The organism is Virgibacillus aidingensis (assembly GCF_010994035.1).
Taxonomy (GTDB): domain Bacteria; phylum Bacillota; class Bacilli; order Bacillales; family Amphibacillaceae; genus Virgibacillus_N.
In genome coordinates, this window is record NZ_WIXN01000006.1 from 115,344 (window position 1) to 173,014 (window position 57,671).

Here is a 57,671-nt window from a genome sequence, read left to right on the forward strand (position 1 = left end):
GAGCAGTTCTATTACCCAGTTCAAGCGGATTTCCAAGCAGTTTTGTTCTTTAGAGCGTTTCTATTACCCAGTTCAAGCGGATTTCCAAGCAGTTTTGTTCTTTAGAGCGTTTCTATTACCCAGTTCAAGCGGATTTCCAAGCAGTTTTGTTCTTTAGAGCGTTTCTATTACCCAGTTCAAGCGGATTTCCAGGCGGTTTTGGGTTTTAGAACGCCTCATAATAATAATAATTCCTAAAAATAACACCTTTTACCAGTACCGGCTATATTGTCTGTGAGAAAGATAAATTTCGCCGGAAGAATTCCATAAAAGAACCGAAAATCTATTTGACACCGTACGTCACCGTTTCCTGCCACTCCAGGCAATTAAAGTAATAATCCCCTAGAAAACAGTTATTTAAATTCAAGCTTTATTTTCAGGTAAACTTAACGTTTTGATACATGAAACTAATAAATCATACTTTCGTCATAGGGGTGATACCAATACATGATTACCGGGAAAATGATGTTTTCCCGGTAGTTTATCTCATTATTTATGCTACTTAATCACTTCCACCCCGCCCATATACGGCTGCAATGCTTCCGGCACTTTCACGGAGCCGTCTTCCTGCTGATAATTTTCCAAGATAGCTGCAACTGTACGGCCAATGGCAAGTCCGGAACCATTTAACGTATGCACAAATTCCGGTTTTCCATTTGCTTCTCTCCGGAAACGGATGCCTGCCCGTCTTGCCTGAAAATCCTCAAAGTTGGAGCAGGAAGAAATTTCCCTGTACGTATTTTGTGCCGGGATCCATACTTCGATATCGTATTTTTTTGCCGCAGTAAAGCCCAGATCCCCAGTACACATCCGCATGACACGATATGGAAGGTTCAAGAGCTGCAGGACTTTTTCCGCATGTCCGGTCAATGTCTCCAGCACTTCATAAGATTCCTCCGGTTTTACAAAATGCACGAGCTCCACTTTGTTGAACTGGTGCTGACGGATTAGCCCGCGGGTATCCCTTCCGGCGGAACCTGCTTCAGAACGGAAATTGGCACTGTAGGCCACATATTTTCTCGGCAGATCCATTAAAATTTCATCACGGTGATAGTTGGTAACTGGAACTTCTGAAGTGGGAATAAGGAAATAATCCATATCTTCAATGAGAAATGCATCCTCTTCAAATTTCGGCAGCTGCCCTGTCCCTGTCATGCTTTGTCTGTTCACCATTTGCGGCGGAAGCATTTCTGTATAACCATGCTGATCGGCATGCAAATCCATCATAAAATTAATTAAGGCCCGCTCCAGTCTCGCTCCAAGGCCTTTATAAAATACAAACCGGCTCCCGGTTACTTTGCCTGCCCTTTCAAAATCGACGATGTCCAGATTGGTCCCAATATCCCAATGTGCCTGTGCTTCGAAAGGAAACTCCTGTAACTCTCCCCATTCTCTTTCCACTACATTGTCATCTTCATCTTCACCGACAGGCACACTTTCATGGGGAATATTCGGAATGGAAAGCAGCATATCATCCAGCTTTTCCTCTACTTCTCTTAACTCATTGTCCAATGCGGATATTTTATCTCCAACTGCCCGCATTTCCTGAATAACCGGTTCTGCATCCTTTTTTTCCTTTTTTAAGATAGGAATTTGCTTGGAGGCTTCATTTCGTTTTGCTTTTAATTTTTCTGTTTCAGCAATCAGATTTCTTCTTTTTTCATCGTATTCCTCGAACTTATTCAGTTCAGATAAGTCCTCTCCTCTGCGGGAGAGTTTTTGCTTTACTTCTTCCAGGTTATTTCTTAAGTATTTCATGTCCAGCATGGCTATTTCCTCCTTATAATTTTATTCCATTAAAAAAACTCCCATCCCTTTAAATAGGGACGAGAGTTGGTATTCCCGCGTTGCCACCCTTGTTGAAGAAACAATTTCTTCCGGCTCATGGGTGTTAACGGCTTCCGGCCGGGTTTATTTAAAGATGAAGGAAAACCTTCATTTTTTCATAAACCAGTTCAAGGATGGATTCACAATACACTAACATCGATTTTCACCAGCCATCGACTCTCTAACTGAAAGTGTTACTGCTACTATTTCCTGTCATCACTTTGGTATTAATTTAGTATATATCATATCCAATTTAAAAATTAATTGCAAGCAATTTTTAGATTAACCAGCCATCTGTTTACTCCATTACTCCCCAAATATTGCGCCCAAATCTACTTCCATTTCACTTAATATATGAACAGAAACGGAGTCATTTTTTGCAAATACCCCTAAACCTGATAATAACCATTCGCTAGAATATGTTTTTCCACAGAATCACTCAGGGGTCGGTACATCAGGATGAGCGTTTATATTTATATTTCTGCTGCCACCGGAGAACCTTCCCGCTGTTTCACCATGGAAACAAAATATTGCATAATCCTGTTATCATCTGTGAGTTCGGGATGAAAGGCGGTGCATAGATAATTGTCCTGTTTGGCTGCAACGATTTTATCCTGCCATGTGGCAAGTATCTCAACTTTCGGGCCAACTTTTGTAATATACGGCGCCCGGATAAACACAGCTTTAAAATCATTTCCTGCATACTTAATGTCAAGGGATGCCTCAAAGCTGGCAACTTGCCGGCCAAAGGCATTGCGGGCAACTTTCATATCCATTAGTGCAAGGTGGGACTGAACTTGCTCTTCTACTTCATCTGCCATTAAAATTAATCCTGCACATGTTCCAAATATCGGTTTTCCTTGTTTTCCAAATTGCTGTATGGCTTCAAAAAATCCATAGCTGTCTATTAATCGCCGCATCGTCGTACTTTCTCCTCCAGGGAGAATTAACCCGTCTATATCTGCAAGCTGTTCTTTATGCTTGATTTCGATCGCTTTGGCTGCACATGTTTCTATGGATCTCATATGCTCCCGCACTGCTCCCTGCAGTGCCAGTACCCCGATTGTTATCATGTTCCATTCCTTCTTTCCGATGGCTGCAGCAAATTATTACGATGGGACGAGCATTCAGCGCAGTCCCAAATCTTTTCGGTGGGACGAGCATTTAGCGCAGTCCCAGGAGAACCGTGCCGCTGTTTCATTTTCTACTCACTGCGGTCCTGCATGCGGTCTCCGGCTTCGAGAGTGCTCATTTCCACGCCTTTCATGGCTGTGCCAAGGTCTTTGGACAACTCGGCAATCAGTTTATAGTCTTGATAATGGGTAGTTGCTTCTACAATTGATTTTGCGAATTTCTCCGGATTATCCGATTTAAAAATACCGGATCCGACAAATACGCCATCCGCGCCCAGTTCCATCATTAGAGCTGCATCACTTGGTGTGGCAATACCGCCGGCTGCGAAATTTACAACAGGCAGGCGCCCTTCTTCCCGAATGTCAAGCAGCAGTTCAAATGGTGCGCCAATTTCCTTTGCATAGGTCATTACTTCATCTCTGGACATGCTGGTCACTTTGCGGATTTCGGATTGCACCTGACGCATATGGCGGACTGCTTCTACAATGTTTCCGGTTCCCGGCTCCCCTTTTGTCCGAAGCATGGATGCACCTTCCCCGATGCGACGGGCTGCCTCTCCCAAGTTACGGCAGCCGCAGACAAACGGTACAGTAAAGTCGGATTTATTAATATGATATACATCATCAGCCGGTGTTAATACTTCACTCTCGTCTATATAGTCAGCCCCCATGGCTTCCAATACGCGGGCTTCCACAATATGTCCGATACGCGCTTTAGCCATGACCGGAATCGAAACTGCATTCAAAACTTCCTCTGTTATCGTTGGATCAGCCATTCTTGCCACCCCGCCGGCAGCACGAATATCGGAAGGTACTCTTTCCAGCGCCATCACAGCTACTGCCCCTGCTGCTTCAGCAATTTTAGCCTGTTCTGCATTGACCACGTCCATAATGACGCCGCCTTTTTGCATTTCTGCCATTCCTCTTTTTACACGTTCTGTCCCTGTGTTATTAGTCATATTTATCCCCCTGTATTTAAGTCATGAAGACTTTAAAATTCTTATTATTCATCAGTAAGTTGAAGTATAACTTGCCCTTCCATACCGGCAGTTTCATTTTCAGTAAAAAAGCTTAAATATCTATATTCGCTTGATGCAGCAGCATTTGCAACAGGAGAACCGTCCCGGTGCTGCCATTAGCTGAATAATCCTTTGATCCAGTCGGCGACTGTGGTGAAGAGGTCTGCGAAGAATCCGCCGATGGCACCGAGTGTGAGCATGAACCAGTTGGATTTTTCTACTGATTCATCTGCAACAAGGGGAATCGTGTTTGAAGTGTCGTTGGTAATATACCCATAGTCATTCTCGCCTTCGTACACAAGTTCAGCTTGTCCAACCACATCTCCTGCCTCAATTGGAGCAACCAGTTCACCATCTTCGTTTAAATTCTCTTCATCTATATGATATTGAATACTGTATAATTCAGCTTCCTCTTCCTGGACGGGAAGGCTAATTGCTTCGCTGACGGATACCTGAACCTGATCCTCTTTTCCTTTGGCTACAGGAATTGAAGATTCACCTTCAACTTGATAACCTGCAGGGAAAATCTCCTGTTTGGAAAAATTATTAAAAGCAAAATCCATCAGTTTAGCTGTTTCCTCAAATCGTTCTGCTTCACTTCCGGTTTTCATCACTACTGTTATATATCGGTCGCCATTTCTCTCCGCAGTTCCGGTAAAACTGTAGCCTGCCAAATCAGTAAAACCGGTTTTTAGCCCATCTACCCCTTCATAGAAATATGGTTCAAGGTATTCGGCATCGTGGGCAAGCATATAATTCCAGTTACGTATATCCTGCCCGTCAAATTCCGTCTCAGGCACGCTCGAAATCTCCAGCGATTCAGGATAATCTTTCACGAGATAATAGGCAAGCAATGCAGATGATTCGGCAGATAAAAGGTTTGTATCAGTTGGTTCTGTCCCTTCCGGATAATTATCCCCGAGTGATTCATTATTCAGCCCGGAGGAATTGACAAATTTAAACTCGGGAAGTCCCATTTCTTCTCCCTTTTCATTCATCATTTTTACAAATTCCGATTCTGATCCGGCAATCAGTTCTGCAAGGGCAATCGTCGTGGCATTATCCGAGTTAATGGCCATTGCTTCATATAATTCACGGACAGTATAATCCTGATTCTGTTTAAGCCCGACCCCGGAAAAAGCATTATTTGCCGAAATACTGTAAGGATAGTCACTGATCTGTGTCGTTGTCTCCCACGTAATCTCACCATTTTCAATTGCTTCCCATACCAGATATTCTGTCATCATTTTTGTCATGCTTGCAGGCGGCAAAGCCTGATCAGCATTTTTTGCATAAATTATTTTTCCTGTGTCAAAGTCCACCACAATGGCTGATTCAGCATTTAAATTCAAGTCCTGGGCTGCAGCCGAAAAAGGATTTACAAGTACAAATACCATTACTACTAGTCCGGTTAATAATAACGATAGATGTTTCATCATTTTATGTTTCAACTTTCTTTACCTCCAAAATATAATTTAACGTTATAAAACAAAGCCTGGCTTATGGTCAAGCATAAGCCGTGGTGGAACCCCCCATGCACTCAGTTATATCGTCAGTATGAAAATAGGACCGTACAACTGTAATCATTTTTGCATGTAATATTCAGCTATTCGCGGAAATTTGCTGCTTGTATTGCAATCGGCAGCGATAATTAAGTATAAAAATCTACTATCACACCTAAATAATTTTACCACAGAAAACAAGAAAATTATAGACAAGGTTGTCCCCTGTCTATAATTTTTTTTACAGCTGAAACACAGTTTATGTCCGTTGATCGCAATAATTTTTATTTAATAAAGACAGACAGCATGCAAATACCTTCTATCCCTTCATATGCATGAGGTTCTGGTAAATATTGTAACTTCATCATCCATCTATTATTTCACGGAACTTACGAAAATGTATAATTTGGCGATTCTTTCGTAATTTGTACGTCATGCGGGTGGCTTTCACGTAATCCCGCGTTGGTAATGCGTATAAAACGGGCATCCTCACGCAGTGAAGTGATGGTGCCTGTACCGCAGTAGCCCATACCAGCACGCAAACCGCCGACCAGCTGGTGTACAGTATCGGCAAGAGGTCCCTTATAGGCGACTCTTCCTTCAATCCCTTCAGGCACCAGTTTTTTTGCCTCGGAGGATTCCTGGAAATATCGATCCTTTGAACCTGCTTTCATGGCACCTACCGAGCCCATACCGCGATATACCTTATATTGCCGTCCCTGGAAGATTTCTGTTTCACCAGGGCTTTCCGACACTCCGGCAAACATGCTTCCGATCATAACGGCGTGCGCGCCTGCTGCAAGTGCTTTTACAATATCACCGGAATATTTAATGCCTCCGTCAGCAATCACCGGCACCCCGTATTCCGCAGCAGCCACAGCACAGTCGTGAATTGCTGTAATCTGCGGCACGCCAACTCCTGCAACGACCCGGGTCGTACAAATAGAACCTGGTCCAATACCGACCTTCACAACAGATGCACCAGCTTCTATCAGTTCCTTCGTTGCCTCTGCAGTAGCCACGTTGCCGGCAATAATATTCAAATCAGGGTATTGTTTCCGTACTTCTTTTACCTGTTCAATAACCCCTTCTGAATGTCCATGTGCCGTATCGATTACGATGACATCCACACCGGCATTCACCAATTTTTCAATCCGCTTCATTGCATCCCCGGTAACACCAACTGCCGCTCCTGCCAGCAGTCTGCCCTGGGAATCCTTCGCCGCTTTTGGAAACTCAATGACTTTTTCAATATCCTTAATCGTAATTAGTCCCTTTAAAATATTTTTCTCATCGACCAGCGGGAGTTTTTCAATTTTATGCTGCTGCAATAGATTTTCTGCTTCATCCAGTGTAGTCCCGACCGGTGCCGTAACTAAATTTTCACTTGTCATGACATCCGAAATGCTGATGGAATAATCCTGAATAAAACGCAGGTCCCGGTTAGTCAGAATACCTACCAGTTTTTGTTCTTCAATCGTGTTTACAATGGGTACGCCCGAAATACGGAATTTTCCCATGAGATGTTCTGCATCGTAAACCTGATGCTCCGGAGTGAGAAAAAATGGATTGGTAATTACACCGCTTTCCGAGCGCTTTACCCGATCCACCTGTTCTGCCTGTTCTTCAATGGACATGTTCTTATGAATGACACCAAAACCGCCCTGTCTCGCTATGGCAATCGCCATTTCTGCTTCTGTCACCGTATCCATCCCTGCACTGATGAAAGGTGAATTCATTTTTAAATTATCCGTGAGCCGGGTGCTTACATCAACATCTTTTGGCAATACTTCCGATTTGGCGGGCATTAATAAAACATCATCAAATGTTAATCCTTCTTTTGCGAATTTATCCTCGCGCATTTCTTCTCCTCCTTAATTTTTTTGCATGTATGACAGTAATCGCCTTTGTTTACACTAAAGTACGTAATTGTATTTTTATATACCTTACTCCAACAAATAATCTTTTTCAACCACCTGTTATTGGAAATATAAAAATAAATAGATTCAAAAAAATTGAACAAATAATGAGAGGAAAACAATGAAAAAAAAATATATGTTTTTAACCTATTTACAATCCGAGGAAACATCCCGGCAATATCTGGAACAATGTTACAAAAAGCTGGATGATATTGACGCGGAAAAAAAAAGCTATGAAAACTGCCGCGGATTTATGTATTATCTTGACCATGGCCTTCAAATGTATGAACAAGGAGAAAAACTATCCCCCATTATGCAGCCCATTTTATATTTTTATGGTATGGTTCACCTGTTAAAAGCGTGTTTATTAACGATACGGCCGGAATATCCCGAAACTACCAGTCTGTTGGCACACGGAGTTACAGCCAGAAAACGAAAGAAAAAGAACTATTCTTTTATGAAGGATGAGGTGAAAATTCAGCATAACGGCTTATTTCCTTATATGGCAGCCCACCTGCTGTCAAGCAAAAACATTCCCTTTGAAAAAATCACCATGGAAGCCTTGTTGGCATTAGTTCCGGAAATGCAACCTTTATTCCATTTCCAAAACAAGCAAACAATCATCCCAGTCGGTAAAGCCAATTCACCGCTGCTTGAATTTCCGGTATCTCTATTGGACAGCTATCATTTAACAGAAAAAGCTTTTATAAAAAAAATTGAACACTATTTGCCTGAAATACAATACGCAGATACCGATAAGGAAATGATCCGGATGGAAATAGCTTGTCCGGCCGAAGAAAAAAAGACGCCTTTTTATATTCATATGGAGACCCGGCAATTGTATTTTCCTGCCAACAGGGAAATATTTTTACCCGTTTCCGAAATCATGGTTCACTATTTATTATTATATAATTTAAGCATGCTTTCCCGATATGAAACAGAATGGTGGGGTGATCTATTTACTGCAAAGTCAGAATCGGATTACCCCTTTATCCTCGGTTTTCTGCAATGCACCCAGGAAAAAATTCCACTGCTGCTGGAAGATAAATTAAAAAAGAAACTTCCTGCGGGTTCGTTGCCATTTAACCGATGACTTCCTCAATAAATATTGATTGTTCCTGCTGCAGCGATAAAATTTGCCCATCCTGCAGACGGACAATCGGACGTGCGGGTTCATCATGATCAATAAACACAATTTCCCCTGTAAACTGGTTGGACAGCTTTACTTTTGTGCCGATGGAAAATCGCACGAGGCTGTCAATAAAGGCATTTACTACTTCCGGATCCAGTTTGGTGTATTTTTCTTTTTGCAATGCCTCTATTGCTTTATATGGGGATTTTTTTTCTTTACAGGAATGTTCACTGGTCATTTGGTTGTACATATCACAAAGGGCGATAATTCTTGCAAATCTATGTATCTTCCCCTTTCGCAGGCCAAGTGGATATCCGCTCCCATCAAGCCTTTCATGGTGCTGCAATACAGCTATTTTTACACCTTGAGTAATAGTGGGGGTATTTTCCACTAACCGGTAAGCATAGGCAGGATGTTTTTTTATTTCATTTAATTCATCCATTGTTAAAGGATGCTCTTTTAATAATATAGCAGGATCCAATTTTGCCATTCCACTGTCGCTTAATAAACCGGCAATACCGATTTGCAGCCATTCTCCCTTTTTAAATCCCATTTTCTTTCCTAAGTATGCAGAAAGTACGCCAAGCGCCACACTATGATAATAAAAATAATCTTTCCTTTTACTGTATCGATGAAGTAAGTACACTTCCTCCTCTATTTCATTTATCCGCTCCAGTAAAGGCAATATATGCTTTCTCAACACAGCCATATCCACAGGCATGCCATTTTGCCACTTTTCAAATTCTTTTTTGTACATATGTACGGCATGATCATAATGATTCTTAAAAGAAAGATTTTCATGCTGCTTCTCTTTTTTATGTTCTCTATTTACAGACACACCCTCTATAATTTCTTTTGGCTGGAAAACTTTCCCGTCTGCAAGTTTAGAGGATACTTCCACAGAAGAAATCAAAAATTTACCTAAAAAGGTGATATGTTTCTCCTCTAAAACCGTATTCTTGGGAACGAGTGGTTTATTCGATTTTCCTTTTACCTCCTGCAATAAAATACAACCAGGAATTAATTGTGACGGTTTCACACGCATAGGATCCCTACCTCTGCAATTTAATAAAAATTCATCCTGTAAATAAGAGGGGCTGGGGCATAACTGTAAAATCTGGTGTAATCCAAACAAATGATGAGTAGAGCACCTCTATCTGCTTGGAATATCTCCATTATGTCCCAGCCCTATTGTCAGCAATAGTATAAGTACAAACCTCCGACTGCGCTGAGAACATCATCACGCAATAAGGTCTGCCTTATTCTTCACTTTCTTCTTCCACCTCTGTCTCTTCTTCGAGTTCCTCTTCCTCCTCGATTTCAACCTTGGCGACGGTGGCGACTTCTTCTTCGTCCTGGAGGCGGATTAGACGAACCCCCATCGTGTTTCGCCCTGTCTCGGAGATATCTTTTACCGGAATGCGGATTAATACACCGGCAATGGTAATCAGCATCAGGTCTTCATCCCCATCCACTGCTTTAACGGCAACGACATCCCCTGTTTTATCAGTCAGATTACAGGTGAAAATCCCTTTTCCGCCGCGATTCGTTACCCGGTATTCCGTTTCTTTCGTTTGTTTCCCGTAGCCTTTGCTCGTTACATGCAATATGTTGGCATCTTTTTGCAGAATTTCCATGGAAACCACTTCATCATCCTCCCGGAGTGAAATGCCTTTTACCCCGGCCGCTGTTCTTCCCATGGATCTGATTTGTTCTTCCGGAAAACGGATTAAATAGCCATTTTTCGTCGCAATCATCATATGCTGGTTTCCATCTGTTAAACGTACGGAAATCAGTTCATCATTTTCCCTTAAACCTACTGCAATCAATCCGCCTTTTCTTATGTTTGCATATTGGGAAAGTCTTGTCCGTTTGGAAATACCATATTTCGTAGTAAAGAATAAATAGGCATCTTCCTTGTATTCTGTAACGGAAATAACGGCATTTACCCATTCTCCTTTTTCCACCTGTAAGAGATTAATAATTGGAATCCCTTTTGCAGTCCGGTTAAATTCCGGGATTTCATAACCCTTTATTTTATAAACCTTTCCTTTGTTCGTAAAAAACAGGATCGTATCATGGGTGGAAGTGGAAACGAGATGCTCCACAAAATCATCTTCATTTGTCCCCATGCCCTGAATGCCGCGGCCGCCTCGTTTTTGTGTCCGGTAGGTGGATGACGGCAATCGTTTTATATACCCTTTATGGGTCAGTGTAATGACAATGCTTTCTTCCGGGATTAAATCTTCATCCTCGAAGAAGCCTGCTCCGCCCATCATAATTTCCGTCCGGCGCGCATCGTTATATTTCTCTTTGATCTCCGTAAGTTCCTCCCGGATAATTTCCAGCACTTTTTCTTCATCCGCTAAGATGGCTTTTAACTCATCAATCAGCTGCATTAATTCTTTATACTCGTTTTCGATTTTTTCCCGTTCCAGACCGGTAAGCCGCTGCAGACGCATATCAAGTATGGCCTGAGCCTGTTTTTCCGTCAGTTCAAAACCATTCATCAAACCATCCCGGGCAATGTCTGCTGTTTTGGAATTGCGGATTAAAGAGATTACCTCATCCAGGTTATCAAGTGCAACCCTTAAACCTTCCAAAATATGCGCTCTTGCCTCTGCTTTTCTTAATTCAAATGCCGTCCGGCGTTTAATAATAACGACTTGATGATCCAGATAATGTTCCAGGCATTGCTTAATGGTCAGCACTCTCGGCTGTCCGTCAACAAGTGCCAGCATATTAACGCCAAAAGTCGTCTGAAGGGCAGTATATTTATATAAATTATTCAATACGACATTCGGGTTGACGTCCCGGCGCAGTTCGATGACTACCCGCATACCATTTCTATCGGATTCATCCCGTAAATCTGTAATGCCGTCAATCCGTTTATCCCGGACAAGTTCGGCAATTTTTTCAATCAGTTTTGCTTTATTCACCTGATATGGCAGCTCTGACACAATAATCGTAGCTTTCCCATTTGCCTTTTCTTCAATATTGACTTTTGCCCGAATGGTAATGGAGCCTTTTCCTGTTTCATAGGCTTTGCGGATACCGCTTCTGCCTAGTATTTGGGCTCCGGTTGGAAAATCAGGCCCGTGGATATAGTCTTCCATTAATTCATCAATCGTGATATCCGGATTTTTACTGACAGCGAGCACTGCATCGATCGTTTCACCGAGGTTATGCGGCGGAATATTCGTCGCCATGCCAACTGCAATTCCTGCAGCACCGTTTACGAGCAGGTTTGGAAAACGGGCAGGAAAAACGACCGGTTCCCGCTCCGATCCATCATAGTTATCGGTATAATCAATGGTATCTTTATTGATATCACGTAATAGTTCCATGGAAATCTTGGACATTCTGGCCTCTGTATAACGCATTGCAGCTGCTGAATCCCCGTCAACCGAACCAAAGTTTCCATGCCCGTCCACCAGCATGTTCCGGAAGCTGAAATCCTGTGCCATCCTTACCATGGCCTCGTAAACAGCCGAATCCCCGTGGGGATGGTACTTACCGATTACTTCTCCGACAATACGGGCGGATTTTTTATATGCTTTATCTGCATGCATACCTAAATCATTCATTGCATATAATATTCTGCGGTGAACAGGCTTCATGCCATCACGCACATCCGGCAGTGCACGCGATACAATAACACTCATGGCATAATCCAAAAAGGATGTGCGCATTTCTTTGCTTATATTTATTTCCTGAACATTTGGCCGTTGTTCCTCTGCCATTTTACTACCTCCCATTAGAAAAATGCTGTGGCATTTTTCCAGAAGTCAGTGGTTGTAAGGCCTGAAGTCATTCTCAATTTGACTTATTGCCTCTTGCCTCTGACATCTGTTTTATATATCAAGATTTTGTACATATTGGGCGTTTTCTTCAATAAAGTTTCTGCGCGGCTCCACTTTATCACCCATCAGCATATCAAAGACCTGATCCGCATCAATTGCATCCTTTAATTCCACCTGGAGCAATGTACGGTTTTCCGGATCCATCGTAGTTTCCCAAAGCTGCTCGGCATTCATTTCCCCAAGACCTTTATACCGCTGCAGTCCCGGTTTAGGAGTTTTCGGAAGCTCTTCCAATATCCGCTCCATCTCTTTGTCATCGTATGCATAATAGGCAGCTTTACCCTGCTGTATTTTATACAGAGGCGGCTGGGCAATGTAAATATAGCCGTACTCGATCAATGGACGCATATAACGATAAAAGAAGGTTAATAATAAGGTGCGGATATGGGCACCGTCCACATCAGCATCTGTCATAATAACTACTTTATGGTAACGCGCTTTCGTAATGTCAAAATCTTCTCCAATCCCCGTTCCCAAAGCTGTAATCATGGAACGCACTTCATTATTGGATAAAATTCTGTCCAGTCTGGCTTTTTCCACGTTTAAAATTTTACCGCGCAAAGGAAGGATGGCCTGAAAATGCCTGTCCCGTCCCTGCTTGGCGGAACCGCCTGCAGAGTCTCCCTCCACAATATAAAGCTCACTGATTTCCGCATCTCTTGAGGAACAGTCGGCCAGTTTACCCGGGAGATTTGACACTTCAAGTGCACTTTTTCTCCTTGTCAGCTCTCTTGCTTTCTTGGCAGCTGCCCTGGCTCTGGAAGCCATTAATCCTTTTTCTACAACAATTTTGGCTACAGACGGATTTTCATATAAAAATTTGGAAAACAGTTCACTGAATACATGATCCGTTACAGTCCGGACTTCACTGTTTCCAAGTTTTGTTTTCGTCTGACCTTCAAATTGGGGGTCCGGATGTTTAATGGACACAATTGCCGTCAAACCTTCACGTACATCCTCTCCGGATAAATTAGGGTCAGATTCTTTAAATAAATTATTTTTTCTGGCATAATCATTAATCACCCTTGTTAAGCCGGTCTTAAATCCAAATTCATGGGTGCCGCCTTCATACGTGTGAATGTTGTTCGCAAAGGAGTACAGATTACTTGCAAACCCGTCATTATATTGGATGGCCACTTCAACGGAAATTCCCTCATCTACACCTTCCGCATAAAAAGGCTCGTGGAGCACTTCCCTCGTGCGGTTAATAAATTCCACATAAGAGCTGATGCCGCCCTCATAGTAGTAGCTGATTTGTTCTCCATCTGTCCTTTTATCCTCAATCGTAATTGTCAGGCCTTTGTTTAAAAAAGCCAGCTCTCGCAAGCGCTGGGATAAGATATCAAAGCTGTATTCGATGGATTCCGTAAAAATTTCCGTATCGGGAATGAAATGAGTTATGGTGCCGGTAATATCCGTCTCCCCGATAACTTCAATTTCTCCCTGGGGAATGCCTTTTCTGAACTCCAAGTAATGGATTTTATTATCCCGATGGACATACACTTCCAATTTCGATGAAAGGGCATTGACAACAGAAGCGCCAACCCCGTGCAATCCGCCGGAAACTTTGTAGCCTCCGCCGCCAAACTTGCCGCCGGCATGCAGCACAGTCATGATTACTTCCAGGGCAGGTCTTCCTGTTTTTTTCTGGATATCAACCGGTATACCCCGGCCATTGTCTTTTACCGTAATACTGTTGTCCTTTTCAATAATGACGTCAATCTTGTCACAATATCCTGCCAGTGCTTCATCAATACTGTTATCCACAATTTCCCAGACTAAATGATGCAGCCCTTTTTCTGCAGTAGAGCCAATATACATTCCCGGCCGCTTCCGTACGGCTTCCAGTCCCTCCAGTACTTGAATCTGATCCGCACCATATGCCTGATTATTTGCAACGTTATCTTCCATTGACATAGTTTCACTTCCATTTCTATCTGAATAAAAAAACGTAAATATATATGCTTGCCCACTATGAGAACAACCTTGCCTGCTGTTTAAAGATATTCCTGAAAACTTTGCGTTCTTGGAAGCATTTTGCTTTGGAATTTATGCCTCATGGTGGATGCTCCGGTTTCACTAATCCGGATAAGAAAGTTTCTCATCTTTATAAAAGAAAATGGATGAGGGCTACATTTCAATTTCTTTAATATCATCTGAAAAATCGTCTAGTTTATCTATCGTGGATATCATGCTTGCCCTTTTTTTCAGTGTTGTTACGGACAATGTACTGTAGTAAATATGATCTCTCGTAACCATGACAGATTTGGCATCTGCCCTTGGTCCAATGATTTTCCCTTCTTTCTCCGACCCTTCCATGAAATTTTCCATAATGGTGGAAGATGAAATTAAATTATAATCCAGAATGGCTATCACATCACCGGATCTTATTGCATTGTCGTTTCCAATATGAATGAACATCGTATCTCCCTTTCGCATTATGTAACTATTTTTCCATCTTTCACATGATAGAGTTCCGCTTTTTTCAATGTTTCATGGTTAATCCCCTCAACACTTGTGGTAGATACAAATGTCTGCACCTTTCCCTGAATGGTGCTTAAAAGATGGGATTGTCTGTAATCATCCAATTCACTTAAAACATCATCGAGAAGTAAAACAGGATATTCGCCAACCTCATGACAGATGAGTTCGATTTCTGCGAGTTTCACGGATAAAGCCGTGGTCCGCTGCTGTCCCTGGGAACCGTAAACCTGGACGTTTTTGCCATTAACATAAAACAGCAAATCATCCCGGTGGGGTCCAATTAATGTGGTGCCGCGTTCAATCTCTTTTTCCTGTACTTCCCGGAATTTATTCATATACATGGATTCTATTTTATCTTTATTATCATTTTCGGTAACATCTATGGTTGGAGCATAGGCAATTTCCAGCTCCTCCAGCTTTCGGCTGATCCCATGATGTATGGGAATTGCCCATTTCCGCAATAAATCAAGAAAAACAAACCGTTTTTCCATTAATGTTGCTGCGTGGGATATTAACTGATCCGTTAAAATTTCCAGTATACTTTTATCCTGGTGAAAGTTTCTTTGCATCTGTTTCAATACAGCATTTCGCTGTTTTAATATTTTTTGATACTGTCCCAAATGATAAACATAGGTCGGCTGGATTTGCCCCAGCTCCATATCCATAAATCTCCGGCGTATTTGCGGCGGGCCTTTCACAATGGTCAGGTCCTCGGGTGCGAACATTACCACATTCAGGGCTCCAATATAATCACTTAGCCGCGGCTGTTCCAGATGATTGAATTTCGCCTTTTTTCCTTTTGCGGAAATAATGATTTCCAGCGGAAATGACTGGTTTCTTTTTGTAATCCTGCCTTCTATTTTAGCATATTCCTTATCCCATTGAATAAGTTCTTTTTCCCTGGATGTCCTGTGGGATTTGGTAAATGCAAGCAGGTAGATGGCTTCCATCAAGTTCGTCTTTCCCTGGGCATTTTCTCCGATAATGACATTGATCTTATCATCAAAAGTGATATCAAGTCCCTCATAATTCCGGTAATTATTTAATGTCAGCTGTTCGATATGCATGCTTAATCCTCTTTTGTAACGATGTAAGAACCGACGCCTTCTATCTCTACTACGTCATTGGGATACAGCTTTCTTCCCCGCCTGTGTTCTTGTTCTCCATTTACGATGACGCCTTCCTGCTGGAGAAAAAGCTTTACCATTCCGCCGGATTCGAGAATATTAATGATTTTTATAAATTGGCCCAGCGTAATATATTCCGTGCTTATGCTCACTTCTTCATGCATTTCATCACCGATTCTATTGTTTATTTATTAGTATATTACCTATAGAAGTCTTATAAACCTATTTTACTAAAGTTTTTGCTTTATTGAAAGGTTTACCCCTTTTTTTATACAATCAGGCTTATTTCGCCTTTAAATTGCTTTTAAAAAAGGGGAAAAAGAGCAGGAAGAGTCAATTGTTTAGGATATATTTACCAATTTTGTTCATTGATAAAGTTTTTTTTGAAGAAATATGTTCATATAACATGGTGATAATTAATAAACCGTATTTGCCCGTCTTTTAGTATTTGGATTATACGTGAGATTTAAAAATATTTAATAATTCTAATTACATTTTTGGGGGGCTGCGGGTACAGTAGTTCCTCGTCCCAGCAAAAACCATTGCTGAAAATTTCTTTTTTAACGTGTTAAAAAAAATGCTCACTATCCAATAGATAATGAGCTGAAATAATGGCAGTTATGAGTTATATAAGCAGGATTTACCAGACGGAAAGCTGCTTGTTAATATGTTCGGATCGGCAGGATTAACTGCAGAATCTCAGCACCGTTGACCGGCCGGATAATAAATGGCCGCATCGCCCCGGTGAATTCTATTTTCACCTCATCAAAATCTATGGCCTTCAGTGCATCCATCATATATTTTGAGCTGAAGGATATTTTCAGATCCTCGCCTTCCATCGATTGAATGCCAATTTCTTCTGTAACAGTCCCTACCTCAGGGGAGTTACTTGAAATTTCCGCACTGTTATTGTCGTTTGTTGTCAGCCTTACCACATTATTATGATCATCCTTGGCAAGAAGGGAAGCACGATCGATGGTATGTAGAAGCTCCTTCGTTTTTATTTGCAGTGCTGTTTTACTTTCTTCCGGAATCAGCCGGGACGTTTCCGGGTATTTCCCATCCAGCAGCCGGGAAAGAAAATATAAATTTTCTGTCCGGAAAAGTATTTGATTATTAGTTACACTTATCTCTATTTTTTCATCATTATCCGTTAAAATTTTATTCAATTCATTCAAGCTTTTGCCAGGAATAACGAGACTGGTAATTTCTGTTTGAGCATCATCTACCGGAATTTCCTGCATGGCCAGACGGTGACTGTCAGTTGCAGAGAATGTCAGTTTATTATCAAGCAATTTAATTTGCACCCCGGTTAAAATGGGACGGCTTTCCATTGTCGCAACAGCAAAAACAGTTTGTTTAATCAAGGCTTTTAACGTGTTTGTGGATAGTTCAAAACTGTCTTCCGTTTGCAATTCAGGAAGCAATGGATATTCATCCGGATCCTGGCCGTTTAAATGGAACAACGCTTTTCCCGAGCGAATGGCAACTTTTAATTGAGGATCCATTTCGATTTCCACGGTTTCCTCAGGTAATTTGCGAATAATGTCAGGAAAATATTTCGCATGCAGCACAATACTTCCTTCCTGTATTATTTCTGCATTTATTTTTTTATTATCCATCTCTTCATCTGCTTCATCAGTCTTTTTATCAACAAATTCTTCGACAGCCGGGATAAAATATTTTATCGTTATATCTGAATCACTGCCAGTTAGCGTAATTCCCTCTTTCGCTGCTTCCAATTTAACCCCTGTCAGAATCGGTACAACTGTCCGTGATGAGATAGCTTTCATTACATCTTGCAGCCCTGAGATTAATTTCTGGCGATTAATAATAAATTTCATTCGATTATCCTCCTCATGGAAGTTCTATATATTTATTTTATTTAATAAAAATACAGTAATAATAATAAGCGCTGTGATTATTGTGGATAAATGAAGTTTGATTGCTGAAACACAGTTATTCACATGTGGACAACCTGTTTATGATTTCTTACTTTCATTCACATTTCTTCACAGGCAATTGTTCAGAATGATTTCAGCTTTTCTTTCAGTTCTTCTAATTCTTTAGTAAGTTCCGTATCTTTTTCCATCATTTTGGTTACTTTATCATGGGCATGGATCACCGTTGTATGATCCCGTCCGCCAAATTCTTCCCCGATTTTCGGCAGAGAGGAGTCGGTTAATTCCCTGGATAAATACATGGCAATCTGCCTTGGAAAAGCGATAGCTTTTGTGCGTTTTTTTGCAAGCATTTCTTCCAGGCTGACATTATACTTTTCCCCTACGGTTTCCTGGATAAGCTGAATTGTAATCACCCGGGGTTTGCTGCTTGGAATGATATCCTTTAGTGCATCTGCAGCCAGGGAGGCATCGATATCCTGATTTACAAGAGAGGAATAGGCGACAACCCGAATTAATGCACCTTCAAGCTCCCTGATATTTGTATCAATTTGATTGGCAATATACAGCATGACTTCATTTGGTATATCGAGGCCTTCTGCTTTTGCCTTTTTTGACAGGATAGCAATTCTTGTTTCCAGGTCCGGCGGGGTTATATCTGTAATCAGCCCCCATTCAAATCGGGATCGCAGCCTGTCTTCCAGTGTTGGAATTTCTTTTGGCGGTCTGTCACTGGATATAATAATTTGTTTGCTTTCCTCATGCAGCGTGTTGAATGTATGGAAGAATTCTTCCTGGGTTGATTCCTTGCCTGCAATAAATTGAATATCGTCAATTAATAAAACATCTACATTCCGGTATTTATTGCGGAAAGAAGTGGTTTTATTGTCCATAATGGCGTTAATAAATTCATTTGTAAATTTTTCCGATGATAAATAAACCACTTTTGCATTCGGATCATGTTCCTGGACATAATGACCGATTGCCTGCATCAGATGGGTTTTTCCCAGTCCTACACCACCATAAATAAAAAGCGGATTGTACGCTCTTGCAGGAGCTTCGGCAACAGCAAGGGAAGCAGCGTGGGCAAATCGGTTCCCCGCACCAATGACAAACGAATCAAAGGTGTATTTTTCATTAAGCATCGTTTTGTTTGCTTCATTGCCTTTGTTTGGATCCGGCTGCTGCTGGGATTGATTATTTTCCTTTTCAACACTGCTGTCAGGTACGATAAATTTCGTATGTAATTCGGTTCCGGTAATATCAAGTAAAATTTCGGAAATAAATTGTGTATACTGGTTTTCCAGCCAATCTCTCGCAAACTCGTTCGGAGCGGAGATGATCAATGTGTTTCCATCAAGACCTTCTGCTTTTGTATATTGCAGCCATGTTTCGAAGCTTGGTTTGCTTATTTTTTCTTCTATCTTTTCCAGCGTTGCTACCCATAAATCGTTAATATTTTCCAATGGTGTCTTCACTCCTTTCATCAATATATGCATCTAAATGCTATGGGATAAAATATTGCGCCAATGACACAAAAAGCCTCTCTCTATCTCGTAAAGAAGAAAAAGGCACGTTGGAAATTTTGTACAAAAAATTATATGGTTTACCTCTTATTATTTATTTGGTTTGGTTATGGAAATTTTCGGGCATCCTGCTGGAAAAATGAAAATAGGCCTGTGGACAGATTGAATGGATGTATAAAGGCATTTAAATACTTACAAACGTTTTCCACAAATCTGTTGATAACATTATACTATGGTATGTGAATTAATATCCACAACATATCCACAAACTGTAGATAACTCATTTAAGAACAGGTCCTTTCCACAGAGTTAAACACAATAATAATATCAAAAAAACCCAGTAACTGCAATGTTTTTTCGACACTTATCCACAAATTCAACAGGTTGTATACAAATTTCGTTAACAGCACTATATTTTGTGATTTTCTTGTCGATAATTGTTGTGGATGAAAAAAATTGGCGGAAAAATTATGGACACCGTATGTGGATAAGCAATTTTTATTTAAATATAGCTGAAAAAGTTATTATTAGCCAAAGCAATGAAATTTTATTTTAAAAAATATAGGCAGGGTATGCTGGATGGCTGGATAGTTAATTGTTGTATAACAGTATGGTTGTACTTTTATACTTTATATGATGAGAATTAGGCATGATAAGATGGGGATCAATCAGCATTCCCGGATGATTTGGCAAGGTATGTTTCTTTGAATAACGGGAAAGGTTCAATGGGTGGGCAGTTTGATGAAGTGAACCGAACCCGGTTATTTTATTTCTGAAAGAGGAAATTTTGCTGGAGGTGAAGCGCCTCCGTATTTCAATTGAAAAAATCAATGTTGACAGATGCTATCATGATTACGTATAATTACAAAGACTGTCTTATGGAGAAATTTTACTTCGGATTTTACATCCTTTTCAGGAGGTGCAGAATAAATGAAAAGAACATTTCAACCGAATAACCGTAAACGTAAGAAAGTGCATGGCTTCCGGTCAAGAATGAGTACTAAAAATGGACGTAAAGTACTTGCCCGCCGTCGCCGCAAAGGAAGAAAAGTATTATCTGCATAGGCCACTGACATTTCAGTGGTCTTTTTCAGGATAGAAGAGTAAAAAGCCGGAGCGGAAGAGGCTGAACGAGTATAGTTGCAAGCATATCCGCTCAGGTTTTCTATATTTTTTGAGGATTTAAAAGTCAGCCACCAGGTTATGTACATAGTTGGAAATGGACAGGCTTGAAGCAGGATCTACTAAGGTGATACGAAATGAAAAAGGAATACAGGATAAAAAAAAATGAAGAATTTCAGCAGATTTTTAAGCGGGGAAAGTCTTTTGCCAATCGGCAGCTGGTTATCTATTACGTGAAAAAGCCCGGGCAGCTTCATTTCAGAGTAGGGCTGTCTGTCGGAAAAAAAATAGGCAATGCAGTGACGCGAAATCGGATAAAGCGCTATTTGCGCACATCTTTTCAGGAATTGGAAGATGAAGTTAAACATGAATACGATTATGTTGTCATTGCCAGACAGCCGGCAAAAGTTATGAATGGTAAAGAGATAAAGAAAAGCCTGGTTCATTTAATACATAAAGAACAGTTATTCAAAAAATAGTTGTTGTTTAATATAGAAACTTATAGACATATAGGCTAAAATAGCAGATAAGGAAATGCATTAAGTTTTTATCTTTCATTATAGCAGACAGGAAATTTTACACTTCCATGCCGGATAGAAGCATGTTAGTAGAAGTTTAGGTGAGAAGCTAATTTTAATTTGTTTTGTTCTATCAGCCTGGGGATAACCCGGCTTGGCAATATAGTTAGGAGGAAAGATTTTGCGTAAAAAGTATCTATTGCTCGCGGGATTATTATTCACCGTGGCAATACTTTCCGGTTGTACAGAAATCGATCAACCAATTACATCTGAAAGCGAAGGAATATGGAATAGTTATTTTGTTTATCCATTATCATGGCTGATCACGTATTTTGCTGAATTGTTTACCAGTAATTATGGGCTGTCTATCGTTATCGTTACAATTCTGATCCGTTTAGTCCTTTTGCCGTTAAACATTAAACAATTGAAAAGCTCACAATCAATGCAGGATATTCAGCCGGAGCTAAAGAAACTTCAGGAGAAATACAGTTCAAAAGATGCCAATACACAGCAAAAATTACAGCAGGAAACCATGGCTTTATTTCAAAAACATGGGGTAAATCCGCTTGCAGGCTGTTTGCCAATCTTTGTGCAAATGCCGATATTAATTGCCATGTACCATGCCATTATGCGTACAGAAGAAATAAGTAAAGGTACTTTTCTCTGGTTTGAACTGGGTTCAACGGATCCAATATTGCCGATTATTACGGCTGCAACAACCTGGCTTCAGCAAAAACTGATGATGGCTGGTTCATCAGCAGCGCAAAATCCGCAAATGATGGTCATGCTGTGGGTCATGCCGATTATGATAGGTACGTTTGCCTTTTTCTTCCCGTCAGCGTTAGCGCTCTACTGGGTAATCGGTAACTTCTTTATGATTGCTCAAACATTATTTATCCGTAAGCCGATGATGGCGAAATCAGCAAATACTGGGGGCGTCAAAAAGTGAGAGAATTAACTGCCAGTGGTCAAACAGTTGAAGAAGCGGTCCAGTCAGCGTTAGAGCAGTTAAATACTACAAGGGACCGGGTTGAAATTGAAGTTATTGATGAAGGAAAAAAAGGGCTGCTTGGTGTATTTGGATCCAAGCGTGCCTACGTAAAAGTAAAAATCAAAAAAAATCCAATTGAAGCAGCAGAGAACTTCATTCATGAAGTGGCAAAAAATATGAATATTGATGTGGAGATAGCAACCACAGTAGAAGGAAATCACGTTACATTTGAAATGAATGCGGAAAATATTGCGCTGTTAATCGGAAAGCGCGGTCAGACATTAAATGCTTTCCAATACCTGGTGCATCTTGCATTAAACAGAGATTCCGATGAATATTATTCCGTTACACTGGATGCAGAAGGATATCGGGGAAGAAGAAAAGAAACCCTGGAATCCCTTGCTGGGAAAATGGCAGACAAAGCGGTACGGCTGAATAAAAAAGTGGCTCTGGAACCAATGCCGGCCTTTGAACGAAAAATTATTCACAGTGCATTGCAGGATCATGAAAATATTACAACATATTCAGATGGAGCAGAACCGCATCGCCATATTGTCATCAAACCAAATTAAATGATATACAGAAGAGCGAGGCTGGGACAGAACACTAAGTAAGCATAGAAAAGACGAACAATCCACCATATTAGCTCCGGAAATATACGTAGACTCCTGGGACTATGGTACAGCGGTTCCTCGTCCCACCGAAAAGATTTGCGGGAGCAAAGGCATCGGTAAGACCCCACAGTGCGTTAGCAATTTTTACTTGCGAGGAGTGCTGCACCACTGAGACACTTGCAACACGACGAGCACGAGGAGGCTTACCAGCCGCCCGCGGCAAACCAGACACCGAGAGAACGACCCAAGGGAGTTTGAACGGATGTCGCACTTGTGCCAATGGTGAAAGCGTAGTATATTTCCGGAGCGGGTTTTAAGCGCCTGATGAAATTCAGGCGTTTTATTATGGCCTGATTCGGGAAATCATTAATTAATAGCCTCGTTCAGGAAGGAGATATGGATATGCAAAAAAGGGAACATGCTGATCATCAGGGAAAAGCAAAAGAAATTGCAGATAAAACATATCATCCGGAAAATCAGGATAATGGGGAGGAACTGACCATCATCCACGAACAGGTAGGGAATACGTATAAGGATGGGACCATTGATATAAAAAAGAAATAATTCGTTAAAATAAAGTAATGAACATGTTAATAATTCCTTAAACAAAACCGTCTGTTCACATGTGGATAGACGGTTTTGTTATTTTATGCTGTGGACAACTTTATTTTTACAGGTATTTGTGATATTCTATTTTGTTAGTGACAATAAAAGTAATCAGTTGCTGATTGATATATAAATTTGCTTAAATCCAATGATTAAGCTGAACAAAAAAGGAGGTGCAGCAGATGGAAACAGATACAATTACAGCAATATCCACACCAATTGGAGAAGGTGCAATTTCTATTGTAAGGTTGAGCGGACCGGAAGCAATTCCGATGGCCGCAGCCATTTTTCAGGGAAAAGATATTACAGAAGCAGCTTCCCATACGATGCATTATGGAAAAATTGTAGATCCGGCAACAAATGAAGTTGCAGAGGAAGTGATGGTTTCCATCATGCGAGGCCCTAAAACATTTACCCGCGAGGATATTGTTGAGATCAATTGTCACGGCGGGCTCGTTTCCGTGAACCGTGTACTTGAGATTGCTTTAAGTCAGGGAGCAAGATTGGCTGAACCCGGAGAGTTTACGAAACGCGCCTTTTTAAATGGCCGTATTGATTTGTCCCAGGCCGAGGCTGTCATGGATTTAATCCGCGCAAAAACGGATAAGGCAATGTCTGTTGCACTGAAGCAGATGGATGGACGTCTGTCCGGCCTGATTCAGCGGCTGCGGCAGGATTTGCTGGAAACCGTTGCCCATGTGGAAGTAAATATTGATTATCCTGAATACGATGACGTGGAAGAAATGTCCCATGATATGATGCGAAAGAAGACGAAGGAAGTGCATCAGGAGATAGAAGAACTGCTGCAGGTAGCAAAGCAGGGAAAAATTTTAAGAGAAGGACTGGCTACTGCTATTATTGGACGGCCGAATGTAGGGAAATCCTCTCTTATGAATGCACTTGTTCAGGAAAATAAAGCGATTGTGACGGAGATTCCCGGGACAACGAGGGATATTATTGAAGAATATGTCAACGTCAGGGGAGTGCCGCTGAGACTTGTGGATACTGCGGGTATCCGGGAGACAGAGGATATTGTTGAAAAAATTGGTGTGGAACGTTCCAGACAAGTGTTAAAGGAATCAGATCTCATATTGTTCGTATTGAATTATAATGAGGAGCTGACAGCGGAAGACAAAAAGCTTTTTGAAGCAATTGAAGGTCTGGACTTTATTGTTATTATGAATAAAACAGATCTTGAGCAAAAGCTTTCCCTGGAAGAGGTAAAGGAGCTTGCTGGGGAGAATGCGGTTATTTCCACGTCTCTCATTGAAGATGAGGGTATTGATGATCTGGAAGCGGCCATTGCCAAAACATTTTTTGCCGGTGAGATTGATACCGGGGATTTAACATATGTGTCCAATGTAAGGCATATTCAACTGCTGAAACAAGCCAAGCAGGCACTTGAGGACGCCATGGAGGCAATTGAACTTGATATGCCGCTTGATATTGTACAAATAGATGTAACAAGAACATGGGAGTTTCTAGGTGAAATTATTGGCGATACAGCCAGTGACAGCTTGATTGATCAGCTGTTTTCCCAGTTCTGTTTAGGAAAATAGGGAAATCTGTAAAAATTGAAAGAAAGGGTGAAAATGATGACCTATAATGCAGGCCATTATGATGTTATCGTTGTCGGTGCCGGCCATGCAGGGATGGAAGCAGGTGTTGCCGCTGCCCGTATGGGTTCAAAAACACTTATGCTGACACTGAACCTGGACATGATTGCTTTTATGCCATGCAATCCATCCATTGGCGGTCCGGCCAAAGGAATTGTTGTCAGGGAAGTGGATGCCCTTGGCGGAGTAATGGGTAAATTGATTGATAAATCATTTATCCAAATGCGCATGCTCAATACGAGAAAAGGACCTGCCGTGCAGGCTTTACGGGCACAGGCAGATAAAAACGTATATATGCAGGAAGCGAAAAAACTGCTGGAAAATGAAGAAAACCTTACCCTGCATCAGGGAATGGTAGATTCTCTGATTGTGGAAGATGGTGTTTGTAAAGGTGTTGTGACGGAAACGAAGGCCGTCTACACTTCGGAATCAGTCATCATTACGACTGGAACTTTTATGCGCGGAAAAGTATTGATCGGTGATGTGGAATATGAAAGCGGACCGAATAACCAGCGGCCTACGTTGAAGCTTTCCAATAATCTGGAGGAACTCGGCTTTAAGCTGACCCGTTTTAAAACAGGAACGCCGCCACGGGTCATCAGTCATTCCATTGATTACTCCAAAACGGAAATCCAGCCTGGAGACGAGAATCCCAAATATTTTTCGTATGAAACAATAGATCGTGTTGTTGAGCAGCTCCCATGCTGGTTAACCTACACGAATGAATTCACACACCAGGTTATTAATGATAATCTTGGAATGTCTGCCATGTATTCCGGTGTAAAGCGCGGGACAGGGGCGAGATATTGTCCTTCCATCGAGGATAAAATTGTCCGTTTCAATGACAAGCCGCGGCATCAGATTTTCCTTGAGCCGGAAGGAAGAGATACGGATGAAGTGTATGTACAGGGGCTATCCACCTCACTGCCTGAATATGTACAGCATGAAATGATTAAAACCGTGCCGGGTCTGGAAAATGCGCAAATTATGCGTGCAGGCTATGCCATCGAATATGATGTAGTCGTTCCTTCCCAGCTTTGGCCGACAATGGAAACGAAAAATATAGAAAATCTGTTTACTGCAGGGCAAATTAACGGAACATCCGGGTATGAAGAAGCAGCAGGACAAGGGATCATGGCAGGAATGAATGCGGCAGCCAAATTATTTGGAAAAGAACCGATAATACTGGATCGTTCCCAAGCCTATATTGGTGTCATGATTGATGATCTGGTTACAAAAGGAACTAACGAACCTTACCGCCTGTTGACATCCCGTGCCGAATACCGCTTGCTGCTGCGCCATGACAACGCTGACCTCCGCCTGACAGAAATCGGTTACCAGGCAGGCACGGTGGATGAGAAACGCTATGCAAAATACGAAGAAAAGAAACGTTTGGTGGAGCAGGAAAAGAAACGGTTAAACAAATTGATAATTAAACCTTCAGCAGATATGAATAAATTTCTCGAAGACATGGGAACACATCTGAAAGAAGCAGTGAAAGCATATGACCTGCTGAAGCGGCCGGAAATCACCTATGAGAATATTGAAAGTATTCTTCAGCCGGATTCTGATCTGCCGGAAGAAGTAAAAGAGCAGGTAGGTATTCAAATTAAGTATGAAGGTTATATTAAGAAGGCAAAAGAACAGGTTGACCGCATGCTGAAAATGGAAGACAAAAAAATACCGGATGATATTGATTACAATGCAATAAGCGGAATTGCCACAGAAGCCAAGGAAAAACTGAAAAAAATCCGTCCGCTGTCCGTTGGGCAGGCATCCAGGATTTCCGGTGTAAACCCGGCAGATGTTTCCATCTTATTGGTTTATATCGAGCAGGGGGATATCGCCAGAGTGGCAAATTAATGTCTTATTTGCAGGCAGGGAATGACAGGTTTTCCTGACTGCCGCCATGAATATAACAAAGATTCAGGAAGATCACATGTTCGTGTGATCTTCTATCTACATAAGGAGACTTATAAATGAACGCAAATACATTTGCTTTACATTTAAAAGAGCAGGGGATTCATCTTTCTGAAAAACAGCTTGAACAGTTTCATATTTATTATGAAACACTGGTGGAATGGAATGAAAAAATTAACCTTACTGCATTAACAGAAGAGGGAGATGTGTATGAAAAACACTTTTTTGACTCCATCTCAGCAGCTTTTTATTATGACTTTAATAAACCTGTCGAAATTTGCGATGTAGGTTCCGGTGCTGGCTTTCCAAGTATTCCGCTGAAAATATGCTACCCGCATATAAAAGTGACCATTGTTGATTCTTTAAAAAAGCGGATTCATTTCTTAAATCAACTGGCTGCAGATCTTGATTTGAAGGATATTGCTTTTTATCATAACCGTGCTGAAAATTTTGGTAAAAACGCCAGTTACAGAGAAAATTTTGATGTTGTGTCCGCCAGAGCAGTAGCACGTATGTCCGTATTGGCAGAACTTTGTTTGCCTTTGGTTAAAAAAAATGGGGTCTTTTTGGCCATGAAAGGGTCACAGGTGAACGAAGAATTGGATATTGCGGCTTCAGCTATAGAAATATTAGGCGGAAATTTAAGGGATACACATACATTTATTTTGCCGGAAGAAAAGAGTGAACGTTCCATTGTTATTGTCGATAAGAAAAGAAAAACACCCAAAAAATATCCAAGAAAAGCGGGGACGCCTAATAAGGATCCAATAGAGTAGAAGCAGCACGGGAAAACTTTCAGCTCTAATATCGTCATACCAAAAATACTGCCATACATGGCCTTACCCCCAAGTACTTAAAAATTTAAACAAAACAGATTTAAAGGAGTCTCTTTAGCAATAAGCCTGGTTTTCTAATGTTCATTCCATCTTATTTATGATAGAATAATAATAGATTTATAATTTGCTTACATACATATCCATTATGTGGACTTTTTGCCGGAAGAATGGTGAAAGTCTTCGTTTTGTTTACACTTGGGAATGTACAAAATTTCACCATAAAAGGGATTGAGGATGCTGAAATATTAAGGACCTAAGTATAAAAAACATTGGGAAGCAATAAAACTATTGATTGTTGTATAACTCCCTAAAGCAGCATAAAGCTGTATTTAAAAGAAATTCATGTATCAGTACATTGGATGGATAATTTTTTTAAAAGAGGAAGTATAAATCAAATTGTTTCACGTGAAACATTTTTATTTTACATCGCAAAAGGTGGTGTTAATAGATGGTAAAACCCTTTAACAGGATTTTTGGTTTGGGAGAAAAGGATGAAGAATCGGAGGCAGACAGCTACCATCCGGATGAAGTTGTTCAGATTCCTGTAAATGCTATTGAACCTAACCGGTTTCAGCCCCGTTCTATTTTTAGTGAGGAAAAGATTAAAGAGCTTGCTCAAACCATTCATACACATGGAATGATTCAGCCCATTGTAGTCCGGAAAATACATCCGGATGAAGAAAAGTATGAATTAATTGCAGGGGAAAGAAGATGGAGAGCTGTTAAAAAGCTGGAGTGGGAATATGTCTCTGCAATTATCAGAGAAATGAATGACAAAGAAATTGCCTCCGTTGCATTAATAGAAAACCTGCAGCGGGAAGAACTGACAGTTATTGAGGAAGCGAATGCTTATGCAAAACTGTTGGAAATGCATGGATTAACACAGGAAGCATTGGCACAGCGGCTTGGAAAAAACCAATCCACTATTGCGAATAAGCTCCGTTTGCTTAAATTATCCGAAGAAATACAGGAAGCATTGCTGAATAAACATATAACGGAGCGTCATGCCAGGGCACTGATCAAATTGGAAGACCCGAAGCAGCAATTAAAAGTACTGCAGGAAATTTTGGAGGCGGACTTAAATGTTAAACAGACAGAAGAAAGAATAAGTAAATTGAACGCCCCAAAAGAACAGAAAAAGAAAAAACGGGCACAATGGAAAGGGATTAATAAAGATGTCCGGATAGCAATGAACACGATCAGACAGTCACTTGCCATGGTAAATGATACCGGTGTGGATGTGGAATCAGATGAACAGGAAATGGATGATTACTATCAAATTACGATAAAAATACCGAAACAGAAATAATATATTCATTGTATAATACGAAATAAAGCAGAACTTATATCATATGTTTTATACTTTTGCACAGCAATTTTAATACCCATCAGTATGGTGGGTATTTTTAACTCATAAAGAAATGTTTTTCTTTACATTAACGATAAAATTAAAAATGGATAACAAAAGCATAATTTCTGCTCTTTTTCTCTAAAATAATGGTAGAATAATAGTTATATTGTTTAGGAAGGTGTCAATTTAAAATGGGTAAAATAATTTCGATTGCAAATCAAAAAGGTGGAGTAGGAAAAACGACCTCTTCCGTGAACCTTAGTGCCAGCCTTGCTTATTATGGCAATAAAGTATTAATGGTAGATATAGATCCCCAGGGCAACGCTACGAGCGGGGCAGGCATTAATAAAGCAGATGTAAAACATTGTATATATAATGTGCTTATTGAAGAAATGATAGCAGAAAATGTCGTCGTACAAACAGATGTTGCAAATTTGGATATTATTCCTGCAACGATTCAACTTGCCGGTGCAGAAATTGAGCTTGTACCGACAATATCAAGAGAAGTACGCTTAAAAAAATCGCTTGAAGATCTGAAAAGCTCCTATGATTACATTATTATTGACTGTCCCCCGTCACTAGGCCTGCTTACTTTAAATGCATTAACCACGTCAGATACGGTACTGATACCTGTACAATGTGAATATTACGCATTGGAAGGACTCAGCCAATTGCTGAATACAATTCGTCTCGTACAAAAACATTTAAATAAGAAATTAATGATTGAAGGTGTATTGTTAACCATGCTGGATGCACGTACTAACTTAGGTATCCAGGTCATTGAGGAAGTAAAAAAATATTTTCAGGATAAAGTATATAAAGCAATTATACCCAGAAATGTAAGGCTGGGAGAGGCTCCAAGCCATGGACAGCCTATCATCATGTATGATTCGAAGTCAAAAGGTGCACAAGTATATCTTGAATTAGCGAAGGAAGTGATGGCCAATGGCGAGAGGGTTGGGTAAAGGGATTAATGCTTTTTTTCCGGATATAGAAGAACATGATGATGCAATGATAAAGGAAATTCCTATTTCAGAATGCAGACCAAACCCGTATCAACCTAGAAAAACATTTCATGCAGATGCAATTGAAGAATTGAAAGAGTCCATACTTGAATATGGTGTCATTCAGCCAATCATCGTTCGAAAAAGTATTAAAGGATACGAAATTGTGGTTGGAGAACGACGTTACCGCGCCGCAAAGGAAGCAGGATTGGATACTATTCCTGCAGTTGAGAAAGAATTGACAGATGCAAATATGATGGAGCTGGCGCTGCTTGAGAATTTGCAGCGGGAGGACTTAACACCTATTGAAGAAGCCCATGCTTATGCAAACTTAATGAAGGAGCTGGAAATTACCCAGGAGGAATTATCAAGAAGACTTGGTAAAAGCCGCTCCCATATCGCCAATATTGTCCGTTTGTTGACACTCCCCGAACAGGTAATAGCCTATATTAACAATGGTGAGTTATCTATGGGGCATGGACGGGCTTTAATCGGCATCAAGGATAAAAATAAAATTGTTCCATTTGTAAATAAAATAAGAAAAGAAAAGTTAAATGTACGACAGGTAGAACAGTTAATCGTTAAGTTAAATGAAGGAACAGAAAAGAAAAAGAAAGAAAAGCCAAAGAAAGATATCTTTTTACAGGAGCAGGAATCTGTTTTAAGAGAGCGTTTGGGAACCGCAGTAAGTATTCAACGCGGAAAGCGGAAAGGGAAAATTGAAATCGAATTTTATAATGACAGTGATTTGGAGAGAATTATTGAGGTTTTGGAAAAATAATGGTTTAAAGTGGCTGGGACAGAACACTGAGTAAGTATAGAAAAGACAAACAATCCACCATATTAGCTCCGGAAATATACGTAGACTCCAGCGGGAGCAAAGGCATCGGTAAGACCCCACAGTGCGTTAGCAATTTTTACTTGCGAGGAGTGCTGCACCACTGAGACACTTGCAACACGACGAGCACGAGGAGACTTACCAGCCGCCCGCGGCAAAGCAGACACCGAGAGAACGACCAAAGGGAGTTTGAACGGATGTCGCACTTGTGCCAATGGTGAAAGCGTAGTATATTTCCGGAGCGGGTTTTAAGCTTAGTGTATAAGGATGTTTGGGTTTCTGTTTACTAAAATTGTTTTGTCCCAGCCTCTTTTAGGATATTATGTAAAATTTAAAAGGAAGAGAGGGGTATAATGATCTATTTTGATCAGGCTGCATCATCTTTTCCCAAGCCGCCTGAAGTAGCTGAAGCGATGTACAAGGCAGTAATACAAAACCCGGCGAATCCGGGCAGGGGATCCCATCGGCTGGCTAGAGAAGCAGCAGGTATAATTTTTCAAGCCAGGGAAAAGGCTGCCCAGTTATTCGGAATGACAGATCCAAAGAAAGCTGTTTTTTTCCATAACGCTACTGCTGCTTTAAATCAGGCTGTAAAAGGATTTAATTGGCAAGAAGGGGAACACATTATTGCGACTAATTTTGAACATAATTCCATTCGCAGACCATTAGTTTATTTAGAAAAAAAATATAAGATTGATGTTACATATATAGATTGGCATGAGCAGGATAATAAAATAATTGACCAGGTTGAACAAGCAATAAAGGGAAATACCAGATTAATTGCGATGACACATGCATCTAATGTTACTGGTGCTGTATTTCCACTAAAAAAAATAATGGAAATCGCTAAACAGCATGGCATCACTACGCTGGTTGATGGTTCGCAAACAGTTGGCCATATGGATATTCATATGAAGGATGATCAAATTGATATGCTTGTTTTTCCGGGACATAAAGCGTTGCTAGGTCCGCAGGGAACCGGGATGCTGTTGGTCGAAGGCGATATTCCATTAATTCCGATCTATCATGGAGGAACCGGCGGATATTCGAAGTTGATTGATCAGCCTGAACAATGGCCGGAAAGAATGGAAAGCGGTACACTGAACTTGCCTGGAATTGCCGGTCTATTGGCTGCCATGGAAGCTTTTGAAAAGGGGAAAGGTAGAAATGTTCCACGTGAAACATTTCTGATAAACAAATTGTTGAAGGGATTGGAGACGGTTCCAGGTGTACAAATATATGGTCCGGACCAAAACCCAAACAGACTTCCTATAGCAGCATTTAATATACTGCATGCGAATTCGCAGGAAATAGCAGCTATACTTGATTCTCATTATGATATCGCAGTAAGGGCAGGATTGCATTGCAGCCCGCTCACCCATGAAACATTAAATACTGCAAACCAGGGTATGGTCAGAGCTAGCTTAAGTTATTATAATACAGAGGAAGAAGTAGATATATTTCTGCAGGCTGTGAGGGAAATAGCAGAGTCATATCAGGAATTTTAATTATGGAGTTGGGTACATGGCTTTATATGGAACATTGATCAATGGGATATTAATTATTGCAGGCAGTATACTGGGTCTGTTTTTTACAAAGATACCCGAAAAATATAAAGAAACAGTAATGCATGGAATCGGTCTTGTTGTCACATTAATAGGATTGCAAATGGCATTTTCCACTGAGATTATTGTGATCGTATTGCTGAGCTTGCTCTCAGGAGCGATTATAGGAGAGTTTTTTAAGATAGAGGATGGATTAAACCAATTTGGTACGTGGATTGGAAGCAAGTTTACCAATAATCAAGATGATGTAAGTGTGTCCCAGGGATTTGTCACCGCCTCTTTAATTTTTGTCGTGGGAGCAATGTCGATTATTGGCGCATTGGATGGCGGGCTCAGGGGGGACCATGAGGTACTTGTTACAAAAGGGTTTATTGATGGATTTGTTGCGCTGGTATTAACAACCACACTTGGATTTGGTGTCATTCTTTCTGTTTTTCCTGTCGTTATTTATCAGGGATCCATAGCACTGCTGGCAACACAAATAGACAGGTGGATACCTGAGCAAATACTGCAGGGGATGATTATAGAAATTACAGCAGTGGGCGGTTTATTAATCGCAGCTATAGGATTAAACCTATTGAAGATTGTAAATATCCGTATTGGAAATCTGCTGCCTGCCATATTTATGGCAGTGCCAATATACTATATATATTATCTAATATAAATGGAAACAGCTTAGATAAAATCTAAGCTGTTTTTAAATAAAGTCTTTATTCGGTTTCTGAATGACAACGGCAGGGGAGGCAATATGATAAGTCAAAGTTTGATCGATTTTATACAAAATATCAGCTGCTTTTTTTGCCATATCGACTACGCCCGACAACCTGGTATTTTGAAGAACGGAATGCTCCATAAAACCACTGACATTCACTACCCCGGTCATATGTATATCCCCAATTTCAGGCAAAGATTTATTTAGAGCCGCCCCTGGTTTAATACTCCCCAGACCGGTAATTAAATGGCCGACAGAAGAAGGTTTTCCGAGGCAGGCATCCACCGCAATGATAAATGGGCGCCGATATGTATGCTTGATAAGGTTAATATGTTCCTGCAAATTAGCCGCATGCACAGGATCCCCCAAGGTTCCGTGAACATAAATATGCTTTGGTTTTAACTCCGTCAGGAAATAGCCTGTCAGTGGACCAAAAGCATCCCCGGTGGACCGGTCAGTGCCAATGCAAACAATCACATATTCCCTGGGAGCCTCAGGCAGCCATGAAATTAAAGTATTACCCATCATTTCCGTAATATTCTCATTCGTATGGAGCATGCGCAGCTGATCTTTTTTTACAGTCAAATGCTTTTTAAAATTCATAGCTTATCCTCCAAAATCATATTGTTACAGTATACGGATTTTTTAGAGAATGTATACATACATCATATAAATATTGGGGGAAAAATAATGCTGCAAGCTGGTTTGAAATGGATGTTTTTAATTATTGGAACAACAATTGGAGCAGGCTACGCCTCCGGGAGGGAATTATGGCAATTTTTTGGGCATGAAAGTGGACTGGCTATCCTTCTGTTCAGTACTTTCTTTTCCCTATCCTGTATAGTAATCATGAATTTAAGCTATCAAAAAAGGACGGAGCACTATTTACCGGTATTACAGGATATTGTAGGGCTGAAACTGACTAAAGTTTATGATGTAATGATATTCCTGTATTTATATACGACTACTGTTGTAATGATAGCCGGCAGCGGTGCCACAGGACAGGCGTTTAACTTTTCTTACTGGTGGGGAATTGTTATTATTGTAGTTGCCTTGATTTTCCTATTTATAAAAGGGATAAACGGGCTATTGTCTATAAATCAGTTCATCCTGCCATTATTAATCGCTGGCCTGTTATCTGTATTATTATTATTTACATTTGATCAGGAACTTTCCTTATTTTCACATTGGCACGAACAACGGAATTGGATGGCAGCATTTCCGTTCACTGCACTAAACATCCTCCCACTAATTGCTGTACTTGGAGCCATCGGCAATAAAGTGGAAACAAAAGGAGAAATTTTAATTGCCTCTATTGGCAGCGGGATTACCTTAGGTGTGGTATCTTATATTTATAACAACAGTCTGATTCAAATTGCAGATGAACTACTTTTGTATGAGATCCCTTTATTTGCTATACTAAAAAACTATCCGTTTGAAATGGTTGTTCTGATGACGATCCTGTTGTGGCTTGCCATATTTACAACAGCAGCTGCCGGAATATTGGGGCTGGTTACGAGAATGAAAGAATTTTTTCAGGGACCTTTATTGCTGGTAGTAGTAGTTACCCTGATTACAATGATACCGTTAACGTTATTCGGTTTTTCCACGCTGGTTAATTACCTTTATCCGATATACGGAATATTAAACTTATATGTACTGACAAGGCTGCTCACTTTTCCATTATGGTATAAACGAAATGATATCTAGCAGGTGGAAACAGGAGGAAAAGAGATGGAAGAAGTAAATGAAGAAATGATAAACTTTTGGGATTATATCACCGGTCCGGAATTATGGGCTGCCATAACCACCGGCTTAATACAGATATTAATTATTGTTATTCTGGCTGTAACTGTTGTCCGGGTCGCAAGGAGAGTCATTTACCGTTTATTCAGCAACAGGCAAAAGGGACCTATCCGGATTTCGCAGCGCAGGGAAAATACATTGAAAAGACTGGCCAGTAACGTGGTTGCTTATGTGGTTTATTTTATCGCAGGCATCATGATTCTCGATAATGTATTAGGTTTTCAGGTTGGCGCACTGCTGGCAGGTGCAGGTGTGGCAGGTCTTGCCATTGGTTTTGGTGCACAAAACCTTGTTCGTGATGTAATCACCGGTTTTTTCATTATATTTGAGGATCAATTTTCGGTAGGGGATTATGTTGCAGTTGCCGGTATTGAAGGCACGGTGGAAGAAATTGGGTTGCGGACAACCAAAGTGTTAAGCTGGACCGGGGAGATGAATGTGGTCCCAAATGGGGATATAACACAGGTAACGAATTACTCTGTCCATAATGGGCTGGCTCTAGTAGATATAAATATACCATATGAAAGCAGTGTATATGAGGCGGAAAAAATAATAAATGAAGTGGCCGCGACACTGCCGGAAAAATATGATTTCCTATTAGGGATACCGGAGATCATTGGCGTGCAAAATCTGGATGTATCCCATTTTGTCATTCGGGTGATTGCAGATACCAAGCCTGGCTTCCAATGGGCAGGCGAGCGAAATATCCGTAAAGAAATGCAGGATGCATTATACAAATCAGGCATTGAAATTCCGGCACCGCGTGTCGTTATGTATTCAAAAGAGGAAGAAGACCACATACGCGGACAAAATCGCGAGCGTGAATAATATTATTTGGTATAATGAAAGAAAAAAGGAGTACTGACGGTCTATGGCGGAAAAAGAATTTGGATTACATGATATTGTACAAATGAAAAAGCCGCACCCCTGCGGAGAAAACCGCTGGAAAATCATTCGCATGGGAATGGATATCCGGATTAAATGTCTTGGCTGTGACCACAGTGTGATGCTGCCAAGACGGGAATTTGCGAAGAAAATGAAAAAGGTGCTTGAAAAAGCAGAAGGGTAGTATTAAACTACATCAATTATAATGATAGAAATGACCATCCATTTTGCGGCAGTGAATTGGTGGTCATTTTAAAAACTGGCAGCCGCGCATTAAAATATATAAATCTACTTACGTAAAAAATTCTATAAAAAGGATAAAAATGGACAAAAAGACCTGTGAAATGGTAAAATAGAACTATAGAGAGAGCAGAAATGCAAAAAGAATAGGGTTAATAGCAAAAATGGGCATAGTAATATGCCTGTTTTTGTTTTTTGCGAACTTGTCAAGAGGACAGGCAGTATCTATAATGAGATAGACGCGTTCATTTGAAAGGAATCCTTAAGGAGTTGAAATTTGCATGGCATTGACAGCAGGAATTGTCGGGCTTCCAAATGTTGGAAAATCCACATTGTTTAATGCAATTACACAGGCCGGAGCGGAAGCGGCGAATTACCCATTTGCCACCATTGATCCGAATGTAGGAATTGTGGAAGTGCCCGATAATCGCTTAAATACATTAACACAGTTAGTAAAACCGAAAAAAACAGTACCAACAGCTTTTGAATTTACGGATATTGCCGGTATTGTAAAAGGTGCAAGCAAGGGGGAAGGGCTGGGAAACCAATTTTTATCACATATCCGCCAGGTAGATGCAATTTGTCAGGTTGTCCGTTGTTTTCAGGATGAAAATATTACCCATGTTTCGGGTAAGATCGATCCGATTGATGATATGGAGATTATTAATCTGGAGCTCATTCTGGCAGACCTGGAAACCGTAAACAAACGTTATCAGCGTGTAGAAAAAATGGCAAGACAAAAGGATAAAGAAGCCTTGGCTGAATTCAATGTTCTTTCTGTATTGAAAGAGGGGCTGGAATCAGAAAAACCGGTTCGTGCACTGGACTTTACAGAAGATCAGGAAAAAATCGTAAAAGGACTTCATTTACTGACAAGCAAACCTATGTTATACGTGGCAAATGTAAGTGAAGATGAAGTTGCAGATCCGGATGCCAATGAATACGTGCAAAAAGTAAAAGATTATGCAGCTAAAGAAGATGCGGAAGTCATTGTAATTTGTGCAAAGATTGAAGAAGAAATTTCAGAGCTGGATCAGGATGAAAAAGAAATGTTTCTTGACGAATTGGGCATTGCCGAATCAGGTCTGGATAAATTGATCAAAGCTTCCTACAGTTTGCTTGGACTGGCTACATATTTTACAGCCGGTGAACAGGAAGTACGGGCATGGACTTTCCGTCAGGGAATAAAAGCACCGCAGGCAGCAGGAGTTATTCATACGGATTTTGAAAGGGGATTTATCCGGGCAGAAACCGTTTCCTATGATGATCTTGTAGATGCAGGTTCTATGAATCAGGCCAGGGAAAATGGAAAAGTCCGCCTGGAAGGAAAAGAATACATTGTTCAGGACGGCGATGTTATTCATTTCCGCTTCAATGTATAAAATGTATCACGTAAATAGGATCTCTCGAAGACTTGTTATTTGAAAGATATTTTGGTATAATACACTATCGTGAGTAATGAAATATTGATTACTCCTTGCTCCTATCAAGAATAGGGGCCGCCAAGACCAAAAGGAGGTGTACCGGATGAGAAAATACGAAATCATGTATATCATCCGCCCGGACATTGAAGAAGAAGCTCAGAACAGCTTAATTGAGCGTTTCAACAACATTCTGACTGATAACGGGGCGGAGATTGAAAAAGTTGATGAAAAAGGCAAGAAGCGTCTTGCTTATGAAATCAATGATTACCGTGATGGATATTATGTTGTCATTAACTTTAAGGGTGACGAAGCAGCAATCAACGAGTTTGATCGCTTAGCCAAGTTCTCTGATGATATTATTCGCCATATGGCAATTCGAGAAGATGATCAATAATAGGGAGTGGTTCTGATGTTAAATCGTGTCGTACTAGTCGGCAGGTTAACGAAGGATCCTGATTTACGTTATACAGCAAGCGGTGTGGCGGTAGCTAATTTTACCGTAGCCTGCAACCGTCCTTTTTCCAATCAGCAGGGGGAACGCGAAGCCGACTTCATTAATTGTGTTGTTTGGCGCCGAAATGCTGAAAATCTGGCCAATTACATGAAAAAAGGAAGCATGATTGGTGTAGACGGCCGTGTGCAGACACGCCGGTTTGAAGGACAGGATGGCAAGACAGTATTTGTAACAGAAATTCTTGCAGAAAACATACAGTTTCTAGAATCAAAAGGTACTTCCCAAAACCGTGGAGGGGAGTCATCGGGATTCCAGCCAAATAGAAACCAGAACCAATTTCAGCCGAACCAAAATCAAAATCAAAATCAAAATCAAAGTCAAAATCAGAATCAGGAAGACCCATTTTCATCAAGCGGGGATCCGATTGATATATCTGATGATGACTTGCCGTTTTAAAATAGCTAGTTAAACTATAAATAGGAGGGATACACATGGCAGCTCGTCGCGGACGTGCAAAGCGTCGTAAAGTGTGTTACTTCACAGCGAACGGAATTACACACATTGATTATAAAGATGTAGATTTGCTGAGACGTTTCATTTCAGAACGCGGAAAAATTCTTCCCCGTCGTGTAACTGGAACTTCTGCAAAATATCAGCGTAAACTGACAAGAGCAATTAAACGTGCCCGTCAAATGGCATTATTGCCATATGTGGCCGAGTAATCTAAAAAACCTTCAAATGCGGATATGATCCGAATTTGGAGGTTTTTTTGTTGTGAGGAATTTATACCGGTATTCTAAAAAGTTTGAGGTGGGAGTTTGACGGGAAATCAATCAAATAAAGTATATCAAGGAAGGATGTGCTTTACATGGCAAAGAATAATAAACAGCCTATTTCAGGCCAAATTCCAGGTGAGGATCGTGTCAAAGTAGGCGCAATAGCGGAAGCAACCAATAAAAAACTGCAAGCAACCGAAATGGCCGGAACAAGAGGCACACAAAATACAGTTGATAAAGCCACTGTAGAAAAAATTATCCAGACCTGGCCCCTGCTGTCAAAGGAAGTTACCGAAACAATGATGAAATTTTACGGGGAACCGAATACAGCAACAGAAGCAGAAATTACCTGGTACTATAATGGCCCATGGAAAAGAACCATTGTTTATAAAGATGGCTATCCGCACGATTTTCCCGAGCCGCATACAGATATGCTGGAACAGGTCATCAATTATCATGTACCAGCTGAAAAAATCGGGGAACTGGCGATGCTTGAAGGAAGTTTATTTGTAGACCGTACAAAAGGGGAAGTGATGGTTCATTGTGACAATGAAGGAGCAAATACAATCTCCATGAATGTCATGCATGAAATTGTACAGGGCAAACGGACACCTGAGGAAGCCCGGGAAAAGATTAAAGAGCAAATTACGAAATTCATGAAAAACGAACCGGCTCCTTATGCGGAAGAATTGCTGTTTGATCTCCATGAGAAAGAACAATGGGACACAGATCATCCCGTGGTAGATGACCAGGAGCTGCTTCAGGCAGTGAAAGAGAAAAAACAATTATTGAATCTGGAAGATGAAAGACTGGCTTAACTTTAGAGAAACAGGGATATATAAAGAATCTTAGGCTGAAAGGGGCCCGGGAGCAGGGTCTCTTTTTTATGGAAAAAAGTTTTCCGTGTTGGTAAGCATGTTCAGAAATAGGGCATCTATCTGCTGCAAAAGCATCGCCGCCAGTTTGTCAAAGTACTTTATTCAGCAGCTTACCTTCTTCCATATATAAAATACGGTCCCCCAGCTTCTCGGCTTCTTCCTTTTGATGTGTAACCATAATAACAGGAATCTTCCATGTCTGATGCAATCGCAGTAATTCATCCTGGCATTCCAACCGTGTTTTTTCATCCAGTGCTGAAAAAGGTTCGTCCAAAAGCAAGCATTCCGGCTTTGTGGCCAGTGCGCGCACTAAAGCAACCCGCTGTTTTTCCCCGCCGGAAATCTGGTGCGGGTAGCTGGCAAGCAGATGGTGAATACCCACCACATCTGCCAGCTGGTGAACGAGCCCCTCTTCATTCGAGCCATACTGAATGTTTTTTTCCACTGTCATATGCGGAAAAAGAGCGTAGTCCTGAAACAAATACCCGATTTGCCGTTTTTGGATCGGAACGGCCCTCCTCTTTGTTTGAAAGAGCACACGGTCATTCAGCTGAATAAGTCCTTTATCCGGGTTGCTGATCCCTGCAATTGCATTTAAAATGGTAGTTTTCCCCGCGCCTGAAGGGCCGAACAAAACTACAATCTCATTATGGACCTTGAAAGAGACATCCAAAGAATAGTTTTTCAATTTTCTCATCAACTTTACTGAAAGCATTTAAAAACCACCCATCATTTTTCCGAAGTAAAACGCAAAATATTCCGGCCGCTCCACCAATTCAGCCATAAAATGGCCGCAAATCCTAAAATAATTATGCTGATGGTCCAGAACATGGCAGCTTCCGTATTCCCCGATTCCGCGGCAAAATAAATGGCGAGGGGAATAGTTTCCGTTTCATTTGGTATGTAGCCGGCAACCATTAGTGTGGCACCAAATTCCCCGAGTGCCCTGGCAAATGTAAGCACAAGTCCGGCCAGCAGTCCCGGCCAGGCAAGGGGGAAGGAAATAGTCCAAAACACCCGCCATCTGGACGCCCCCATGGTAAAAGCTGCATTTTCAAGCGACTGGTCATATTTTTGAAAGGAAGCAGCAGCACTCTGGTACATTAACGGAAAAGCCACTACAATGGCTGCCAGTACTGCTCCCGCCCAAGTAAAAACAATTTGAAAGTCAAACAATTGCAGTAAAAGGCTTCCGATCGGCCCGTTCCTTCCAAATAAATATAAAAGCCCAAAGCCCACCACCGTAGGAGGCAGAACGAGCGGCAGCATGATCAAAGCTTCCAGCGGCCGCTTTCCGGGAAAATCATTTCTTGCCATGATTCTTGCACATACAGTTCCAAGTATAAACACGATGGCTGTAGCAATCCCGGCAATTTGCAATGATAAAATTAATGGTGTAAAGTTCATTCCAGCCTACTTCCTTTATCATGAAGTACTAATTGATAAATCCGTGTGTTTCAAAAATTTCTTCTGCTGCATCACTTGTTAAAAAATCAATAAAGTTTTCCGCCTCTTTACTGCTTGTACTGTTTGTCATGACAGCCGCAGGGTAAGTGATTGGCTCATGCAGGGAAGTGTCTATTTCCAGTAAAATTTCCGTTTTTTCTGATTTTATGGCGTCCGTGTAATAAACAAATCCAATATCTGTGTTTCCTGATTCGACATAGGAGAGCGCCTGCCGGACATCTTTTGCAAAAATAAACTGTTCGGATATGTCCTCCCACACATTGGTTGCAATCAAAGCTTCCCTCGCATATTTTCCTGCCGGCACACTATCCGGATTGCCGACAGCTATGTTGTTTAAATCCAGTAAAGGCAAATCTTCAAGTGAATCAATTTCCAGTTTGCTTTCTTTTCCCCCTATAAGGACCATCCGGTTTTCTGCAAAATCCATTCTGGTTTCAGGCAGGATTAATTCCTGATCCTGGAGAAAATCCATACGCAATTGATCAGCGGATAGGAAAAGATCTACAGGGGCTCCCTGCTGAATTTGCTGGGACAAGGTGCCTGAACTACCGTAATTTACCGTAATATCAATATAGGGATGTGATTCTTCAAATACTTCCACAATATCCTGCAGCACATCTGAAAGACTTGTCGCAGCAGATATAAACAATTCGCTTTCTTCTGTAGAAGGGCGAAATAATTCATCATCTGATTGGCTGCTGCATCCGGTAAAGACGAGAAAGCCTGTTATTAACATAAGAAAATACTTCACTTAAAAAACTCCTTATTCATGAAAGATATGAAATTTTAGTTTTTACGGCGGCGCTTCCTGCGTTTTGGGTAAACGGAAATAATAGCCAGCAGCATGATCAGAATAAAAAGAACGGATAGGATTAAAAAGAAATTGCCGACTGGTATAAACAGCGCCGTCACTGTGTATAAAACAGCTGGAATCGTCGTGGCATACGCACTCATTTTCCAAAGTATAGAGAACCGCAGTTTCCTCCCCATCAGCCTGGCAACAGCCACGGCGATGTAAGCCACAAGGGAAAGGGACAGAAATACGATGATTGTTAATGGCAAATAAAAGAATATAAAGAAATAAATAAGAAAGAAAAGGAAATTCATTTCGGCCATTAAATTTTCCGCACCTGTCCATTGCGCTATAAAAGAGGGAACAGCCACAAGAAGAAGGAGCAAAAACATATATATTACCGTAATATCCATACCGATTCGATTCAATTTAAAAATTGCATTCTTATTTGGAAGTTTGATACTATGTATAAATGCTTGAAAAAAAATCATTATGACAGCCCTTTTGTATTTTAGATTAAACAGAAAGTGAATTTCTGCAGCATGATAAAAAATGGCATATGGAAATAAGCCATATACTCATTATAAGGCAAATGGACAAGAAATTCTTGTGAAGGGCTTGTATAAAAAGTGACATTTTCATGGAAGGCGGACGAACCCGGATGTAATCTCTGTACTTTTTACAGGTATATAGATAAGCCCATTTTGTCATGCAATAAAAAAATCTGCCAAATTATTACCCGGGAAATATTTTATTCAACGTATTTCGACAACTATTTCAGATAAAAACATGTTATCATAATATAACAATCCAATTACACACATATAAACATGATGGGGCAGACCAATACGGATAAAGCCGGGGACGATGTAAAAGTATCAGGTTTTGCGACCTGCATTGCCAGCAAGGAATACGTCACATATACTGACGAATTCTTTAAAAGAATAATGGCTGGTATTATCATAAAAGGAAAGCAGTAACTTAAGGAGGGAAGGTCGCCTTCTTTCCCATGCTTAAAAACAGGGGATCCAGCGACCGTTTTGATGAATCAATCAAAAAGATTAACGGATGGAGCTTTATGGACAGTAATATACATTTTACTGATGATAATAGCAGTTTATGTACCGGTTATATCGCTTTTTGGCCTGCTGTTATTACCTGTTCCAATTACGATATATGCTTCCCGGTATGATTGGAAATCTGCAGCTTTAATGGGAATAACGGCAATTATTTTGTCGACGCTGACTGCAACGGTTGCCTCCCTGCCTTTGGCTGTCATGACAGTGCTGGGCGGAGTAGTGATCGGGAGTGCCATCCGGCAAAATGTTTCCGCATACGAAACATGGGCACGAGGCACTTTAGGCTTTGTTGGCGGCCTTTTATTTGTATTTGTATTTATCCAGCTTGTTTTCCAAATCAACTTAGTGGAACAAATAGAACAAATGATGAATGAATCATGGGAAATGACGGAAAACATGATGGGGCAATTCGGTGTCCAGGAACAAATGGAAGAGACACAGACGGTAATGCAGGATCTTATTGGTGTTATGATTGATTTATTTCCTGTGTTTCTGGCCGGTACTGCCGTAGTTTTTGCGTTCTTCAGCCAGTGGATCAGCTATAAAGTGATAAACAAAATTGAAAATAAAAACTATCGTTTTCCGCCATTCCGCAATTTGCGCTTTCCAATATCTCTTATTTGGATTTATTTTGGAGCTTTTCTATTATCATTTTTCATGGCAGAGTCCGATAGCAGTTTATACATTGCGGTACAAAACCTTTTCGTGCTAGTTGGGCTCCTTATGGCAGTTCAGGGTATTTCCTTTATCTTTTTTTACGCACACCATAAAAAAATGTCCAAAGCATTGCCGGTAATCAGTATAATTTTGACAGTGCTTTTTCCAATGTTTTTTCTTTATTTGATACGAATAATCGGTATAATTGACTTAGGATTTGGTTTAAGAGACAGACTTGGAGATAAAAAGGGCTGAAAAAAACCGGTGCATGACCCGTGTTTTATGTAATCAGACCAGATGCAGCCCGGACTTTAGCCAAGTACTGACACAATAAAAGCCAGCATTAAAATTTATTTCCTGCTCCGTGATTGGAGAACATGAGAAAAATCTGCTTTGGAATGAGCTGGTATGATACCTGTCAGTTGTTTTTAATATAAACAGGTTCAGCAATGTGAAGCAGGGTATCATACCCGTTGTGAGGAGCTGAAGACGATGGCGGAATTACAAAAAAAATCAAGATTCAGCAGCCATTTATGGATCATTTATTTATTGTCCATTATTTTGCTTGCCGTGATATGGTATTTCCAATGGGTACTGGGCCTGATTATGACTGTTCTGCTTGCAGTATCCTTTTATTACAGTATCCGAACCGAAAGAACATTGCAAAGTGAAGCGGAAAGATACATTACTACGCTCTCCCACCGGATTAAAAAAGTCGGTGAGGAAGCACTGCTGGAAATGCCCTTTGGTATTATTTTATATAATGAAGAATACAAGATTGAATGGACCAACCCATACATGAATAAATTCAGTGAGGATGAAAATCTTGTAGGAAGCTCGCTAAATGATCTTTCAGAGGATATTATTCCGATGATTAAGGAGAATAATGAGGAATTCTGGTTCAGTGTGAATGATTATAAGTTCATGACCACTGTAAGAAAAGATGAGCGCCTGCTTTATTTGTTTGATCGGACGGCACAATCGGAGTTGCAGCAATTATATCGTAATGATCAGACGGTGTTAGCAATTATATTCCTGGATAATTATGAAGAAATCACCCAAAACATGGACGATACACATAAGAGCCAGTTGAACTCTGAAGTGACTGCCAGGTTAAATGAATGGTCCAAAAAACACGGACTCTACTTAAAGCGCACGTCGCAGGAACGCTTTTTAGCGGTAGGGACGGAAGAAATATTACGGAAGTTGGAAGACAATAAATTTGATATACTGGATGAAATCCGCGGACTGGATATGGAGCAGGGAAATCCGGTTACCTTAAGTATCGGAGTTGGCTCCGGAGAGCTCGGCCTGCCTGCGCTTGGCGAACTTGCGCAGTCCAGCCTTGATTTGGCACTGGGTCGAGGCGGTGACCAGGTTGCCATTAAAGGGGAGCACGGAAAAGTCCGTTTCTATGGCGGAAAAACAAATCCCATGGAAAAACGGACACGGGTTCGCGCCAGGGTAATATCCCATGCATTGAGAGATTTGGTCAGAGCAAGTGACAATGTAATTATTATGGGTCATAAATCTCCGGATATGGATTCTATTGGTGCAGCCATTGGGATATTGAATATTGCCCAGTCCAACGAGGTGGACGGCTACATCGTCTTTGATGAAGATGATGTGGATACAGGCGTTTACCGGCTTGTGGAAGCAATTAAAGGAGACGAGGAGTTATGGCAGTATTTTATCCCGCCGGATGAGGCAGAAGAGTTAACAGACTCGCGAAGTCTTGTTGTCATTGTGGATACCCATAAACCATCCATGGTGGCAGAGGACCGGATTTTGAAGCTGTCTGATCATAAGGTAGTGATTGATCACCATAGAAGGTCGGAGGAATTCGTGGAAAATCCAACCCTCGTTTATATGGAACCATATGCTTCTTCTACAGCAGAGCTGGTTACCGAGCTTTTGGAGTACCAGCCAAAAACGAAAAAGCTGAAAATGCTGGAAGCAACAGCGCTATTATCCGGGATTATTGTTGATACCAAGAGCTTTACATTGCGAACAGGATCCCGTACCTTTGATGCGGCTTCCTATCTGCGTTCCAAGGGAGCAGATACTGTGCTTGTTCAGCGGTTTATGAAGGAAGACCTCGACATTTATATTAAACGGAGCAGATTAATTGAAAGAACAGAAATCTTTCATGATAATATAGCCATTTCTGCAGCTGAGAGCGGCATTACCTATGGGCCGGTTATCCTAGCACAGGCAGCAGACACCCTGCTGACCATGAGCGGGGTCAGGGCTTCCTTTGTCATTTCCGAGCGGGAAGATGGCAGGATCGGAATCAGTGCCAGGTCACTGGGGGATATCAATGTACAGATCATTATGGAGAAAATGAATGGCGGCGGCCATTTAACAAATGCTGCTACCCAAATAGAAGATACAACCATCTCGGATGCCGAGAAGCTGTTAAAAGATATTTTAACGGAGTATTTTGAAGGGAGAGAAGAAGAGTGAAAGTAATTTTTCTAAAAGATGTGAAGGGTAAAGGAAAAAAAGGTGATGTCAAAAATGTTTCGGATGGCTATGCACGAAATTATCTTTTGAAGAATAATCTTGCCCAGGAAGCGACTCCCGGCAATTTGAAGGCGCTGGAAGCAAAGAAAAAGAAAAATGAGCAATTGGAACAGGAAGAAAAAGAAGAGGCGATGAACCTCAAGGATACGCTGGCTGATTTAACGGTAGAGCTGAAGGCAAAGTCAGGAGACAGCGGCCGGCTGTTCGGCTCGATTACGAGCAAGCAGATTGCAGATGCCCTTGAGAAACAGCATGGCTACAAAATTGATAAGCGAAAAATGGAATTGGATCAGCCAATCCGTGCATTGGGCTACACCACCGTGCCGGTGAAACTGCATCCGGAAGTTTCCGGTTCCGTGAAAGTGCATGTGACAGAACAAAAGTAGAACCGGAATATGGAATTGGGGAATTTTTAAGCTAACGGACTCACTGGAAGGTGGGTCTTCTTTACCTTTTATTTACGCAGGAGGAGACAAGCATGAATGAGGCATGGAATGACCGCATACCGCCCCATAATATTGAAGCAGAGCAATCCGTGATTGGTGCGATTTTCCTTGATCCGGAGTCTTTTTCTACTGCCTCGGAGGTTCTGATGCCGGAAGATTTCTTCCGTGCAGGGCACCAGCGCATCTTCAATGCCATGGTGCAGCTTGCGGATAAGGGAGAGCCGATTGATCTTGTCACGGTAACTTCTTTTTTGCATAATCGAAAGGAACTGGATGAAGCCGGCGGGGTTTCCTATCTTTCGGATGTAGCGGGAAGTGTGCCGACAGCTGCCAATATTGGATATTATAGTAAAATAGTGGAAGAAAAAGCGTTATTGCGCCGGTTAATCCGTACGGCTACGGATATTGTTACTTCGGGCTTTGAGCGGGAAGATGAAGTAGAAGACGTGTTAAATGAAGCAGAGAAAAGTATTCTTGAAGTTTCTTCCAAACAAAATGCCGGTGCGTTTAAGTCGATTAAGGATGTTTTAATTGAGGTATATGATGATATTGAAAAGCTGCACCTCCAAAGTGATGATGTAACGGGGGTTGCCAGTGGCTTTCGCGATCTTGACCGGTTAACTTCGGGATTTCAGCCGAATGACTTAATCATTGTTGCAGCACGTCCGTCCGTCGGTAAAACAGCATTTGCCCTGAATGTGGCACAAAATGTTGCTGTCAATACAGATGAAAATGTCGCGATATTCAGCTTGGAAATGGGCGCAGAGCAGCTTGTTTCCAGGATGCTTTGTGCGGAGGGGAATATTGATGCACAAAGGCTGAGAAACGGCCAGCTTCAAGCTGACGACTGGAGCAAGCTGACAATGGCCATGGGAAGTTTGTCCAATGCGGGAATTTACATTGATGATTCGCCGGGTATTCGCGTGGCGGAAATCCGTTCAAAATGCCGCCGGCTGAAGCAGGAGCATGGGCTTGGCATGATTTTGATAGATTACTTACAGCTCATCCAAGGCAGTGTTAATTCCAAGGAGAACAGGCAGCAGGAAGTTTCCGAGATTTCCCGCTCTTTAAAAGCTTTGGCGCGTGAGTTAAATGTGCCGGTAATTGCATTGTCCCAGCTTTCCCGTGGTGTGGAATCCCGCCAGGATAAGCGGCCGATGATGTCCGATTTGCGGGAATCCGGAAGTATTGAGCAGGATGCGGATATCGTTGGGTTTTTATACCGGGATGATTATTATGATACGGAATCAGAAAAACAGAATATCATTGAAATAATCATTGCCAAGCAGCGTAATGGTCCGGTCGGATCCGTGGAGCTTGCGTTTGTGAAAGAATATAATAAATTTGTAGACTTGGATCACAGGTATCAGGAAAGTGATGTTCCGCCTGTACCGGTGTAGAGGTTTGATGAAACTGCGGATCAGGGAGTGCTGCCCTGGTTCGTGGTTTTTTAAATCGGCTGCAGATTCACCTTCATAAATGGCTTAACCTGTGTAATGACGGGTTGGGCCATTTTATAATTTAAAAGAAAGTTGGTAAACTAAGAAAAGATAACTGAATATAGCTATATTAGTTTTAACCGAACAATAAACATAATTACATTAAAATCGTTCGTGTTTTACATTGACTATCTTATATAATATTGGTAAACTTACTCATGTAATTATTAAAAAGTGAAAAATCAGTGGAGGTGCACTATGTCCTCAGTAGTCGTAGTTGGAACACAGTGGGGCGATGAAGGGAAAGGGAAAATCACCGACTTTTTATCGCAAAATGCCGAGGTTGTGGCCCGTTATCAAGGGGGAAACAACGCAGGACATACAATAAAATTTGATGATGTTACGTATAAATTACATTTAATTCCATCCGGCATTTTTTTTAAAGATAAAATTTGTGTGTTGGGGAATGGCATGGTGATCGACCCGAAGGCATTTGTAGAGGAGATTGCCTATTTGCATGAACGGAATGTTTCAACGGATAATCTGCGGATCAGCAACCGGGCACATGTCATTTTGCCATACCATCTGAAGCTGGATGTTTTGCAGGAAGAAGAAAAAGGTGACAATAAGATCGGTACGACGAAGAAAGGTATCGGGCCTGCCTATATGGATAAGGCGGCACGGAGCGGAATCCGGATTGCGGATTTGATGGATAAAGAGGATTTTCGCACGAAGCTGGAGCAGAATTTAAAAGAGAAAAACCGTCTTTTTGAAAAAGTATATGAGTGTGAGCCAATGAAAGTGGAAGATATTTTAGAAGAGTATTATGAATATGGACAGCAGATGAAGGAGTATGTATGTGATACATCTGTTGTGCTGAATGATGCCCTTGATGAAGGCCGCCGTGTTTTATTTGAAGGGGCACAGGGTGTGATGCTGGATATTGACCAGGGAACGTACCCGTTTGTTACCTCATCCAATCCGATTGCCGGCGGGGTAACGATTGGCTCAGGTGTCGGACCATCAAAAATTAATCATGTCGTCGGAGTTTCCAAAGCATATACAACCCGTGTGGGTGATGGCCCATTCCCGACAGAATTGAATGATGAAGTCGGGGATCAAATCCGGGAAGTCGGCAGGGAATATGGCACAACTACAGGAAGACCCCGCCGTGTCGGCTGGTTTGACAGTGTGGTTGTACGCCATGCCAGGCGTGTGAGCGGCATTACTGATTTATCTTTAAACTCGCTGGATGTACTGACAGGGATTGAAACATTAAAAATCTGTGTTGCCTACCGTTATAAAGGGGAAATTATCAATGAGTTTCCCGCCAGTTTAAAAGCATTGGCTGCATGTGAGCCGGTATATGAGGAAATGCCGGGGTGGACTGAAGATATTACGGGCGTGAAAAGCCTGCATGAATTGCCTGCGAATGCGCGTCATTATCTGGAGCGGATTTCCCAGTTAACCGAGATACCGTTATCTATTTTTTCCGTCGGTCCGGATCGTTCACAGACGAATGTAGTGCGGAGTGTGTATGGACCGTAAAAGGAATAAGTCGTCTCTTGCAGGCGGCTTATTTTTACACATCAAAAAAATTCTTGCAGAAAGTATTTCGGCATTTAAATTTGTGGGATCAGCTTACCTAATTAGAAAAGCAGGCTGCATGTCACTTCCTATTCTATCATCTCGGGTTATTCTTCTTCCTCACTACTAAAAGTAAAGCTGTAAAAGAAATGAATAAGGATAGGATCGGGAACCGTAAAATCTATTTCATCTAAATGACAACTTTCAAGTGCTCTATGAATAAAAACTATTGCTGCCGAGCTGAAAACCCAGTGATTTTAAAATCCAGGCCATCCTTTTGAAATGTAAATCTAAATGTATTGGCTAATTCCTGTTTACGGTATTTTCCCTCAATGACTAAATGATATTGATAAAAACTGCGTTTCATATTCTGGATTTCTATTTGATCTAATGGACCTAGGGATGGCGGGTTAAACCCTGTTAAAGAATAAGCTTCAGCTAACCCTTTGACTACGGCTTCTTCAGCTAGTTCCGCACGTTCATCGCCGTGAATTTCCGGATTGGAAAGCTGCTGATAGATTTCAATTTTTTCAAGGCCAGCTTGCATTAAATAATTTTCAGTATAAAAATACGGCGTGAAAAGCTCATGTGCGAAGAAAAGTATGAGTAATAAACTTATGATCAATTCGACAGAAAACTTTACGCGAAATGATGTCATCCAATTAATCAACTTCTTCACTATCCATATGAAGAGCACTATAGCCATAACATAAATGATAATCTGAATGACATAATGAACATGCAGAAAATCCAGGTGATAAGCTTGATTGAAAGATATATAAACCAAAAAAACAGTTATTAAAGAAAAAAAAGTGTTTCTAACAAATCCGCGCAAAAAACCACCCTTTCTATGTTCTCTCCATACGCCATTGTTGTTACAGATAACTTTATCCAGCATCCAAATAATAAGTAAATTCACAATTAACACACTTATTTTATCATAAAATTGGCTTTTATTCGAAAGGTATATCTTTATGGCGCTGGTAGAATGAATATTATTTCCAATCCCTGCGGTACTCGTGCTCCTTTTAATTTCTTCATCTGTTTACGTACACTTCTTTTCCAGGGGACCCCATGAGGTGAAAATGGCCAATATATTTTTAAGTTAAATCTTAAAATACGGTCACAAAGTTCAGTAATGGGACAAGGTACCTGTCCCTCTGTCCCCAACAATTTCCCGCCAACTGAAGACATTTTGCCGAAAGTAAGATAAAATAGAAGAGAGTATGTTCTATAGGGAATTTAAGTTTTTGCTTCATATGTTTAAAGTGGATACAATGAATGATAACTATATTATTCTTACACATACATGGTATAAATATTTTGTAACTTTAGAAAAGGATGTGCAGTAATGAGTCAGAAAATCTTAGTAGTAGATGATGAACAGCCAATTGCAGATATACTGAAATTTAACTTGGAAAAAGAAGGGTATCAAGTAGTTGTTGCCCATGACGGGGACACGGCTATTGAAATGGCAGCAGAAGAGAAGCCGGAACTCGTGCTGTTGGATATTATGCTGCCCGGGAAGGACGGCAATGAAGTGTGCAGGGAAATCCGCAAAACCCAGACGATGCCGATCATTATGCTGACGGCCAAGGATTCGGAGATTGATAAAGTGCTTGGACTGGAGCTGGGGGCGGATGATTATGTGACCAAGCCGTTCAGTAATCGGGAGTTAATTGCCAGGGTTAAAGCAAACTTGCGCAGGCAGCAGGTAGACCCGGAGGATGAAGTGAAAACAACGAAGGATATTAAAATTGGCTCACTTGTCATTCATCCCGATGCCTATGTTGCTTCAAGGGATGGAGAACAAATTGAACTGACGCACCGTGAATTTGAACTGCTCCATTATCTGGCCCGCCATATAGGACAGGTTATGACAAGGGAGCATTTATTGGAAACCGTATGGGGTTATGATTATTTTGGAGATGTGCGTACCGTGGATGTCACGGTCAGACGCTTAAGGGAAAAAATTGAGGAAAATCCGAGTAACCCGGCATGGATTGTGACCCGTCGCGGGGTAGGATATTATTTGCGTAATCCTGATCAGGAGTAGGTTTAATGAAAAAAGTTGGCTTCTTTCGCTCGATACAATTGAAGTTTATCCTTATTTTTATTCTTTTGTTACTGGTTGCCTTCCAGGTGATTGGTTCATTTTTTACAAATGAGCTGGAAAGAGAACTGATCGATAATTTTCAGGGATCGGTCAATGACCGTGTAGAACTGATCAGCTATAACCTGGAGCAGGCTTTTGACAGAGAGCGGGATGAGGAAGAGGAAGATGAAGATGGACCAACCTTCATTCAGGAAGTACAAAGCATTATTTCGGACGTCGGCTCCAATATTGTGACTAATATCCAGGTGATTGATAATCAGAGCCGGATAATCGCAACAAACGATTTTACTGCGTTGGAGGATATTGGGAAGAAAACGACAAGGAATATGATTCAGCAGGCGCTGTTTTTTGATTCCTATCAGCAGGATACACAGTACAATCAGGAAACGGGAAATGTGGTTTACATGATTGCCCAGCCTCTATTTAATGCAGAGGAAAATGTAGTTGGAGTCGTTTATGTGGAAGCTTCCCAGGAAGGTGTATATGAACAGCTGCAGAATATCAATGAAATCTTTTTTAATGGAGCGATCCTTGCCCTGACAGTAGCTGCTTTTATCGGTATCCTTGTTGCCCGGACGATTACAAAGCCGATCAGTGAAATGCAAAGACAGGCACAAACAATGGCAAGGGGAGACTTTACACAAAAAGTGAATGTTTATGGAAAAGATGAAATCGGCCAGCTGGCAGAAACGTTTAATGATCTGAACAGCAGGCTGAAGCATTCCTACGCAACGATTGAGGAAGAGCGGAGAAAGCTGAGCTCAGTATTGGCCAATATGTCAGATGCAGTAATTTCCACCGATAACAGCGGCGCAGTTACATTAGTGAATGAAGCCGCTGGCAGGCTGCTTGGCCGAAACCCGGAAAGTATCATCGGCGAATTCCTGCTGGATGTATTACAGCTGGAAGAAAGAATCGTGGATATATCCGACCTCCAGGAAAGCGGATCGATGATTATCGACTTCAGTGATGAGTCACAGGAATTCATTGTCAGGGCGAACTTTTCCACTGTTCTGGATGATCAGGAGGAAGTGACCGGCTTTATTACGGTGTTAAGCGATGTAACTGAACAGGAGAAAATTGAAGCGGAACGCAGGGAGTTTGTATCGAATGTTTCCCATGAGCTTCGTACGCCGTTAACGACAATGAAAAGCTATATTGAGGCATTATCGGATGGTGCCTGGGAGGATAAGGAGATCGCGCCTAAATTTTTGAATGTAGCTCAAAATGAAACAGATCGTATGATCCGCATGGTGAATGATCTGCTGCAGCTTTCAAAAATGGATGCCAATGAATATCCGCTGCAGAAAGAGCGCACGGAATTTATCGCTTATTTCCACGGGGTGATTGACCGTTTTGATATGAATGTACCTGAGCATATTACATTAAAACGGGAGCTGCCGAAAAAGGGAAAATATGATGTGTGGATGGATACCGATAAAATGACACAGGTACTGGATAACATTATCTCCAATGCGATTAAATACTCGCCTGAAGGGGGTACCATTCGCCTGAAGGCAGAGCAGCAAAGACATCATGTTTTAATTAGTATTCAGGACCAGGGCCTTGGTGTTCCTTATGATAAGCTGGAAAAAATATTTGACCGATTTTACCGGGCGGATAAATCAAGAACAAGAAAGCTTGGGGGAACCGGGCTTGGTTTGGCTATTTCCAAGGAATTGGTCGAGGCGCATCATGGTAAAATCTGGGCAACAAGCAAAGAGGGCGTAGGAACTACGGTTCACCTTACACTGCCGCTGATGAATCAGAAGCGGAGGGGTGCATGATGAAATTTGAAACGGTAAAATCACTCATATTAATTATATTGATCGGTACAAGCCTCCTTTTGACTTTCGGTATCTGGACATATCAGCCCAATGACAGAGAGCTGGATAATGCAGAGCTCGTAAATGAAGTAAATATTGGCGGCTCCGAAGAAAGACGAAGTACAATGATTCAGCCGAACACCATCATATTTCATTATTACGATCAGCATTTAGGGTTTAATGATCCGGCATCCCAGCATGAATTATTTGAAGAACTGCAGACTTGGGAAATGGATAATTTTGAAGTTATTGATACGGAAGTGGACAGGGACCGGGAGAATTACGAGGTGGAACTCATTTTCCCTGAGGATATTCCGATGGAAATGACACCGCGTCTTTTTTCCATGGAGGAAGAATCAGAGGATATGCCAAGCTGGTCATTCAACCAGATGTATATTACATTTGATCAGGATGCCGTGGCCCTAAAGGCGACTTTTTTATCGATTGATGGGCGGAGACAGGCACATGCAGTGATGACGAATAGTGAACAGTATAATGAACTGTGGTCGCAAATCTCCGGCAGGGAAAACTTAAGTGAGTTTATCATGATGGATGAAGGGGACAGACCGGTCTATTTTCCAAGTGACCCTGTAAAAATGACACATCATTCTTTTTCTGTTACACATATTGCCCCGGATATGCTTGTCGGTGCCTTGTTTCCAAGTCCTTCTATTGTCAACAGGTCTGTCTCCCCGAACAGGAATATGGGCGGATCCTATTATACCGATGGGGTTCGTGAACTCAATGTGGATCAGGCAGGAAATACGATGGAGTTTTACAATCCGGCAACAACCGATTATCCGCGGATGAGCATGTCTGAACTCATGAGAATAAGTATAAGCAACATTAATGACCATTGGGGCTGGACAGGTACTTACAATCTGATGGAAATGGACCGTGCGATGAATAGAATCAGCTATCAAATGTATTATAATGGCTACCCGGTATTCAATGATTTTCAAATGACCGACATTGTTCAGGAATGGCGCAATCAGAATTTACACCGGTATGACCGGCCGCTTTTCCGCCTGAACAATTCACTTGGCAGCGATGAAATGGAAATCATGTCAGGTGAGGTGTTATACAGAGAGTTGCTTGATTCTAAATATAATCTGGCGAATATTTCCGATATCAGGGTTGGCTATGAGTTAATTTATCCTGAAACTGACTTAAATGATTATGTAAACCTTGAGCCGGGCTGGTTTATGAATTATAACGGGTCATGGCAGGAGATTCAGTTAAAAGCGGAAGATTCATTAATTCAAGGAGGGAATTAGGGATGCAATGGAGTCAGATAAAAACCTTATTTATCCTAAGTTTCCTCGTGCTTAACATTTACCTGCTTATTCAATATATAGACAAGCAGGAAAGGGCGGATGTAGGCGTGCTGAGCAGTCAGGAGGCTTCCATTGAGGAGCAGCTGGAATCGGAAAATATTACCCTGGAGGATGTGGAGGTTGACATTACCGAAGATACGTATATATCTGTCGCCCAGCATACCTTCACAGATGAGGAAAAAGAACGGTTGGCAAATTTGCCTGATCAGCGTCCGGTTATTTTCGACGACAGGTTTATTGTTTCTGCACTGGAAGAACCGGTAGCCATCCCGGCAGCAGCACTCCGTGAGGATATCAATAATATTATCGGAAACCAGATTCCATTTTCGGAATTCTATCGCTTCGGAGGATGGAATGAAGAAATGAATGTGCTCCTGTTTTTTCAGGAAACAAGGGACAGGCCGATATACTTTAATGCTTACGCTCTCTTAATGGTGTACTTGAATGAAGACAATGAAATGATTTACTATACACAGTCAAGGCTTGCTGAACCGGAACAGCAGGAAGGCCTGAAATCATTGACACAGCCGATTCAGGCTATTGGAACATTATATAATCGAAATCTATTATATCCCGATGATGTGGTAAACCAGGTAGAGCTCGGCTATCATACACGGATTCCGCTTGCAAATGGTCAACAGGTTTTTGCCCCTACCTATAAAATTACCGTGAGCGAGGAACGTGATTATTTCGTCAACGCGATTGAAGGACAAACATTTTCAAGTGAAGACGAAGAATTTATTAGAGAAGTGATTGGTACTACGGTTACGAGCTTGGAGCAGCTCGATGAGGATCACCCGTGGAGAGATGATATGCTGGATTATCTGAATAGCTTGCTGGAAAATGAAACGAATCGGAGTGACTTGGAATGACCTTACGTTTTAGTGTACTGGCTTCAGGCAGTACGGGGAATGCATTTTATATAGAATCAAATAAGACGAGGCTATTAGTGGATGCCGGGCTGAGCGGAAAACAAATGGATCGTTTATTTCATGAAATCGGCGTCGATCCGGCCGGACTCTCGGGTATTTTAGTAACCCATGAGCATAGTGATCATATTAAAGGACTCGGTATCTTTGCAAGGAAGTATAATCTGCCAATCTATGCAAATGAGAAAACCTGGAAGGCGATGGAAAACACGATTGGAAAACTGACAACGGATCAAAAATTTCTATTTGGCATGGAGGAAGTAAAAACCTTCCATGATATGGATATTGCTTCTTTCGGCGTTTCCCACGATGCAGCAGAACCGATGTTTTATACCTTTCACCATGAGGGAAAAAAGGTTGCATTGGTAACAGATCTTGGTTATGTTTCCGAACGGATTAAAAAAACGGTGGAAGGTGCCGATGCCTATATTTTTGAAGCAAATCATGATGTGGAAATGCTTCGCATGGGAAGATATCCATGGAATGTGAAACGGCGGATATTAGGTGATTCCGGGCATGTGTCCAATGAAGATTGCGGACTGGCACTGACGGATATTATCGATAATAATACGAAGCGCATTTATTTGGCGCATCTGAGTCAGGATAATAATATGAAGGATCTTGCCCGCATGTCTGTGGACAGTGTTTTGAAAGAAAGGGGAATCACCCTTGATTTGAAGGATACAGACCCGAAAATCCCAACCCCTTTGTATGAAGTAAGCTAAGCCGGTTTATTTCTCCAAACATTAAGGAATAACTAAAGAGAATGGGGTAAAATAGTATATAGATAAACTGCAAATCAAGCACCTGCTTTTACCCATCATGACAAAGGCTGCCAGTAAATGTACTTATACGTATGAACAATTGATCAGGCAATGAACACAATATCATAATAGATGCCTGGACTAAGCAGCTTTTAAAACGGTTATTTATTACTGGAGATATAAAGGGGCTGAATATTTGAATGGGTTACTATGATCAAAATTACCCGCCGAATCCGCATCGAAAGAAAAAGAGAGGCTGGCTGGTACCCGGATTACTCGGTATTATTATTGGAATCCTGCTTGTTACCCTTGTTGTGCCGGCATTTTTGGAATCAGGCAACTTTACACAGGATGATACAGAAGAACAAATAGCAGATAATGAACAGGAAAATACCGGGGAAGAGAAAGGAAATATTAATACATCCGTCAACGTCGATGTTTCCACCCAAATTACAGAAATTGTAGAGGAAGTTTCCCCATCCGTAGTTGGGGTTATAAATATCCAGCAGCGTATGGATTTCTGGCAGCAGGGAGAGGGCACCCAAGCTGGTGAGGGGTCCGGTGTCATTTATAAGGCAGACGGGGATACTGCATATGTGGTAACGAATCAGCATGTGATAGAAGGTGCCGATGAAGTGGAAGTTGTCCTGTACGATGAAACGCATGTGGAAGCGGAATTAATCGGAGGCGACTTGTTTTCCGATCTTGCTGTCCTGACGATCGATGCCAATCATGTAGAGCATGTGATTGATATTGGATCCAGCGCAGACATCAAAGTAGGAGAGCCGGCCATTGCAATAGGAAATCCGCTCGGCCTTATGTTTTCCGGGTCGGTGACACAAGGTATTATCAGTGGAACAGAACGAACAATTCCACAGGACTTTAACCAGGATGGACGTGCCGACTGGCAGGCGGAAGTGATTCAGACGGATGCTGCGATCAATCCAGGGAATAGCGGCGGAGCGCTGATTAATATGTATGGCCAGCTTATTGGCATTAATTCCATGAAAATTAACCAGGCAGCTGTAGAAGGCATTGGCTTTGCCATCCCTGTCGATACCGCCATTCCGATTATGG

Annotated in this window: 52 protein-coding genes and 1 other annotated feature (1 of these 53 only partly in view); of the genes, 33 read left to right on the forward strand and 19 right to left on the reverse strand. The window is 41.3% G+C overall.

What is annotated here, in order from left to right:
- Positions 1 to 537: 537 nt before the first annotated feature.
- The 5 genes from serS to guaB form a co-directional block, all read right to left on the reverse strand.
- Positions 538 to 1,806 carry a serine--tRNA ligase gene (gene serS / locus GHD25_RS06970; RefSeq protein WP_164215664.1) on the reverse strand — a complete coding sequence of 423 codons (1,269 nt, stop codon included), beginning with the start codon at positions 1,804 to 1,806 and terminating at the stop codon, positions 538 to 540.
- Between the two features lie 52 nt (positions 1,807 to 1,858).
- Positions 1,859 to 2,092 (reverse strand) — a binding site (T-box leader).
- A 247-nt stretch (positions 2,093 to 2,339) separates the two neighbouring features.
- Positions 2,340 to 2,939 (reverse strand): pyridoxal 5'-phosphate synthase glutaminase subunit PdxT, encoded by a 600-nt coding sequence (gene pdxT / locus GHD25_RS06975; RefSeq protein ID WP_164215665.1) that lies wholly within the window; start codon positions 2,937 to 2,939, stop codon positions 2,340 to 2,342.
- A gap of 131 nt (positions 2,940 to 3,070) precedes the next feature.
- Entirely contained in the window at positions 3,071 to 3,958 is an 888-nt protein-coding gene (gene pdxS / locus GHD25_RS06980; RefSeq protein WP_164215666.1) for a pyridoxal 5'-phosphate synthase lyase subunit PdxS, read from the reverse strand.
- A gap of 176 nt (positions 3,959 to 4,134) precedes the next feature.
- A complete protein-coding gene (locus GHD25_RS06985) occupies positions 4,135 to 5,469 on the reverse strand; it encodes a serine hydrolase (protein WP_164215667.1) in 1,335 nt (444 codons plus the stop codon).
- A 440-nt stretch (positions 5,470 to 5,909) separates the two neighbouring features.
- Positions 5,910 to 7,382 (reverse strand): IMP dehydrogenase, encoded by a 1,473-nt coding sequence (gene guaB / locus GHD25_RS06990; protein WP_164215668.1) that lies wholly within the window; start codon positions 7,380 to 7,382, stop codon positions 5,910 to 5,912.
- Between the two features lie 178 nt (positions 7,383 to 7,560).
- On the opposite strand from guaB, the gene GHD25_RS06995 reads away from it, so the two are divergent.
- Positions 7,561 to 8,532, forward strand: coding sequence for a YaaC family protein (locus GHD25_RS06995; protein WP_164215669.1), 972 nt, complete (start codon positions 7,561 to 7,563; stop codon positions 8,530 to 8,532).
- On the opposite strand, the gene GHD25_RS07000 is transcribed toward GHD25_RS06995, so the two are convergent.
- The 8 genes from GHD25_RS07000 to dnaA form a co-directional block, all read right to left on the reverse strand.
- Positions 8,522 to 9,616 carry an HD-GYP domain-containing protein gene (locus GHD25_RS07000; protein WP_164215670.1) on the reverse strand — a complete coding sequence of 365 codons (1,095 nt, stop codon included), beginning with the start codon at positions 9,614 to 9,616 and terminating at the stop codon, positions 8,522 to 8,524. The two genes, GHD25_RS06995 and GHD25_RS07000, sit on opposite strands and share 11 nt — an antisense overlap.
- Before the next feature lie 214 nt (positions 9,617 to 9,830).
- The gene (gyrA, locus tag GHD25_RS07005) at positions 9,831 to 12,314 is read right to left on the reverse strand and encodes a DNA gyrase subunit A (RefSeq protein WP_164215671.1); all 2,484 of its coding nucleotides are present in this window, start codon (positions 12,312 to 12,314) and stop codon (positions 9,831 to 9,833) included.
- 111 nt (positions 12,315 to 12,425) lie between these two features.
- Positions 12,426 to 14,351 (reverse strand): DNA topoisomerase (ATP-hydrolyzing) subunit B, encoded by a 1,926-nt coding sequence (gyrB, locus tag GHD25_RS07010; protein ID WP_164215672.1) that lies wholly within the window; start codon positions 14,349 to 14,351, stop codon positions 12,426 to 12,428.
- A 213-nt stretch (positions 14,352 to 14,564) separates the two neighbouring features.
- Positions 14,565 to 14,873, reverse strand: a complete 309-nt coding sequence (gene remB / locus GHD25_RS07015) for an extracellular matrix regulator RemB (RefSeq protein WP_346426776.1) — start codon at positions 14,871 to 14,873, stop codon at positions 14,565 to 14,567.
- Complete coding sequence (recF, locus tag GHD25_RS07020) at positions 14,873 to 15,985, reverse strand: DNA replication/repair protein RecF (RefSeq protein WP_164215673.1); 1,113 nt, start codon at positions 15,983 to 15,985, stop codon at positions 14,873 to 14,875. The genes remB and recF overlap by 1 nt, the downstream gene beginning before the upstream one ends.
- 2 nt (positions 15,986 to 15,987) lie before the next feature.
- The gene (gene yaaA / locus GHD25_RS07025) at positions 15,988 to 16,209 is read right to left on the reverse strand and encodes a S4 domain-containing protein YaaA (protein ID WP_164215674.1); all 222 of its coding nucleotides are present in this window, start codon (positions 16,207 to 16,209) and stop codon (positions 15,988 to 15,990) included.
- A 498-nt stretch (positions 16,210 to 16,707) separates the two neighbouring features.
- Positions 16,708 to 17,889 carry a DNA polymerase III subunit beta gene (gene dnaN / locus GHD25_RS07030; protein WP_164215675.1) on the reverse strand — a complete coding sequence of 394 codons (1,182 nt, stop codon included), beginning with the start codon at positions 17,887 to 17,889 and terminating at the stop codon, positions 16,708 to 16,710.
- A gap of 182 nt (positions 17,890 to 18,071) precedes the next feature.
- Positions 18,072 to 19,412, reverse strand: a complete 1,341-nt coding sequence (gene dnaA, locus GHD25_RS07035) for a chromosomal replication initiator protein DnaA (RefSeq protein WP_164215676.1) — start codon at positions 19,410 to 19,412, stop codon at positions 18,072 to 18,074.
- Positions 19,413 to 20,402: 990 nt separating this feature from the next.
- Here dnaA and rpmH point away from each other — a divergent pair.
- The 13 genes from rpmH to GHD25_RS07100 all read left to right on the forward strand — a co-directional run bounded on the left by rpmH (position 20,403) and on the right by GHD25_RS07100 (position 33,117).
- Positions 20,403 to 20,537 (forward strand): 50S ribosomal protein L34, encoded by a 135-nt coding sequence (rpmH, locus tag GHD25_RS07040; protein WP_069717992.1) that lies wholly within the window; start codon positions 20,403 to 20,405, stop codon positions 20,535 to 20,537.
- A 194-nt stretch (positions 20,538 to 20,731) separates the two neighbouring features.
- Entirely contained in the window at positions 20,732 to 21,073 is a 342-nt protein-coding gene (rnpA, locus tag GHD25_RS07045) for a ribonuclease P protein component (RefSeq protein ID WP_164215677.1), read from the forward strand.
- Positions 21,074 to 21,293: 220 nt separating this feature from the next.
- Entirely contained in the window at positions 21,294 to 22,061 is a 768-nt protein-coding gene (spoIIIJ, locus tag GHD25_RS07050; RefSeq protein WP_164215678.1) for a YidC family membrane integrase SpoIIIJ, read from the forward strand.
- A complete protein-coding gene (jag, locus tag GHD25_RS07055) occupies positions 22,058 to 22,675 on the forward strand; it encodes an RNA-binding cell elongation regulator Jag/EloR (RefSeq protein ID WP_164215679.1) in 618 nt (205 codons plus the stop codon). Before spoIIIJ ends, jag begins: the two co-directional genes overlap by 4 nt.
- Before the next feature lie 444 nt (positions 22,676 to 23,119).
- Positions 23,120 to 23,281 carry a YozQ family protein gene (locus GHD25_RS07060; protein ID WP_164215680.1) on the forward strand — a complete coding sequence of 54 codons (162 nt, stop codon included), beginning with the start codon at positions 23,120 to 23,122 and terminating at the stop codon, positions 23,279 to 23,281.
- Between the two features lie 224 nt (positions 23,282 to 23,505).
- Complete coding sequence (gene mnmE, locus GHD25_RS07065) at positions 23,506 to 24,882, forward strand: tRNA uridine-5-carboxymethylaminomethyl(34) synthesis GTPase MnmE (protein ID WP_164215681.1); 1,377 nt, start codon at positions 23,506 to 23,508, stop codon at positions 24,880 to 24,882.
- Between the two features lie 36 nt (positions 24,883 to 24,918).
- Positions 24,919 to 26,802, forward strand: a complete 1,884-nt coding sequence (gene mnmG / locus GHD25_RS07070; protein ID WP_164215756.1) for a tRNA uridine-5-carboxymethylaminomethyl(34) synthesis enzyme MnmG — start codon at positions 24,919 to 24,921, stop codon at positions 26,800 to 26,802.
- 116 nt (positions 26,803 to 26,918) lie between these two features.
- Positions 26,919 to 27,635, forward strand: coding sequence for a 16S rRNA (guanine(527)-N(7))-methyltransferase RsmG (gene rsmG / locus GHD25_RS07075; RefSeq protein WP_164215682.1), 717 nt, complete (start codon positions 26,919 to 26,921; stop codon positions 27,633 to 27,635).
- Between the two features lie 508 nt (positions 27,636 to 28,143).
- Positions 28,144 to 29,004 (forward strand): nucleoid occlusion protein, encoded by an 861-nt coding sequence (gene noc / locus GHD25_RS07080; RefSeq protein WP_164215683.1) that lies wholly within the window; start codon positions 28,144 to 28,146, stop codon positions 29,002 to 29,004.
- 233 nt (positions 29,005 to 29,237) lie between these two features.
- Positions 29,238 to 30,011: a ParA family protein gene (locus tag GHD25_RS07085; RefSeq protein WP_164215684.1), complete on the forward strand. Its 774-nt coding sequence runs from the start codon at positions 29,238 to 29,240 to the stop codon at positions 30,009 to 30,011.
- Positions 29,992 to 30,831: a ParB/RepB/Spo0J family partition protein gene (locus GHD25_RS07090; RefSeq protein ID WP_164215685.1), complete on the forward strand. Its 840-nt coding sequence runs from the start codon at positions 29,992 to 29,994 to the stop codon at positions 30,829 to 30,831. The genes GHD25_RS07085 and GHD25_RS07090 overlap by 20 nt, the downstream gene beginning before the upstream one ends.
- Positions 30,832 to 31,241: 410 nt before the next feature.
- Positions 31,242 to 32,396 carry an aminotransferase class V-fold PLP-dependent enzyme gene (locus GHD25_RS07095; protein WP_164215686.1) on the forward strand — a complete coding sequence of 385 codons (1,155 nt, stop codon included), beginning with the start codon at positions 31,242 to 31,244 and terminating at the stop codon, positions 32,394 to 32,396.
- 16 nt (positions 32,397 to 32,412) lie between these two features.
- The gene (locus GHD25_RS07100) at positions 32,413 to 33,117 is read left to right on the forward strand and encodes a DUF554 domain-containing protein (RefSeq protein WP_164215687.1); all 705 of its coding nucleotides are present in this window, start codon (positions 32,413 to 32,415) and stop codon (positions 33,115 to 33,117) included.
- A gap of 33 nt (positions 33,118 to 33,150) precedes the next feature.
- Here the strand turns inward: GHD25_RS07100 and yyaC are convergent, their stop codons facing one another.
- The gene (yyaC, locus tag GHD25_RS07105) at positions 33,151 to 33,768 is read right to left on the reverse strand and encodes a spore protease YyaC (RefSeq protein ID WP_164215688.1); all 618 of its coding nucleotides are present in this window, start codon (positions 33,766 to 33,768) and stop codon (positions 33,151 to 33,153) included.
- An 87-nt stretch (positions 33,769 to 33,855) separates the two neighbouring features.
- Between yyaC and GHD25_RS07110 the strand changes: the two genes are divergently transcribed.
- The 8 genes from GHD25_RS07110 (at position 33,856) to GHD25_RS07145 (ending at position 39,568) form a co-directional block, all read left to right on the forward strand.
- Positions 33,856 to 34,875 (forward strand): YkvI family membrane protein, encoded by a 1,020-nt coding sequence (locus GHD25_RS07110; protein WP_164215689.1) that lies wholly within the window; start codon positions 33,856 to 33,858, stop codon positions 34,873 to 34,875.
- A gap of 24 nt (positions 34,876 to 34,899) precedes the next feature.
- Positions 34,900 to 35,799 (forward strand): mechanosensitive ion channel family protein, encoded by a 900-nt coding sequence (locus tag GHD25_RS07115; protein ID WP_164215690.1) that lies wholly within the window; start codon positions 34,900 to 34,902, stop codon positions 35,797 to 35,799.
- A 43-nt stretch (positions 35,800 to 35,842) separates the two neighbouring features.
- Positions 35,843 to 36,040: a DUF951 domain-containing protein gene (locus tag GHD25_RS07120; protein WP_164215691.1), complete on the forward strand. Its 198-nt coding sequence runs from the start codon at positions 35,843 to 35,845 to the stop codon at positions 36,038 to 36,040.
- Positions 36,041 to 36,377: 337 nt separating this feature from the next.
- Entirely contained in the window at positions 36,378 to 37,478 is a 1,101-nt protein-coding gene (gene ychF / locus GHD25_RS07125) for a redox-regulated ATPase YchF (RefSeq protein WP_164215692.1), read from the forward strand.
- A gap of 145 nt (positions 37,479 to 37,623) precedes the next feature.
- Complete coding sequence (rpsF, locus tag GHD25_RS07130) at positions 37,624 to 37,914, forward strand: 30S ribosomal protein S6 (protein ID WP_164215693.1); 291 nt, start codon at positions 37,624 to 37,626, stop codon at positions 37,912 to 37,914.
- Between the two features lie 15 nt (positions 37,915 to 37,929).
- A complete protein-coding gene (gene ssb / locus GHD25_RS07135; protein ID WP_164215694.1) occupies positions 37,930 to 38,430 on the forward strand; it encodes a single-stranded DNA-binding protein in 501 nt (166 codons plus the stop codon).
- 35 nt (positions 38,431 to 38,465) lie between these two features.
- Entirely contained in the window at positions 38,466 to 38,696 is a 231-nt protein-coding gene (rpsR, locus tag GHD25_RS07140) for a 30S ribosomal protein S18 (protein ID WP_164215695.1), read from the forward strand.
- A 146-nt stretch (positions 38,697 to 38,842) separates the two neighbouring features.
- Positions 38,843 to 39,568: a hypothetical protein gene (locus tag GHD25_RS07145; RefSeq protein ID WP_164215696.1), complete on the forward strand. Its 726-nt coding sequence runs from the start codon at positions 38,843 to 38,845 to the stop codon at positions 39,566 to 39,568.
- A gap of 148 nt (positions 39,569 to 39,716) precedes the next feature.
- Here GHD25_RS07145 and GHD25_RS07150 read toward each other — a convergent pair whose 3' ends face one another.
- From GHD25_RS07150 to GHD25_RS07165, 4 genes are read right to left on the reverse strand one after another with little or no spacing between them, the layout of a single operon-like run.
- Entirely contained in the window at positions 39,717 to 40,343 is a 627-nt protein-coding gene (locus GHD25_RS07150; RefSeq protein WP_164215697.1) for an ATP-binding cassette domain-containing protein, read from the reverse strand.
- 14 nt (positions 40,344 to 40,357) lie between these two features.
- A complete protein-coding gene (modB, locus tag GHD25_RS07155) occupies positions 40,358 to 41,035 on the reverse strand; it encodes a molybdate ABC transporter permease subunit (protein ID WP_164215698.1) in 678 nt (225 codons plus the stop codon).
- A gap of 28 nt (positions 41,036 to 41,063) precedes the next feature.
- Positions 41,064 to 41,846: a molybdate ABC transporter substrate-binding protein gene (modA, locus tag GHD25_RS07160; RefSeq protein ID WP_240452262.1), complete on the reverse strand. Its 783-nt coding sequence runs from the start codon at positions 41,844 to 41,846 to the stop codon at positions 41,064 to 41,066.
- 35 nt (positions 41,847 to 41,881) lie between these two features.
- Positions 41,882 to 42,379: a DUF1189 family protein gene (locus GHD25_RS07165; protein ID WP_164215699.1), complete on the reverse strand. Its 498-nt coding sequence runs from the start codon at positions 42,377 to 42,379 to the stop codon at positions 41,882 to 41,884.
- Positions 42,380 to 42,931: 552 nt separating this feature from the next.
- Here GHD25_RS07165 and GHD25_RS07170 point away from each other — a divergent pair.
- From GHD25_RS07170 to GHD25_RS07190, 5 genes are all read left to right on the forward strand, one after another.
- Positions 42,932 to 43,879 carry a YybS family protein gene (locus GHD25_RS07170; RefSeq protein WP_164215700.1) on the forward strand — a complete coding sequence of 316 codons (948 nt, stop codon included), beginning with the start codon at positions 42,932 to 42,934 and terminating at the stop codon, positions 43,877 to 43,879.
- Between the two features lie 237 nt (positions 43,880 to 44,116).
- Positions 44,117 to 46,090 carry a DHH family phosphoesterase gene (locus tag GHD25_RS07175; protein ID WP_164215701.1) on the forward strand — a complete coding sequence of 658 codons (1,974 nt, stop codon included), beginning with the start codon at positions 44,117 to 44,119 and terminating at the stop codon, positions 46,088 to 46,090.
- A complete protein-coding gene (rplI, locus tag GHD25_RS07180) occupies positions 46,087 to 46,536 on the forward strand; it encodes a 50S ribosomal protein L9 (RefSeq protein WP_164215702.1) in 450 nt (149 codons plus the stop codon). Before GHD25_RS07175 ends, rplI begins: the two co-directional genes overlap by 4 nt.
- Positions 46,537 to 46,628: 92 nt before the next feature.
- Entirely contained in the window at positions 46,629 to 47,996 is a 1,368-nt protein-coding gene (dnaB, locus tag GHD25_RS07185; RefSeq protein WP_164215703.1) for a replicative DNA helicase, read from the forward strand.
- Between the two features lie 297 nt (positions 47,997 to 48,293).
- Positions 48,294 to 49,583 carry an adenylosuccinate synthase gene (locus GHD25_RS07190; RefSeq protein WP_164215704.1) on the forward strand — a complete coding sequence of 430 codons (1,290 nt, stop codon included), beginning with the start codon at positions 48,294 to 48,296 and terminating at the stop codon, positions 49,581 to 49,583.
- A 265-nt stretch (positions 49,584 to 49,848) separates the two neighbouring features.
- On the opposite strand, the gene GHD25_RS07195 is transcribed toward GHD25_RS07190, so the two are convergent.
- Positions 49,849 to 50,520 carry a hypothetical protein gene (locus GHD25_RS07195; protein WP_164215705.1) on the reverse strand — a complete coding sequence of 224 codons (672 nt, stop codon included), beginning with the start codon at positions 50,518 to 50,520 and terminating at the stop codon, positions 49,849 to 49,851.
- Positions 50,521 to 50,973: 453 nt separating this feature from the next.
- On the opposite strand from GHD25_RS07195, the gene yycF reads away from it, so the two are divergent.
- The 6 genes from yycF to GHD25_RS07225 all read left to right on the forward strand — a co-directional run.
- Positions 50,974 to 51,678, forward strand: coding sequence for a response regulator YycF (gene yycF / locus GHD25_RS07200; RefSeq protein WP_164215706.1), 705 nt, complete (start codon positions 50,974 to 50,976; stop codon positions 51,676 to 51,678).
- A 5-nt stretch (positions 51,679 to 51,683) separates the two neighbouring features.
- Positions 51,684 to 53,525, forward strand: coding sequence for a cell wall metabolism sensor histidine kinase WalK (gene walK / locus GHD25_RS07205; RefSeq protein WP_164215707.1), 1,842 nt, complete (start codon positions 51,684 to 51,686; stop codon positions 53,523 to 53,525).
- Entirely contained in the window at positions 53,525 to 54,841 is a 1,317-nt protein-coding gene (locus tag GHD25_RS07210; protein ID WP_164215708.1) for a YycH family regulatory protein, read from the forward strand. Before walK ends, GHD25_RS07210 begins: the two co-directional genes overlap by 1 nt.
- A gap of 2 nt (positions 54,842 to 54,843) precedes the next feature.
- Positions 54,844 to 55,773: a two-component system regulatory protein YycI gene (locus GHD25_RS07215; protein ID WP_164215709.1), complete on the forward strand. Its 930-nt coding sequence runs from the start codon at positions 54,844 to 54,846 to the stop codon at positions 55,771 to 55,773.
- Positions 55,770 to 56,555, forward strand: coding sequence for an MBL fold metallo-hydrolase (locus GHD25_RS07220; protein ID WP_164215710.1), 786 nt, complete (start codon positions 55,770 to 55,772; stop codon positions 56,553 to 56,555). Before GHD25_RS07215 ends, GHD25_RS07220 begins: the two co-directional genes overlap by 4 nt.
- A 239-nt stretch (positions 56,556 to 56,794) precedes the next feature.
- Positions 56,795 to 57,671 carry the 5' portion of a S1C family serine protease gene (locus GHD25_RS07225; RefSeq protein WP_164215711.1) on the forward strand. It continues 341 nt past the right edge of the window, so 877 of the gene's 1,218 nt are visible here — the first part of the coding sequence; its start codon is at positions 56,795 to 56,797; the stop codon falls past the right edge of the window.

Bases quoted from the DNA above. Each gene is read 5' to 3' on its own strand.
- GHD25_RS07210 (WP_164215708.1), top strand. From the start codon at position 53,525: ATGAAATTTGAAACGGTAAAATCACTCATATTAATTATATTGATCGGT.
- GHD25_RS07145 (WP_164215696.1), top strand. From the start codon at position 38,843: ATGGCAAAGAATAATAAACAGCCTATTTCAGGCCAAATTCCAGGTGAG.
- GHD25_RS07175 (WP_164215701.1), top strand. From the start codon at position 44,117: ATGGCGGAATTACAAAAAAAATCAAGATTCAGCAGCCATTTATGGATC.
- gyrA (WP_164215671.1), bottom strand. From the start codon at position 12,314: ATGGCAGAGGAACAACGGCCAAATGTTCAGGAAATAAATATAAGCAAA.
- gyrB (WP_164215672.1), bottom strand. From the start codon at position 14,351: ATGTCAATGGAAGATAACGTTGCAAATAATCAGGCATATGGTGCGGAT.
- GHD25_RS07120 (WP_164215691.1), top strand. From the start codon at position 35,843: ATGGCGGAAAAAGAATTTGGATTACATGATATTGTACAAATGAAAAAG.
- GHD25_RS07190 (WP_164215704.1), top strand. From the start codon at position 48,294: ATGTCCTCAGTAGTCGTAGTTGGAACACAGTGGGGCGATGAAGGGAAA.
- mnmG (WP_164215756.1), top strand. From the start codon at position 24,919: ATGACCTATAATGCAGGCCATTATGATGTTATCGTTGTCGGTGCCGGC.
- GHD25_RS07170 (WP_164215700.1), top strand. From the start codon at position 42,932: ATGAATCAATCAAAAAGATTAACGGATGGAGCTTTATGGACAGTAATA.
- GHD25_RS07095 (WP_164215686.1), top strand. From the start codon at position 31,242: ATGATCTATTTTGATCAGGCTGCATCATCTTTTCCCAAGCCGCCTGAA.
- GHD25_RS07150 (WP_164215697.1), bottom strand. From the start codon at position 40,343: ATGCTTTCAGTAAAGTTGATGAGAAAATTGAAAAACTATTCTTTGGAT.
- GHD25_RS07090 (WP_164215685.1), top strand. From the start codon at position 29,992: ATGGCGAGAGGGTTGGGTAAAGGGATTAATGCTTTTTTTCCGGATATA.
- rpsF (WP_164215693.1), top strand. From the start codon at position 37,624: ATGAGAAAATACGAAATCATGTATATCATCCGCCCGGACATTGAAGAA.
- rpmH (WP_069717992.1), top strand. From the start codon at position 20,403: ATGAAAAGAACATTTCAACCGAATAACCGTAAACGTAAGAAAGTGCAT.
- dnaN (WP_164215675.1), bottom strand. From the start codon at position 17,889: ATGAAATTTATTATTAATCGCCAGAAATTAATCTCAGGGCTGCAAGAT.
- GHD25_RS07085 (WP_164215684.1), top strand. From the start codon at position 29,238: ATGGGTAAAATAATTTCGATTGCAAATCAAAAAGGTGGAGTAGGAAAA.
- yycF (WP_164215706.1), top strand. From the start codon at position 50,974: ATGAGTCAGAAAATCTTAGTAGTAGATGATGAACAGCCAATTGCAGAT.
- dnaB (WP_164215703.1), top strand. From the start codon at position 46,629: ATGAATGAGGCATGGAATGACCGCATACCGCCCCATAATATTGAAGCA.
- GHD25_RS06995 (WP_164215669.1), top strand. From the start codon at position 7,561: ATGAAAAAAAAATATATGTTTTTAACCTATTTACAATCCGAGGAAACA.
- GHD25_RS07165 (WP_164215699.1), bottom strand. From the start codon at position 42,379: ATGATTTTTTTTCAAGCATTTATACATAGTATCAAACTTCCAAATAAG.
- GHD25_RS07060 (WP_164215680.1), top strand. From the start codon at position 23,120: ATGCAAAAAAGGGAACATGCTGATCATCAGGGAAAAGCAAAAGAAATT.
- rnpA (WP_164215677.1), top strand. From the start codon at position 20,732: ATGAAAAAGGAATACAGGATAAAAAAAAATGAAGAATTTCAGCAGATT.
- remB (WP_346426776.1), bottom strand. From the start codon at position 14,873: ATGCGAAAGGGAGATACGATGTTCATTCATATTGGAAACGACAATGCA.
- GHD25_RS07000 (WP_164215670.1), bottom strand. From the start codon at position 9,616: ATGCGTGTGAAACCGTCACAATTAATTCCTGGTTGTATTTTATTGCAG.
- GHD25_RS07110 (WP_164215689.1), top strand. From the start codon at position 33,856: ATGCTGCAAGCTGGTTTGAAATGGATGTTTTTAATTATTGGAACAACA.
- pdxT (WP_164215665.1), bottom strand. From the start codon at position 2,939: ATGATAACAATCGGGGTACTGGCACTGCAGGGAGCAGTGCGGGAGCAT.
- GHD25_RS07100 (WP_164215687.1), top strand. From the start codon at position 32,413: ATGGCTTTATATGGAACATTGATCAATGGGATATTAATTATTGCAGGC.
- rsmG (WP_164215682.1), top strand. From the start codon at position 26,919: ATGAACGCAAATACATTTGCTTTACATTTAAAAGAGCAGGGGATTCAT.
- yyaC (WP_164215688.1), bottom strand. From the start codon at position 33,768: ATGAATTTTAAAAAGCATTTGACTGTAAAAAAAGATCAGCTGCGCATG.
- GHD25_RS07195 (WP_164215705.1), bottom strand. From the start codon at position 50,520: ATGCTGGATAAAGTTATCTGTAACAACAATGGCGTATGGAGAGAACAT.
- ychF (WP_164215692.1), top strand. From the start codon at position 36,378: ATGGCATTGACAGCAGGAATTGTCGGGCTTCCAAATGTTGGAAAATCC.
- yaaA (WP_164215674.1), bottom strand. From the start codon at position 16,209: ATGCATGAAGAAGTGAGCATAAGCACGGAATATATTACGCTGGGCCAA.
- GHD25_RS07220 (WP_164215710.1), top strand. From the start codon at position 55,770: ATGACCTTACGTTTTAGTGTACTGGCTTCAGGCAGTACGGGGAATGCA.
- serS (WP_164215664.1), bottom strand. From the start codon at position 1,806: ATGCTGGACATGAAATACTTAAGAAATAACCTGGAAGAAGTAAAGCAA.
- recF (WP_164215673.1), bottom strand. From the start codon at position 15,985: ATGCATATCGAACAGCTGACATTAAATAATTACCGGAATTATGAGGGA.
- rpsR (WP_164215695.1), top strand. From the start codon at position 38,466: ATGGCAGCTCGTCGCGGACGTGCAAAGCGTCGTAAAGTGTGTTACTTC.
- walK (WP_164215707.1), top strand. From the start codon at position 51,684: ATGAAAAAAGTTGGCTTCTTTCGCTCGATACAATTGAAGTTTATCCTT.
- GHD25_RS07115 (WP_164215690.1), top strand. From the start codon at position 34,900: ATGGAAGAAGTAAATGAAGAAATGATAAACTTTTGGGATTATATCACC.
- guaB (WP_164215668.1), bottom strand. From the start codon at position 7,382: ATGCGCGAGGATAAATTCGCAAAAGAAGGATTAACATTTGATGATGTT.
- GHD25_RS07215 (WP_164215709.1), top strand. From the start codon at position 54,844: ATGCAATGGAGTCAGATAAAAACCTTATTTATCCTAAGTTTCCTCGTG.
- noc (WP_164215683.1), top strand. From the start codon at position 28,144: ATGGTAAAACCCTTTAACAGGATTTTTGGTTTGGGAGAAAAGGATGAA.
- pdxS (WP_164215666.1), bottom strand. From the start codon at position 3,958: ATGACTAATAACACAGGGACAGAACGTGTAAAAAGAGGAATGGCAGAA.
- ssb (WP_164215694.1), top strand. From the start codon at position 37,930: ATGTTAAATCGTGTCGTACTAGTCGGCAGGTTAACGAAGGATCCTGAT.
- mnmE (WP_164215681.1), top strand. From the start codon at position 23,506: ATGGAAACAGATACAATTACAGCAATATCCACACCAATTGGAGAAGGT.
- modB (WP_164215698.1), bottom strand. From the start codon at position 41,035: ATGAACTTTACACCATTAATTTTATCATTGCAAATTGCCGGGATTGCT.